The 48,332-nt window shown below is 72.9% G+C and carries 44 protein-coding genes (1 of these 44 cut by a window edge); 25 read left to right on the top strand and 19 right to left on the bottom strand.

The genetic code is table 11. The features are described from left to right. Positions 1 to 199 precede the first annotated feature (199 nt). On the bottom strand, positions 200 to 1,180 hold the full coding sequence (locus ABZU25_RS08910; RefSeq protein WP_355028755.1) for an adenosine deaminase family protein: 981 nt from the start codon (positions 1,178 to 1,180) through the stop codon (positions 200 to 202). A gap of 237 nt (positions 1,181 to 1,417) precedes the next feature. On the opposite strand from ABZU25_RS08910, the gene ABZU25_RS08905 reads away from it, so the two are divergent. The 17 genes from ABZU25_RS08905 to ABZU25_RS08825 all read left to right on the top strand — a co-directional run bounded on the left by ABZU25_RS08905 (position 1,418) and on the right by ABZU25_RS08825 (position 18,220). Next, complete coding sequence (locus ABZU25_RS08905) at positions 1,418 to 2,209, top strand: DUF3153 domain-containing protein (RefSeq protein ID WP_355028754.1); 792 nt, start codon at positions 1,418 to 1,420, stop codon at positions 2,207 to 2,209. Between the two features lie 115 nt (positions 2,210 to 2,324). Continuing rightward, positions 2,325 to 2,660 (top strand): hypothetical protein, encoded by a 336-nt coding sequence (locus tag ABZU25_RS08900; protein WP_355028753.1) that lies wholly within the window; start codon positions 2,325 to 2,327, stop codon positions 2,658 to 2,660. Between the two features lie 12 nt (positions 2,661 to 2,672). Beyond that, entirely contained in the window at positions 2,673 to 3,281 is a 609-nt protein-coding gene (locus ABZU25_RS08895; protein ID WP_355028752.1) for a glycine zipper family protein, read from the top strand. Continuing rightward, the gene (locus ABZU25_RS08890) at positions 3,278 to 3,976 is read left to right on the top strand and encodes a carboxypeptidase-like regulatory domain-containing protein (RefSeq protein WP_355028751.1); all 699 of its coding nucleotides are present in this window, start codon (positions 3,278 to 3,280) and stop codon (positions 3,974 to 3,976) included. Before ABZU25_RS08895 ends, ABZU25_RS08890 begins: the two co-directional genes overlap by 4 nt. Positions 3,977 to 3,999: 23 nt before the next feature. Then, positions 4,000 to 5,259, top strand: a complete 1,260-nt coding sequence (locus ABZU25_RS08885; RefSeq protein WP_355028750.1) for a phage tail sheath subtilisin-like domain-containing protein — start codon at positions 4,000 to 4,002, stop codon at positions 5,257 to 5,259. A 1-nt stretch (position 5,260) separates the two neighbouring features. Beyond that, the gene (locus ABZU25_RS08880; protein WP_355028749.1) at positions 5,261 to 5,743 is read left to right on the top strand and encodes a phage tail protein; all 483 of its coding nucleotides are present in this window, start codon (positions 5,261 to 5,263) and stop codon (positions 5,741 to 5,743) included. A gap of 1,168 nt (positions 5,744 to 6,911) precedes the next feature. Further along, complete coding sequence (locus ABZU25_RS08875; RefSeq protein WP_355028748.1) at positions 6,912 to 7,265, top strand: hypothetical protein; 354 nt, start codon at positions 6,912 to 6,914, stop codon at positions 7,263 to 7,265. After that, entirely contained in the window at positions 7,265 to 8,158 is an 894-nt protein-coding gene (locus tag ABZU25_RS08870; RefSeq protein ID WP_355028747.1) for a hypothetical protein, read from the top strand. The genes ABZU25_RS08875 and ABZU25_RS08870 overlap by 1 nt, the downstream gene beginning before the upstream one ends. Next, positions 8,155 to 9,747, top strand: coding sequence for a contractile injection system protein, VgrG/Pvc8 family (locus ABZU25_RS08865; RefSeq protein ID WP_355028746.1), 1,593 nt, complete (start codon positions 8,155 to 8,157; stop codon positions 9,745 to 9,747). The genes ABZU25_RS08870 and ABZU25_RS08865 overlap by 4 nt, the downstream gene beginning before the upstream one ends. Beyond that, positions 9,747 to 10,085: a hypothetical protein gene (locus tag ABZU25_RS08860; RefSeq protein WP_355028745.1), complete on the top strand. Its 339-nt coding sequence runs from the start codon at positions 9,747 to 9,749 to the stop codon at positions 10,083 to 10,085. The genes ABZU25_RS08865 and ABZU25_RS08860 overlap by 1 nt, the downstream gene beginning before the upstream one ends. Next, positions 10,082 to 10,516 (top strand): GPW/gp25 family protein, encoded by a 435-nt coding sequence (locus ABZU25_RS08855; protein WP_355028744.1) that lies wholly within the window; start codon positions 10,082 to 10,084, stop codon positions 10,514 to 10,516. The genes ABZU25_RS08860 and ABZU25_RS08855 overlap by 4 nt, the downstream gene beginning before the upstream one ends. After that, positions 10,513 to 13,197, top strand: coding sequence for a putative baseplate assembly protein (locus tag ABZU25_RS08850; protein ID WP_355028743.1), 2,685 nt, complete (start codon positions 10,513 to 10,515; stop codon positions 13,195 to 13,197). The genes ABZU25_RS08855 and ABZU25_RS08850 overlap by 4 nt, the downstream gene beginning before the upstream one ends. Next, entirely contained in the window at positions 13,178 to 13,693 is a 516-nt protein-coding gene (locus tag ABZU25_RS08845; RefSeq protein ID WP_355028742.1) for a phage tail protein, read from the top strand. The genes ABZU25_RS08850 and ABZU25_RS08845 overlap by 20 nt, the downstream gene beginning before the upstream one ends. Then, positions 13,690 to 14,619 (top strand): hypothetical protein, encoded by a 930-nt coding sequence (locus tag ABZU25_RS08840; protein ID WP_355028741.1) that lies wholly within the window; start codon positions 13,690 to 13,692, stop codon positions 14,617 to 14,619. The genes ABZU25_RS08845 and ABZU25_RS08840 overlap by 4 nt, the downstream gene beginning before the upstream one ends. Next, positions 14,616 to 15,080: a hypothetical protein gene (locus ABZU25_RS08835; RefSeq protein WP_355028740.1), complete on the top strand. Its 465-nt coding sequence runs from the start codon at positions 14,616 to 14,618 to the stop codon at positions 15,078 to 15,080. The genes ABZU25_RS08840 and ABZU25_RS08835 overlap by 4 nt, the downstream gene beginning before the upstream one ends. Positions 15,081 to 15,175: 95 nt before the next feature. Next, positions 15,176 to 15,931: a hypothetical protein gene (locus ABZU25_RS08830; RefSeq protein WP_355028739.1), complete on the top strand. Its 756-nt coding sequence runs from the start codon at positions 15,176 to 15,178 to the stop codon at positions 15,929 to 15,931. A 51-nt stretch (positions 15,932 to 15,982) separates the two neighbouring features. Next, on the top strand, positions 15,983 to 18,220 hold the full coding sequence (locus ABZU25_RS08825; RefSeq protein ID WP_355028738.1) for a hypothetical protein: 2,238 nt from the start codon (positions 15,983 to 15,985) through the stop codon (positions 18,218 to 18,220). Positions 18,221 to 18,240: 20 nt separating this feature from the next. On the opposite strand, the gene ABZU25_RS08820 is transcribed toward ABZU25_RS08825, so the two are convergent. From ABZU25_RS08820 to ABZU25_RS08790, 7 genes are all read right to left on the bottom strand, one after another. Then, positions 18,241 to 18,615, bottom strand: coding sequence for a cupin domain-containing protein (locus ABZU25_RS08820; protein ID WP_355028737.1), 375 nt, complete (start codon positions 18,613 to 18,615; stop codon positions 18,241 to 18,243). Positions 18,616 to 18,696: 81 nt separating this feature from the next. Further along, positions 18,697 to 19,623: a PmoA family protein gene (locus ABZU25_RS08815; protein WP_355028736.1), complete on the bottom strand. Its 927-nt coding sequence runs from the start codon at positions 19,621 to 19,623 to the stop codon at positions 18,697 to 18,699. Continuing rightward, positions 19,620 to 20,312, bottom strand: coding sequence for a hypothetical protein (locus ABZU25_RS08810; protein ID WP_355028735.1), 693 nt, complete (start codon positions 20,310 to 20,312; stop codon positions 19,620 to 19,622). The genes ABZU25_RS08815 and ABZU25_RS08810 overlap by 4 nt, the downstream gene beginning before the upstream one ends. Further along, entirely contained in the window at positions 20,296 to 21,057 is a 762-nt protein-coding gene (locus ABZU25_RS08805; protein WP_355028762.1) for a carbohydrate ABC transporter permease, read from the bottom strand. Before ABZU25_RS08805 ends, ABZU25_RS08810 begins: the two co-directional genes overlap by 17 nt. 131 nt (positions 21,058 to 21,188) lie before the next feature. Further along, positions 21,189 to 22,172 (bottom strand): sugar ABC transporter permease, encoded by a 984-nt coding sequence (locus ABZU25_RS08800; protein WP_355028734.1) that lies wholly within the window; start codon positions 22,170 to 22,172, stop codon positions 21,189 to 21,191. A gap of 25 nt (positions 22,173 to 22,197) precedes the next feature. Next, a complete protein-coding gene (locus tag ABZU25_RS08795) occupies positions 22,198 to 23,547 on the bottom strand; it encodes an extracellular solute-binding protein (RefSeq protein ID WP_355028733.1) in 1,350 nt (449 codons plus the stop codon). Between the two features lie 19 nt (positions 23,548 to 23,566). Beyond that, positions 23,567 to 24,697, bottom strand: a complete 1,131-nt coding sequence (locus ABZU25_RS08790; RefSeq protein ID WP_355028732.1) for a LacI family DNA-binding transcriptional regulator — start codon at positions 24,695 to 24,697, stop codon at positions 23,567 to 23,569. 238 nt (positions 24,698 to 24,935) lie between these two features. On the opposite strand from ABZU25_RS08790, the gene ABZU25_RS08785 reads away from it, so the two are divergent. The 8 genes from ABZU25_RS08785 (at position 24,936) to ABZU25_RS08750 (ending at position 35,555) form a co-directional block, all read left to right on the top strand. Further along, complete coding sequence (locus tag ABZU25_RS08785) at positions 24,936 to 26,264, top strand: Gfo/Idh/MocA family oxidoreductase (RefSeq protein ID WP_355028731.1); 1,329 nt, start codon at positions 24,936 to 24,938, stop codon at positions 26,262 to 26,264. 24 nt (positions 26,265 to 26,288) lie between these two features. Continuing rightward, a complete protein-coding gene (uxaC, locus tag ABZU25_RS08780) occupies positions 26,289 to 27,722 on the top strand; it encodes a glucuronate isomerase (protein WP_355028730.1) in 1,434 nt (477 codons plus the stop codon). Next, entirely contained in the window at positions 27,719 to 29,023 is a 1,305-nt protein-coding gene (locus tag ABZU25_RS08775) for an enolase C-terminal domain-like protein (RefSeq protein WP_355028729.1), read from the top strand. The genes uxaC and ABZU25_RS08775 overlap by 4 nt, the downstream gene beginning before the upstream one ends. Further along, positions 29,014 to 30,504 carry a mannitol dehydrogenase family protein gene (locus ABZU25_RS08770; protein ID WP_355028728.1) on the top strand — a complete coding sequence of 497 codons (1,491 nt, stop codon included), beginning with the start codon at positions 29,014 to 29,016 and terminating at the stop codon, positions 30,502 to 30,504. The genes ABZU25_RS08775 and ABZU25_RS08770 overlap by 10 nt, the downstream gene beginning before the upstream one ends. Continuing rightward, the gene (locus tag ABZU25_RS08765; RefSeq protein ID WP_355028727.1) at positions 30,494 to 31,708 is read left to right on the top strand and encodes a Gfo/Idh/MocA family oxidoreductase; all 1,215 of its coding nucleotides are present in this window, start codon (positions 30,494 to 30,496) and stop codon (positions 31,706 to 31,708) included. Before ABZU25_RS08770 ends, ABZU25_RS08765 begins: the two co-directional genes overlap by 11 nt. Positions 31,709 to 31,755: 47 nt before the next feature. Then, positions 31,756 to 33,108, top strand: coding sequence for a pectate lyase (locus ABZU25_RS08760; RefSeq protein ID WP_355028726.1), 1,353 nt, complete (start codon positions 31,756 to 31,758; stop codon positions 33,106 to 33,108). An 80-nt stretch (positions 33,109 to 33,188) separates the two neighbouring features. Next, positions 33,189 to 33,917, top strand: coding sequence for an HD domain-containing protein (locus ABZU25_RS08755; RefSeq protein WP_355028725.1), 729 nt, complete (start codon positions 33,189 to 33,191; stop codon positions 33,915 to 33,917). A gap of 150 nt (positions 33,918 to 34,067) precedes the next feature. After that, positions 34,068 to 35,555: an FAD-binding oxidoreductase gene (locus tag ABZU25_RS08750; RefSeq protein WP_355028724.1), complete on the top strand. Its 1,488-nt coding sequence runs from the start codon at positions 34,068 to 34,070 to the stop codon at positions 35,553 to 35,555. Positions 35,556 to 35,801: 246 nt separating this feature from the next. Here ABZU25_RS08750 and ABZU25_RS08745 read toward each other — a convergent pair whose 3' ends face one another. The 11 genes from ABZU25_RS08745 to ABZU25_RS08695 all read right to left on the bottom strand — a co-directional run. After that, positions 35,802 to 36,581, bottom strand: coding sequence for a BTAD domain-containing putative transcriptional regulator (locus ABZU25_RS08745; protein WP_355028723.1), 780 nt, complete (start codon positions 36,579 to 36,581; stop codon positions 35,802 to 35,804). Between the two features lie 137 nt (positions 36,582 to 36,718). Then, positions 36,719 to 37,846: a hypothetical protein gene (locus ABZU25_RS08740; protein ID WP_355028722.1), complete on the bottom strand. Its 1,128-nt coding sequence runs from the start codon at positions 37,844 to 37,846 to the stop codon at positions 36,719 to 36,721. A 13-nt stretch (positions 37,847 to 37,859) separates the two neighbouring features. Next, on the bottom strand, positions 37,860 to 40,205 hold the full coding sequence (locus ABZU25_RS08735) for a hypothetical protein (protein ID WP_355028721.1): 2,346 nt from the start codon (positions 40,203 to 40,205) through the stop codon (positions 37,860 to 37,862). A gap of 11 nt (positions 40,206 to 40,216) precedes the next feature. Then, positions 40,217 to 41,653 (bottom strand): baseplate J/gp47 family protein, encoded by a 1,437-nt coding sequence (locus ABZU25_RS08730; protein WP_355028720.1) that lies wholly within the window; start codon positions 41,651 to 41,653, stop codon positions 40,217 to 40,219. Next, positions 41,646 to 42,149, bottom strand: coding sequence for a hypothetical protein (locus tag ABZU25_RS08725; RefSeq protein WP_355028719.1), 504 nt, complete (start codon positions 42,147 to 42,149; stop codon positions 41,646 to 41,648). The genes ABZU25_RS08730 and ABZU25_RS08725 overlap by 8 nt, the downstream gene beginning before the upstream one ends. Before the next feature lies 1 nt (position 42,150). Further along, positions 42,151 to 42,474 (bottom strand): hypothetical protein, encoded by a 324-nt coding sequence (locus ABZU25_RS08720; protein ID WP_355028718.1) that lies wholly within the window; start codon positions 42,472 to 42,474, stop codon positions 42,151 to 42,153. Between the two features lie 10 nt (positions 42,475 to 42,484). Beyond that, complete coding sequence (locus ABZU25_RS08715) at positions 42,485 to 44,512, bottom strand: hypothetical protein (protein ID WP_355028717.1); 2,028 nt, start codon at positions 44,510 to 44,512, stop codon at positions 42,485 to 42,487. Continuing rightward, positions 44,509 to 45,150, bottom strand: coding sequence for a hypothetical protein (locus ABZU25_RS08710; protein ID WP_355028716.1), 642 nt, complete (start codon positions 45,148 to 45,150; stop codon positions 44,509 to 44,511). The genes ABZU25_RS08715 and ABZU25_RS08710 overlap by 4 nt, the downstream gene beginning before the upstream one ends. After that, positions 45,150 to 45,650, bottom strand: a complete 501-nt coding sequence (locus tag ABZU25_RS08705) for a hypothetical protein (protein WP_355028715.1) — start codon at positions 45,648 to 45,650, stop codon at positions 45,150 to 45,152. Before ABZU25_RS08705 ends, ABZU25_RS08710 begins: the two co-directional genes overlap by 1 nt. Positions 45,651 to 45,652: 2 nt before the next feature. After that, entirely contained in the window at positions 45,653 to 47,131 is a 1,479-nt protein-coding gene (locus tag ABZU25_RS08700; RefSeq protein ID WP_355028714.1) for a hypothetical protein, read from the bottom strand. Next, a protein-coding gene (locus ABZU25_RS08695; protein ID WP_355028713.1) for a hypothetical protein crosses the window boundary here: on the bottom strand, positions 47,128 to 48,332 show its end. It continues 2,044 nt past the right edge of the window; the window shows 1,205 of its 3,249 coding nt (coding positions 2,045-3,249); its start codon lies beyond the right edge, outside the window; its stop codon occupies positions 47,128 to 47,130. Before ABZU25_RS08695 ends, ABZU25_RS08700 begins: the two co-directional genes overlap by 4 nt.

Genomic DNA, 48,332 nt, shown 5'->3' with positions numbered 1-48,332 from the left:
CACGGGGGCGGATGCGGTAGTGAGCGGTATACCTCTGAGTCATATTCATACCTCTGAGGTATACCGCTCAGCAGCACATCACTTGGTGGGCCAGCCGGAGCGAATGGCGAGCGCCCTTCGCTGCGCCGGTCTCCTCCCACAGCAGCCGCCCGTCGGGGTCCACAAGCAGCACACACGCGACGACAATCACCTGCTCAGCTCAGGCGGGTGTGCCGACCTGGTACGCCTGCTCCCCCACCGCCACCAGTCGCGCGTGGTCGGCGGCGTCCCCGAGCACGCCGCGCAGGCCGGCGGCGTAGGCGGTCGCGGCGGCCACCCCGAGCTGGGCGGCGAACGCGTACTCGTCGGCCAGGGTGATGTCGAAGATGGCCGGGTCGTCGGTGGACACCGAGCAGGCGACCCCGGCGTCGGTAAGCACTGTCAACGGATGCGGAAGGTCCGGTCGGGCCACGCCGAGGCGCAGGTTGGAGGTGGGCGTCACGTCCAACACGACGCCCCGCGCGGCCAACTCGGTGACCAGCTCCGGGTCCTCCACGGCCCGCACCCCGTGCCGGATCCGGACCGCGCCCATCTCCAGCACCTCGCGGACCGCCTCCGGCCCGGCCGCCTCGCCCGCGTGCGGCACGAACGGCAGGCCGCCGTCGCGGGCCAGCTCCACCATCCGGCGGTACGGCGTGGTCGGGTGCCGCCCCTCGGCACCGGACAGCCCGAAGCCGACAACTCCCCGCCCGGCGAACCGGGTGGCGATGCGGGCCGCGCTCTCGGTGAAGTCCACGTCGTGACCCCGGCAGACCTGCGGGGTCAACCCGATCGACACCCCGTACGACTCGCGGGCCTCGGCCGCCGCGTCGACCAGGGCGGCGAGCAGGTTCGCCCAGCCGGACAACCCGAGCCGTTGCTCGGCGTCCACTATCGGTTCCAGGTGGACCGCGCCGTCGCGGGCGGCCTCCGCGGCGTAGGCCAGCAGTGCCCGCCGGTAGTCCTGTGGCGTCCGCAGCACTGTCGTCATCGCGTTCCAGGTGGTGATGAAGTCGTACAGGTCGTCGAACCTCCCGGGCGTCTCGGCCGGCACCGGGAGGTGATGGCCGCGGGCCAGCGCGGCGAGCAGCGCCGGACGGACCGTTCCCTCCAGGTGGACATGTAGTTCGATCTTCGGGGTGTGGCGCTGAGCTGGCGTCATCGCGATCCTCGGGGGTGGCCGAACGGGTGGGACCAGCCTGCCCCAGCCCGGCCCGGACTGACCTCCCCCACGCGGGGGATCACCATCGCGAAACTGTTCGTGACCCAAAGCTCCAGAGTAGTCAATTGCGCCCCGGTCGACAGCGGTCACATATGACAGTGCGTCGGTACAATCGGCGACTGCCTTGTGACCGATCGCTGACTGCTGATGGTGAAATGGATCACACACACTGAGCCCATGAACAGGAGAGTCAACCGCGGTAAGGCACTCCGCGTCGCGGTGTGTCTCCTTCTGGTCGCCGCGCTGAGCGGCTGCATGCAACTCAACATGGGGCTCACCGTCAACGCCGACGACACGGTCGACGGGCAGTTGCTGCTGACCGCCCAGAAGTCCCTGTTGACCTCGCGAAACAAGAACATCTCGGCGGCCTTCGCGGAGCTGCGGCAGAACATTCCCGCCCTACCTGCGGGGGAAGAGACCGGCTACGAGGACGACAAACTCTTCGGCTCCCAGATCAGTTATCGCCGGGCGCCGCTGGCAGGTTTCGACACGGAGAGCGTAAAACTGGTCCGGGACGGCGACTTGTACCGTTTCACGTTGCCGCTCGATCCGTCGAAATACGGCGGAATGGTGGCGCAGCAGAATCCGCAGCAGCAGCAGGCATTCCTCAAGCTGATGTCGTTCGAGATCTCGGTGACATTTCCCGGCCGGGTGATCGACAGCAATGGCACCGTCAACGGCCGGTCGGTCAGCTGGAAGGTCGACTCCAACCAGGACAAGCCGACCGAGCTACGCGCCGTCGCCGAGGCGCCGCCCCGACCGTCCACCTCGCCGGCCGCCGCCGCCGGTGACGACGGCGGGATCGGATGGCCGCTGATCGTCGGCGGTGCGCTCCTCCTGCTGCTGCTCGCCATCGTGGGCGTACTCCTGCTGCGACGCCGGCACCCCACGGCGCCGGCGGCCCTCGGCCCGACCTCGCCCGGACCGACACCGCCGGGCCCGCCCGCCGGCGCCCCGGGGCCCGGTTGATCCACCCGGTGGCCGGCTCAGCCGGCCGCGCCCGGCCCCGGTGCTCGCACTCGGCAGCACCGGACCTCACCACCACCACATCCCGGTCGCACCATCGCAGAAAAGGGGGATCGTCATGAACGATCTCTTCACCTGGGCAGCCCTGGGGAGCATCGCCGGCGCGAGCGCCGCCACCCTGCTGGCCACCAACGTCATCGGCGGACTGATCGGCCCCGATGGCGACAAGCTCCGCAAGTGGATCGCCATCGCCATCGCGCTCCTGCTGTCCTACGTGACAGCGGCGTTCGCCGACGACGCCGGCGGCGAGAAGTGGGTCATCGCGTTCTTCAACGCGCTTGTCATCTTCTCCGCCGCGCTCGGCGTCAACCAGTTCCCGCCCGGCAACCGGCAGGCGACGCCAACCCAGGTCGCGAGCGGTCGCGAGCCCCGAGTCTTCCGCTCCTGGGTCTGAGGGGATGACGTCATGATCTTCGGAGTTCTCAGCGCGGCGGTCCAGGTCATCCTCGGCGCCCTGTTCGGCTTCCTCGCCGGCGGCCCGATCGGGCTCCTGGTCGGCGCCGTCGTGGGCCTGCTGGTCGGCGCGGTCTTCGGCTGGGCGGTGGCCTCCGCCGGGGTGTACGCGGCGGACGCCCGCGGCATCTTCCTCTTCGTCGTCGACCACACCTGGAGTCTGCTCAACACGGTCGTCGGCGCCATCTACCTGACCGCGCACCTGGTCTTCGGGCACTCGCTGGACCGGCCCACCTCGGCGGGCAGCGGCCGGGTCAGCGTGGTGGAGGGGGTCTCGCCCCGCTACGCCACCACCATCGGCACCGTCTGCGCCGGCTCCAGCTCGGGCATCCAACGGCACGAGGACGTGCACATCTTCCAGGGTCGCCTGCTCGGCCCGCTCTACATCCCGCTGGTGCTGGCGAACTACGTGCTGTTCACCATCGCCCCGGTGTGGCTGCTCTACCACGACCACACCAACGCCCCGATCAACCGGTTCACCAGGTACTTCGAGATCGGCGTCTACCCGCACGTGTGGAACGAGGCCATCGCGTACCGGATCCAGGGGACGCCGCCGCGATGAGCGACAACGGGCGCGGACCGATCGAGACGTCCACCGCCGAGTTGGCCGCCTGGCTGACCAGCGCGGCGGGGGAACCCGTCCCGATCGGCCCGCCCCGCACCGGCGGTGACGCCGCCGGCCTGACCCTCTGGCCGCTGGAACTGCGCCCGGCCCGGCAGACCCGCTCCAGCGGCGCGGTCCGCGAACCGTACCGGTTCACGGTCCGCTACCTGCTCTGCGTGACCGGGCCGGCCGGCTTGCCCCAGCTGGACCGGGTGCTCACCACCGCCACCGGTGCGGGCAGCTACGCGGTCGTCCTGGAGGCGGGCGACGCGGCACTGTGGGCGGCGTTCGGCGCCGCGCCGCGCCCGGCGTTGCTGATCGACGTCCCCGCCCAGGTCAACCACCCGACCCCGGCCGCACCGCCGGTGCTGCAACCGCTGCGGCTGCGGCAACTGGAGGTACGCACTCTCACCGGCCGGGTGGTCGGCCCCGAGGACCAACCCCTCGCCGCGATGCGGGTCGAGCTGTCGGCCACCGGTTCCGCCACCCGCACCGACACCGACGGCCGGTTCCAGCTCGTCGGCGTCCCGCACGACCCGGAGCACCCGAGCCCGGCCCGGCTCCAGCTGACCGGGCGTGGGCTCGTCCTCACCGCCGACGTCGACCCCGGCGAACCCGACCTCGTCATCGTCTGCGCGCCACCGACCCACTGACGCCCACCCGCACAGGAGGACCGATGCCCAGCTACTTCTCCCCCGGCATCTATGTCGAGGAGGTCCCCAGCGGCGCCCGACCGATCGGCCCGGCGAGCACCAGCATCGCCGCCTTCGTCGGCCTCGCTCCGAACCGCGACGCCCAACTGGGCCGGGCGGTGCCGGTCAACAACTGGACGGAGTTCCTGCGGCTCTTCGCCGACGGAGAACGGGTGGAGAGCACTCCGCTGGCCCGAGCGGTCTTCGGTTTCCTGGACAACGGGGGCGCCCGCTGCTGGGTGGTCAACGTCGGCGAGGGCGGCGCGATCACCGGCACCGGGCAGCGGCGCGGTGGCCTGCAACTGCTGGAGGCCATCGACGAGATCTCCATCATCGCCGCACCCGGCTTCCACGACGTGGTGTCGCACGAGGCGCTGCTCAGCATGGCCGAGCGGACCCGCACCATGGTCGCCATCTGCGACCCCGCACCCGACATCGACGACATCGCCGCGTTGACCCGGGTCGCCACGCCGTCCTCCGGCAAACCCCCCAAGCCCGCCGAGGGTACGGGCGGCGGCTCGGCCGGTCCCGGCGGCGGCTCGGCCCAGCCGGGCGGCTCCGGCGGGCACGAGGGGGCCGCGTACCGACCCCGGCAGTCCGAGTTCGGCGCCTTCTACTACCCCTGGCTGCGGGTCCGCGACCCGATCAGCGGCGAATTGGAACTGACCCCGCCGAGCGGGCACCTGGCCGGCATCTGGGCCCGCACCGACGCCCTGCGCGGAGTGCACAAGGCACCGGCCAACGAACCCGTACGCGGGGCCGTGGACCTGGCCTACCTGGTCACCCGCCCGGAACACGACGTGCTCAACCCCAAGGGTGTCAACGTGATCCGCTACTTCGCCGGTGAGGGCATCCGGGTCTGGGGCGCCCGTACGCTCGCCGCCGAGGCCAGCGAGTGGCGCTACCTCAACGTCCGGCGACTCAGCATCGCCATCGAACAGGCCATCGCCAACGGCACCCGGTGGATGGTCTTCGAACCCAACGACTTCACCCTCTGGCGCTCGATCCGGCGCGACATCGGGGCCTTCCTCACCCGGGTGTGGCGTGACGGCGCGCTGCTCGGGCGCAGCCCCGAGGAGGCGTTCTTCGTCAAGTGCGACGAGGAGACCAACCCGGCGGACGTCCGCGACGCCGGGATGGTGATCGCCCACATCGGCATCGCCGTCGTCAAGCCCGCCGAATTCGTGGTGTTCAAGCTGAGCCAGTGGGCCGGCGGCACCGAGACCGAGACGATCGGAGGCTGACATGCCCACCACAGCCACCCCGCAACCCGGCGCCCCGGTCGACCCGTACCGGGCGTACAACTTCCGGCTGCTCATCAACGGCGTCACCAACGGCCACTTCACCGAGATGACCGGGCTGGAGGTGAACATCCCCGGGCAGCCGTACCGGGAGCACGGCCTGGGCCGGATGCGGATGGTGCCCGGCCAGGCCGAGTACGAGCCGGTGACGCTGCACTTCGGCCTCACCGCCTCCCGCGAGCTGTGGGACTGGGTGAACGCCACCGCGCAGGGCACCCTCAACCGGCGCAACGTCTCCGTGGTGCTGCTCGACTCGGTCGGGACCGCCGAGGTGCTGCGTTGGAACCTGATCGACGCCTGGCCCACCCGGTGGCGTGGCGCGCACCTCAACACGCTCAGCCACGAGATCGCCATCGCCGCGTTGACCCTGCGCTACGAGGGCCTGGAGCTGGAGACCGGCGGTGCCACCGCGCCGACACCCGCGTAGCTGGCTGGCCGGCCGGCTGCGCTCGGCGGCCGGGGCGGTGCAGCGCCTCGCCGGGCGGGTCGAGCCCGCCGGGCAACCCCAACCGTCGGACGCGCGCACGGCGGCACTGTCGACGGTGGACGCGCCGACGGCGGGCCCGCGCCGCTTTGGCGAACCTCCGCAACACTGGCTCGACCTGGTCGCCGCCCACGCGCCCGGCCTGCTGCACGATGTGGACCTCGATCTGCCCCCGCGCGGCTCCGACGACGCACAGGTCCGCGACGACCGGCGCGGCGAAACCAGGGCGACCGCCGTCGATGCTGCGGCACCCGCCACGCACGGCCCGTTCGGCAGCACCAGCAGCGCGACCGGTCCCACCAGCGTGCAGGGAACCGGCAGCGTGCGGGGCAGCGGCAGCGTGCAGGGAACCGGCAGCGTGCGGGGAACCGGCGCTGCTGGGGGGCGTGGCTTCGCGGAGCAGGACGGGACGCGCTCGGCGAACGGGACCGGGCGGTCGGGTCGCTCGTCACCGGCGGGCGCCGAACCGGACGGCACGGGGACCGGCGATGCCCGCTCGGTCGGCACGGGGGCCGGCGACGCCGGCTCGGACGGTACGGGGGCCGGCGTCGGCACGGGGGCCGGCGACGCCGGACCGGACGGTACGGGGGCCGGCGTCGCCCGCTCGGTCGGCACGGGGACCGGCGACGCCCGCTCGGTCGGCACGGGGACCGGCGACGCCGGCTCGGTTGGCGGCGGCGCGGCGCCCCGACCCCGCGCGTCATCGCTGCCGGACACCTGGGCAGGGCGCGTCGGCCCGGGCGCAGCGGCAGGGCCGCAGGGATCGGTGCGACGGGACGGGTGGGGTGACGGCACCCCCGCGCCCACCCGAACCACGCCCCACGCTCCCCTCGGTGCACGGTGGGCGGACCCTTCCGGCGCCGCTGCTGACGGCCGGTCGGGTGGTCCGCGGCCAGTCCGGGATGACCCGGCCGGGTCGGGAGGCGGCCAGAGTCGCAGTCGATCGGGCCAACCCGGGTCGGCGGACGACCGACGCGGGTTTTCGGGCGGCCCGGCTGGCGCTGCACCGGGCCGGAACCGGACGTCGCGACCGGGCGCGGCGGGGGGTGGGGCGTCGGAAATTGACGCGGCCGACGGGGTCGCGGCGTGGACCGGTTCGGCGGGCGCGACAGTGCCGGCGGGCGTCGGGGGCACGACGATCGAGGGGCGCGCCACTGGCGAATGGCCCTGGCCGGCACTGCCCGACGAACCGGCACGACCCCGGCGACCGGGCGGACAACCGCTCCGACGGCACATCGACGAGACCGCTGCGGTCGGCGGCGGGACCTGGCCCGGTGGCTGGGGGCGCGGCCCGACCGGCGGTGGACGGTCGACGGGCACCGGACCACGGGCGGCCACTGTCGAGTCAGCGGTCACCGACCCGTGGCCGGCGCTGCCGGACGACGCGACCCTGTGGACGGTGCCGGCCGACGCGCTGGACACCACCCAACTCGGTCGACTCGACCGGGAACAGGCGGGTGGCTGATGGAGCGCGTCGCCTTCCTCATCGACTCCTCCGGCGAGCGGGTGGACTGCCTGCTCAACCCGGAGACCGTGCAGGTGACCCGGCTCGCCGGCGTACGCCATCGGGGTGCCGGCGGCGGGCAGCTCACCGGATCCGGGCTGGCCGACGACCCGCTGGTCTTCACCGGCGGCGGCCGGACCGAGCTGGTGCTCGACCTGCTGTTCGACGTCGAGTTCGTCCAGGCGCAGGTCCGTCCGGCCGACGTGCGGGTGCTCACCCGTCCCCTGTGGATGCTCGCGGAGAACTCGGCCGCCGAGCATGGTTGGCTGCGCCCGCCGCTGGTCCGGCTGGTCTGGGGAAAGACCTGGAACGTGCCCGGCGTGATCATCGCGGTGGCGGAGCGGTTCGACGCGTTCACCGGCACCGGCTCGCCCCGGCGTTCCTGGCTGCGGCTGAAGCTGGTCCGCGCCGCCGAGACGGCCGACCAGGCCGAGGCCGGTTTCGCCGAGGAGTTGGCCGCGACGAGCACACCGACCGCCGCACCGGGCAGCGCGGTGATCGCCGCTGGCGACGGCGCGGCGGAGCCGGGCCGTTCCGGCGTGCGTTTCGACCTGCTGGCCAACGACGCGCTCGGCTCGCCGCTGCGCTGGCGTCTGCTGGCCGAACACAACCGGATCACCGACCCGCTGGCGGTGCCGGCCGGCACCACCCTCGCCGTGCCACCACCCGCCGGCACCCGCGCCGGCGGCGTACCCGGGAACGGCTCGGCCTTCGCCGGTGCACTGGCCGGGATGGCTCAGGCGGTGGTCGGCGCGGTGCGCACCGGCGCGTCGCTCGCCGGCACCGGGCCGGGCAACCCCGACGCCACCGCGGCGGTCAGCACCCGGCCGGGCAACCCCGGGGGTACGCCGTGACAAGCGTCGCGCCCCGGGCCTTGATCGTCCTGCTCGACGGCGCCGAGCTGACCGCCGCGGTCCGTCAGCGGATCCGCTCACTGCGGGTGGCGGCACGGCTGGACCAGCCCACCCAGGCGGAGCTGGTGCTCGCCACCTCCGTCGGCGTCGGCGCGTTCGACCCGGCCGTGCGCCCCGGCACGACGCTCGACATCCGGCTCGCCGACCAGGACGACGCCCTGTTCAGCGGGGAGGTCACCGCCGTGGAGGTCGAGTACGCCGGCGACGGGGCGGCGGTGCTGCGACTGCGGGCGTACGACCCGCTGCACCGGCTGCGTAAGCGTCAGGGGTTGCGGGTCTTCACCTCGGTGACCGCCGTCGAGCTGGCCCGGGAGCTGTGCGGCGCGGTGGGGCTGGAGGTGAGCGCGGAGGTCGACGGGCCACGGTTGGACCGGTTGTTGCAGCACCGGCACAGTGATCTGGAGCTGCTGCGTGAGGTGGCCGGCCGGGCCGGGCTGCACCTGGCCGCCGACGGCGACGCGGTCCGGCTGGTCACCCTCGCGGGCTACGGAGAGCCGGTCGCGCTGGCCCTCGGCGCGAGCGTGCACACCCTGCGCCTGTCCACGAACGCCGACCAGGCCAGCGGTGCCAGCGCCGTGCTGGGCTGGCACCCGCAGCGGGCCGAGGTGATCAGCCAGCAGGCCGACGAGGCGCGGTGTGGCCGACCGGCGTTCGACCGACCGGACCCGGCCGATGTCGGTGCCGACGGGGTCCGCACCGCCGTCGACCAGCCGGGCCGCAGCGACGACGAGTTGGCGGCGTTGGCCCAGGCGCGGCTGGACACCCGGGCGGCCACTCTGGTCACCGCCGAGGGGGTGGCCGAGGGCGATCCGGCGCTGCGGCCGGGCCGACGGGTCGAGCTGAGCGGTGTGCCCGACCCGGTCGCCGGGGCGTACGTGCTGACCGAGGTGGTGCACACCGTCGACGGCAACGGGCATCTGACGCGGTTCTCCACAGTGCCGCCGGCCACCCCGGCGGCCCCGCCCGGCGGTGCGATGGTCACCCTCGGCACCGTCACCGACGTCGCCGACCCGGACGGGTTGGGCCGGGTCCGCCTGACCCTGCCGGCGTACGGGGACCTGGACGCCGGCTGGCTCGCCGTGCTCTGCCCCGGCGCGGGGCGGGGCAAGGGTCTGGTGGCGCTGCCGGATCCGGACGACACAGTGCTGGTGGTGCTGCCCGGCGGCGAGCCGGCCTCGGGCATCGTGCTCGGTTCGCTGTTCGGCGCCGTCGAGCCGTACGACGCGGGCATCGACGACGGCCGGGCGCGGCGCTGGACGCTGCGCACCGCCGGCGGGCAGTCGATCGTCGTCGACGACGTGCGTCGCAGCCTGCGACTGGCCACCGAGGGTGGCAGCTTCCTGGAGCTGACCCCGGAGCTGGCCACCCTGCACGCGGCATCCGACCTGGTGATCTCCGCGCCCGGCCGGGCCATTGTGGTCCGCGCCCGCAGCGTGGACTTCCTGCACGCGGAGTCGACCGAGGACCCGACCACCGCGGCGCGGCAGGCCCGTTCGCTGGCCCGCGCCCACCACGAAGGAGGCGGCTGATGCGCTGGATCCACAGGGACTCCGTGATCACCTGCGATCACGACGGCCGGGTCGAGAACCGACCCTCGCAGCAGTGGGTGACCGTCACCGGCGTACCCGTGCTGGTGGACACCGACCCGGAAGGGCGCGACATCAAAGCCTGCCCCAACTACGGTCCGACGATCAAGCCGTGCACCAAGACGGTGACCGTCCGGGTCGGCTACAGCGACTGGGTCCGCGTCGGCGGGCACCGGGTGGTGCTGTCGCACCTGGAGGGGTTCACCGACGGCACACCGCCGGGGCTGGTCCACCACACCGTCCGGGACCCCCGCCAGCGGTTCCTGGGGGCGGACCGGTGAGGGCGTTCCGCTTCGTCGGGGCCGGCTTCGACGCGGGGCGGGGCGGCGGCCTGGCCCTCACCGCGGCCGGCGGCCTGGCGATGACCGAGGGCGACGAGAGCGTACGGCAGGCGCTGTTCCTGCTCCTGTCGACGACGCCGGGCGAGCGGCTGATGCGACCCGGGTACGGCTCCCGGCTGCACCGGCTCGTCTTCGCGCCCAACGACGACACCACTGCCGGTCTGGCCATCCACTACGTCCGGCAGGCCATCGCGCGGTGGGAGCCGCGGGTCGAGGTGATCGACGTCGACGCCGGGCCGGACCCGGACGACGCGTGGCGGCTGGTGATCCGGTTGGACTACCGGGTGCGCGCCAGCCTGACACCCGGGCAACTGGTCTTCTCCGTGGACCTGCTCCCCGCCGACGAGCCCGCGCAGGGAGGACCGTCATGACGCTGCCCGTGCCGCACCTGGACGATCGTGGGTTCCTCGACCTCGTCACCGAGGCCCGGGAACGCATCCGGCAGTCCTGCCCGGCGTGGACCGACCTGTCGGCGCACGACCCGGGGATGGCGCTGGTGGAGGCGTTCGCGCACCTGACCGAGGTGATGATCTACCGGTTGAACCAGTTGCCGGAGAAGGCGTACGTCTCGTTCCTGAACCTGCTCGGGGTCACCCGGCACGCACCGACCGCGGCCTGGGCGGACGTCCGGTTCAGCCGCAGCGGCGGCGACCGGGGCGCCATCCGGATCCCGGCCGGGCTGCGGGTCGCGGCGGCGCGCGGCGCGGACCCCCGGCCGGTCGTGTTCGTCACCACCGAGCCGACGCTGCTGCCCGCCGACGAGACGTCGGTGACGGTACGCATGCACCACTGCGAGCCGGTCGAGGCCGAGCTGCTCGGCGTGGGCACCGGCCAGCCGGGGCAGGTGCTGCGGGCCGCCCACGCGCCGCTGACGCACACCGCCGAGGCACTGGACCTGCTGCTCGGCGTGGAGGTGCCGGCCGGCACTGTCGAGCTGGGCGCGGCGGCCCGGGAGCACGACGGCCGCACGTTCGAGATCTGGCTGCCGGTGGACAGCTTCGCCGGGCTCGGCCCGCAGGCCAAGGCGTACCTGGTGGATCGCTGCTCGGGCACCGTCACCTTCGCCCCGGCCCTGGACCTGCGACCGCCGGCCGCGCCCGGCGACAGCGCGCCGGCCGGCCCCGCGCCGGTGACAGTGGCGGCGGTGCCGCCGGCCGGGCGGCAGGTCCGGCTCTGGTACCGCGCCGGTGGCGGACCCACCGGCAACGTGGCGGCGGGCACGCTGACCAGCCTGCGCGACCCGCTACCCGGGGTACGCGTGGACAACCCCGCCCCGGCGGCCGGCGGCCGGGAGGTGGAGGCGTTGGAGTCGGTGCTGCTGCGCGGCCCGTACGAGTTCTTCGCCCAGCAACGGGCGGTCACCGCCCGCGACTTCGAGGTCCTCGCCACCAGCTCCGGGGCGGTGGCACGGGCTCGGGCGTTCACCCGCGCGGCGGTGTACAGCTTCGCCCGGCCCGGTGAGGTCGAGGTGGTGCTGGTGCCGTACGTGCCGCCGACGGCCCGCCCCGGTGGCCGGCTGCCGGTGGCGGTGCTGCGCGAGCACGAGGTGCCCGAGGCGCGCACCCGGGTGGAGGCGGACCTGGAGGAGCGCCGGATGGTCGGCATCCGGTCCCGGGCCACCTGGGCCCGGTTCAAGGCGGTGTCGGTCCGGGCCCGGGTGGTGGTCCGCCGGGAGGAGGACGTGGACGCGGTACGCCGCCGGATCCACGACCGGCTGCACCAGACGTTGAGCCCGCTGCCGACCGCGCTCAACCCGACCGGCTGGCCGTTCGGCGAGCCACTGCGGGCGTCCAACGTGTACCGGCTGCTGGAGCACGCCGAGCCGGGCGTGCGCTACGTCGAGTCGGTCCGGTTCGTTGTCGACGAGGCCCCCGACGCCGAGGTACGCGCCCTCGCCGTCGACAAGTACCAGCCGCGCACCTGGTACGCCGGCCGCGGTCCGGTGCTGTTCCGTTCCAGCAACGGCGGCGCCGGTTGGGAGCCGGCCGGCCGGTTCGACGATGAGACGGTGCTGCGGGTGGCGCCCGCGCCCGCGCCGGTGCGGCCGGGCATCGTCGCGCGTGCCGGCTCGGTGGCCGTGGTGACGCTCCGGTCGTCCGGCGGCTCCCGGGTGCACCTGAGCACCGACCTGGGCGAGACGTGGTCCCTGCTGACCGACCTGGACGCGCGGATCTCCGACGTGGCCTGGCTGGACCGCGACGGCGCGGGCGCGCTGCTGGTGGCCACCGACACCGGCCTGTACGAGGTGTCGTTGCTGCCCGGGGCGGTGCCGTTGCAGATTCTGGTCGACCCGTCGGATGCCGATCGGGGGTTCTACGCGGTGCGCGCGTTCGTCTCGGAGCGGGGCGCGCCGGGGGTGGCGGTGGCCGCGCAGGCCGGCTTCGGGGTGTACCTGTCGACCGCCGGTGGCCGACCGGGCAGCTTCGTCCACGTGGGCCTGGCCAACGTGGACAACCGGGTGCTCGCCGTGCAGTACGACGGCCCGGCGACGCTGCTGTGGAGCGGCGCCGGCGAGCCGGACCCGAAGAAGCCCGGACAGGGTTGCCACCGCACCCGGTTGTTCGAGTCCGATGTGAAGTGGCAGCCGGTGCAGAACGGCTGGATCGGCGGCACCTGCCGCGACCTGGCGTTCGCCGGCCAGCTCGCGGTGGCGGCGACGCAGAGCGGCGGGGTGCTGCGGCTGGACACCCTTGGCGCACAGCCGCAGTGGCAACCGGTGTCGGTCAACTGCGGGTTGCCGCTGCGCGACCGGACCCGGTTCGTGCCGGTGGACGCCATCGCGGTGGGCGGTCCGGCCGGCGGCAGCCCAGCCGGCGGCGGACCGGGCGGCAGCCCAGCCGGCGGAACGGGCGGCCCGGCGGCCGGGCCGGCGGAGCGGCTGATCCTGGCCGGCGGCGAACGCGGCGTGCACCGCAGCGCCAACGCGGTGGACTGGACGCCCAGCGCCAACCAGGCCACCGCCGACGTGGTGACCGTCCCGGATACCTGGCTGCTCTGCTCCGGCGAGCACGACATCGAGGTGGTGCGCCAGGATGCGACGTTCGGCGATTGAACGGCTGCTGCCCGCCGCCTACCAGCGGGCCTGCGTGCCCGGCAGCGTGCTCTGGGCGCTGCTGGACGTGATGGAGGGGCTGCACGCCCCGGACGAGGCGATCCTCGCCGAGGTGGACGCCCTGTTCGACCCGTACCGGGCGCCGGACGCGCTGGTCGTGCGGTTGACCCGCTGGGTGGCGATGGACCACGTGGTGGCCTCGCCCCGGCCGGACGCCCCGCTGCCGCTGCCGGTGGGGCGGCTGCGCGACCTGGTGGCCAACGCCGCGCTGCTGGCCCGGTGGCGCGGCACCCCGTACGGCTTGCGGCGGGCCCTGGAGCTGGCCACCGGGATGCCGGGCTTCGCGATCGACGAGCCAGCCGAACGGCCCTTCCACGTCGTGGTGCGGGTCCCCGCCGCCGCCGCCGGCCAACTCGCCGTGATCACCCGCATCGTCGAGGCGGAGAAGCCCGCCTCGACCACCGTCGAGATCGTCCTGGAAGAGGAGTCGTCATGACCACCGAATGGGCGGTCGTCGCCGCCGCCGAGCAGTTCACCCTCGATCCGCGCAACAGCGGCGAGCTGACCTTCACCGTCTCCAACCCGGGCAACGCGCCGGACACTGTGGTGTTCGACGTGGCGCCCGGTGACGGCTCGCAGCGGGCGTGGTTCACCGTCGCCGAGCCACAGCGGGTGGTACCCGGGCAGGGCTCGGTGTCGTTCCTGGTCAAGCTCGCCGTGCCCGCCGGCACCCCGCCTCGGCGTTACGACATGACCGGGTTCGCGTACTCGGCGAACACCGCGCCGGAGGAGAGCTCCCGGTCCAGCGGTCGGGTCACGTACGAGGTGCGGGCGGTCGCGCCGCCCCGGCGTACCCCGTGGTTGTGGATCGCCGCCGCGGCGGCGTTGGTGCTTGTGGTGGCGGGCGTGGCGGTGGTCTTGCTGACCCGCGACGGCGAGCCGGCTCCCGGCGAGCCGCGGGTGGTGACCATCGAGGCCGAGAGCCTGGTGGAGGGTGCGGTGGTGGAGTCACCTCGGACCAGCGGGGCGGTCGTGGTGGCGCAGCCCAACTGCTGCGGGGTGACCTGGTCCGGGGACAAGCAGTTGTTCTTCCAGGGGTTGGCCATCGGCGATCAGGTCACCGTGACGCTCCAGATCCCGGCGGACGGCACCTGGCGCTTCGCGGCGGTGCGGAGCACGTCGTTCGACTACGCCAACACCGTCTTCGCCATCGACGGCACGCAGGTCGGCGGGGCGTTCCTCGGCTTCACACCCAAGGTGCAGAAGACGGAGTTCCTGGACGTCGGCACGGTCCGGCTGACCAGGGGCCCGCACCGGGTCACCCTGGCGGTGGTGGGCAAGACGCAGGGCACCAACCGCTACTTCGCGGGCGTCGACGAGATCCGGTTCACCGAGCTCGTGGCGCAGGCCGTGGCGCGATGAGTGGCCGGCAGAAGACGCTGCTGGGGCTGCTCGCCGTGCTGCTGGTGGCGCTGTTCGTGGTCGCGGTCGGCGTGGGCGGCGACCGCGACCGGGGTGATCCGGGCGCCCGGCACGGGTTGGTCGACCGGTTGGCGGCGCTCGGCGGCGAGCGTGCGGCGGTGGACCCGGCCACTGTCGACGCCGACTGCGCCGACGAGACGGGCCGGTTGACGTTCTCCGGCAGGTGCGTGGTGCGGGTCGCCGACCCGGGCGGACTGCGCACCCTGGTGCTGCGCAGTGCGGCACGGTTCACTGTCGTCGCGCCGGCGCCCGGCGACGCCGACCTCACCATCCGCGACGAGGTCGAGCCGGCGCCCGACGGCACCGGCGCGGTGGCGAAGGTCGCCGTCGACCAGGCCACCGAGGTCGGCCTGACCTGCCCCGGCCTCGGTGGCTGCACTGTCGTCGTGGCCACGTCCTGACCCGATCACCGTGGCCACGCCGTGGCCCGATCACCGTGGCCACGCCGTGGCCCGATCACCGTGGCCACGCCGTGGCCGGAGAGGAAGGTGCCGCGATGGGTGACCTGCGTAAGCCGTTCCTGCTGCTGGCGATGCTCGCCATCGTCCTGGCGATCGGTGTCGAGTTGGGTGCCGGGCTGCTGCTGGGCGGCGCCGACGCCGGCGCGGCCCTCGCAGACAGCGCCGGCGCGCTGGAGGTGGACCTCGACGACGTGTCCGGGGTCAGCGAGCCCTCCGGCCGGGGCACCGGCTACCTGGCGTTGATCGACGCGGTGGCGGTCTGGAGCACCGGGCTGTTCTGCCTGGGCATGCTGCTGCCCGAACGCGTCCAGGGCCGGGTGCAGGGCGTCGCCAGCCTGATCTTCTCGATCATCCTGATCATCGTCGGGCTGATCGCGCTGATCATCGCCTTCGTGGAACTGATGATCATGGTGTCGTTGTTCCTGGCTGTCCCGTTCGGCACGCTCGCGTACCTGGCGCTGTGGGGGTTCTTCCCGGTCGGCGAGGCGGCGGTGCTGCTCGGGCTGGTGCTGCTGCTCAAGCTGGTGTGGGCCGGGCTGCTGGTGCTGGCCCAGCCGCGCTTCCTGCAGAACAAGGGCCTCGTCCTGCTGATCCTCACCACCCTGCTGTGCACTGTCGTCCTGGAGTTCCTGCACAACCTGGTGCCGGTGATCCTGGTCAGCATCGTCGACGACGTGGCGGCGCTGGTCTTCGCGGTGATCGCGATCATCTGGGGGCTGGTGCTGCTGATCGGGTCGATCCCGGCGATCGTCAAGGCCGTCCGGGTCACCGTCGCACTGCCCGCCCGTTGAACGTTTGCGGTATCGGCAACGGAAGCCTGGATTGTCTGTGACCCTGACGGCGTGGACAGGACGCCGCAGTGCGACGCAGTGGAGCTGCGCGTGCACGGCATCTCCGGAGTCACAGCGGAACGGATCCTCGACCACCCGATCGTGGTCCGCGTCGCCGGGGACGCGCACGCGGGCTTCTTCCGGCCCCGGCCCGCGAGCGGCGCCGCTGGCGGGGCGACGGCCGGAGTCGCCGTCGAGGCGTACCGCTGGGGTTCGCTGACCGCAGGGGCGGCGGTACGGACGGCCTCGATGTTGCTGTTGTTGCCCTTCATGCTGAGCAACCTCGCGATCTGGCTGCGACCGCCGGGGCGGGACCGGTGGGGCCTGCTCGGCATGCTGTGCCGCCTGCTCGCCGGCACCCTCACTTCTACGTTCGTGCTGGCGATCGTGGGTGTCGCGCTGGACCTGGTCGGCTGGCAGTGCGTGCCGTACCCCGGGTGCCGGGCCAGCCGCCCCTACCTGGCCTGGCTCTACGCGCTCCCGTCCGGCCCCCGGCTGGCTCTGCTGTCGGTCGTCCCACTGCTGGCGCTGCGGACCGTCTGGGCCATCGGCGCCCGGTCGGCGCGGGCTTTCGAGGGGTTCGGCCCGTCATCGGCGCAACCACTCAGCGGCGCTCGGACCGAGAGCCTCGCCGATGCCAGCTTCTGGCACGACGAGCAGACCACCGGTTGGCTGCGTCAGGTTCACGTGGCGCTCGGCGTCGGGACGCTGAACGTCGCCCTGCTCGCCGGCGTCTCGCCGGGTGGGGTCGGTGCGCCCGGTCACCTCGCCCTGTTCGGCATGGCCGTCGGGCTGCTCGTGGTCGGCGTGGTCCTGCTCTCCCTGCCCACGCCGGCCAACCCGGCGAAGGCCCGACGGGTTCTACGCCCCCTGTGGGCGGCCACCGCGGGGGTGACAGTGCTGTGTCTCATCTCCGCCGTGCTGGCGGGCGGGGCGCCGTCCGGCTCGGGCAAACTGCCCGGGTACGAGGGGGCCGCCGCCGGGGTGGTCGCCGCGCAGGGCGTCCTGCTCGTCGTGCTCACCGTCGTCACGTACGTCCGCCAGCGTGCTGCCCGCGGCGACGACCGCCCTCCTCTGCGCGGGCTCGGCACTCCGATCATGGCGGCTGCGTCGGCGAGCGTCGGCGCCGCCTTCACGGCCACCCTGGTCTACCGTGTCGCGGACGTCCTGGACCACGGCGACATCCCCGATCCGATCCGGCCCGACTCGCCGACCGTCGGCCCGCTGGATCCGCCGGTCGCCTACTGGTGGGCCGCGCTCGCCGGGCTCGCCGCGCTGCTGATCGGCGCGGCGGCGACCTCGGCGACTCTCCTGCTGACCCGGCGGCGGCGACGTGGGCTGGCGGCGCGGATCATCGAGCGGGACTACCCGGACGTGCCGGCGGAGGACGCGAGCCGGCTGCGCCTCGTCCGGGAGGCCATCGCACGGTCCCGGTTGACCGAGGAACTGGGCCCGGTGCTCATCGCGTTCCTGGTGATCGCGTCGCTCGGGCTGGCCACCGTCGCCTTCGACGTGATCGGGATCGGTCCCACCCAGCTCGCCGCCCGGCTCGGCGGGCACGGCGGCGCCCTCGCCGTCCTCGCCGCCTACGTCACCGACGCGGGCGTCTGGGTGATCAGCCTGTTGGTGATCTGCCTGATGGTGCTCGGTTTCCGCGCGTACCGGTCGTCCCAGACCCGCCGGGTGGTGGCGGTGCTGTGGGACCTTGGCACCTTCTGGCCTCGCACCGTCCACCCGTTCGCGCCGCCCTGTTATGCCGCCCGCGCGGTCCCGGAGCTGGCGAAACGGATCACCGGGCTCACCGCGCGAGGGCCGGTGGTCCTCTCCGGGCACAGCCACGGCTCGGTGCTCGCCGCCGCCACCATCCTGCAACTACCGCCGTCCGTGCTGGCCAGGCTCTCGCTGTTGACCTACGGCTCACCGCTGCGGCGCACCTACGCCCGGCTCTATCCGGCCTACCTGGGGCCGGAGACGCTCTGCGACCTGGGCGGGCGGATCGGATGGCGGTGGCGCAACCTCTGGCGGGACACCGACCCGATCGGCGGGCCGACCTTTCCCCGCGCCCCGGGCACCGCGTCGCCCTGCGCCGACCCAGCGGCCGGAGACGTCGACATTCGACTTCGAGATCCCCGCAGTCTGGCCATCGACCCGGCGGACACCGTGCCACCTCCGATCGAGCGGCACTGGCCCTACCACACCCAGCCCGCGTACCAGGTGGCAGTCCGCGAGCTGATCGACCGGTCCCGCTGAGCGCACCGCCCGGCACCGGTTCACTCCACCTTGGTGAGGAGCGGCTTGCCTTTCTCGACGACGTAGGTGGCCAGTTCGACAGCTACGGCGTTGCCGACATTGCGGGCCTGGTGGTGGACACCGTACGGAACGGTGAGAGCGTCACCGGCATTGCACACCACCGGCGACTGGCCCTCGATCGAATATTCCAGAGATCCCTGCAGAACGCAGATGATCTCTTCGCCGGGATGGAAGTGCTTGAACGGTGGTGAGTCCGGTGTGAATTCCACCCGAGTCTGGATGACCTCGCGTCCAGGAATGCTGAGATCGTGTTTCTGCAGATCGATGCGCCACAGCCCGGGTGCGCTCTCCACCGCTGTCGGACTGATGCCCTCGGGTCGATCGTTCCCGCTCATCAGGGCCTCCAGTAAGCCGTCACGCGGACGGCGCCCGCACCGGTTGGCATATCCCCTCGAGGATAAGGGGCCGCGGACACGTCAGGGGCGGGGTTGCGGCTCCATCCTCCCGGCGGCCAGGGCCGCGACGGTGGCGGAGTCCAGGGCACCGTCGGCGACGACCACCGCGTGCCGGCCCCGCCGCGTCGTGCCGGCCGCGATGGTGACCGCCCGCTCGAACGCGAACGCCACCCCCACGCCCGGGTACATCGCGGTCCGCGTGAACCACAGGTCGCCGTCACCGAGCCCGCTGAAAACCAGGGTGTACGCCCGCCCGTCCGGCCCGGTCCCGACCAGGGCGACCCACGGCTCGGCGGAACCGTTGACCGCCTCCTCCCCCGTCGCCGAGGCGCTGAACACCGACGCGGGCCCGGCCGAGACCGCCCGCCAGAAGAACCCGCCGTAGCCGGCCCGGTCCGGGCGGCCGTTGGTGGTCGGGCTACCCAGCCGCACGTCCTGCCCAGCCGGGGCACCGAGGGTGTAGTCCACGTCCAGCCGCCAGGCCGACAGCTCCTCGGCCGGTCCCGCGCCGATCAGCGGGACCGCGCTGAGCCGGCGACGCTCGGTGAGCAGCACCGTCCCCCGCGGGTCGCGCCACTCGAGCCGGTGGGCCAGCCGGTCGGCGGACCGCTCCGACCACCCGGTGTGCGCGATCCGCCCGTGGTCGTCACGCCAGGTGTAGCCGACGTCGCGCACGTAGGTGCGCCCGCCCCAGAGGTTGGAGCCGTTGACGTCCGGCACGGCCAGGGAGGCGCCGAGGTGCCAGACGTGGTCGGCGGGCAGCGCGTCGGTGACCACAGTGCCGCCCAGGGTGCGGACCGGATGCAGGTACGGCCGCGGCCCGTGCCGCGCGTCCAGCGCCGGGTCGACAACGTACCGGGCCACCTCCGTGCCCCCGACCAACAGCCGCGCCGACTGGTCGCCGCCGTCGCCCGTGGGGCCGAGCCCGGACGCGTGCTCCGCGCTCACGGCGACTCCTGATCGGCAGGGACCGGCCGGCGACCGGCGACTTGGACCGGGACCGGCCGGCGACCGACGACCCGGACCGGGACCGGCCGGCGGCCGGCGACGGCGTGCAGGGCGGCCACGGTGTACCCGGCGAGGATCGGCACCGCGACCGGGGTGACCAGCACGGCGAGCAGCCCGGCCAGCGCGGTCACCCCGGCGAGCGCGGCCCAGCGGGTGGGGGCGTCGAGGCAGGCGCGGGCGGTGGACCGGGCCGCCGCCCGCCACCGCCCACCCCCGTTGCCGCCCACCTCGACGACGACCAGCCCGGCGTACCCGGTCAGGCCGGCCGCGACGAGAGCGGTCACCAGCAGCGCCGGCGGCCCGCCCGGCACCCGACCGGTGGCCAGCGCCGCCAGGTCGGCGGCGAGCAGCCCGGCCACGGCGATCGTGAGCAGGCTGACCGGCACGCCCGGCAGCACCGAACGGCCGAACCGGCGCACTGTGGCCCGCGCCGACGGCCAACTGCCGGTGCGCGTCCAGTCGTGCACCGCCGCGCTGGCGGTGCCGGCCGCCGCCGCCGCGGTGAGCAGGGGTGCGGCGGCGAGGGTCAGCAGGATGCCGAGCAGCGCCAGGTCGGCGGCGTCGCGGGCGACGTCCCGCCAGTCCCGCCGATCGGCGGTGTCCGTCGCCGGTTCAGCCCTTGATGCCACTGGTGTTGATCCCCTCGACGAGCATCCGCTGGAAGGCGACGAAGAACAGGAAGACCGGCAGCAGTGACAGCACCGACATGGCGAACATCGGCCCGACCGCGCTCTGGCTCGTCGAGTCGATGAACAGGGTCAACGCGACAGGCACCGTGTAGTCCTCCAGTTGGGACAGGAAGACCAGCTGGCGGAAGAAGTCGTTCCAGGTCCAGATGAACGAGAAGATCGCCGTGGTGACCAGCGCGGGGCGGCTCAGCGGCAGGATGATGTGCCGGAAGATGCCGTACGGGCCGGCGCCGTCGATCCGGGCCGCCTCGTCCAGCTCGCGGGGGATGCCCCGCATGAACTGCACCATCAGGAAGACGAAGAACGCCTCGGTGGCCAGGAACTGCGGGACGAGCAGTGGCAGGTACGGCCATTCGCCGCCGACCAGCCCGAGCGTCCGGAACAGGATGTACTGCGGCACGATCAGCACGTGTTGGGGCAGCAGCAGCGTGCCGATCATGACGGCGAACCACACCCCGCGCAGCCGGAACCGCAGCCGGGCGAAGGCGTACGCGGCCAGCAGGCAGGAGAGCCCGTTGCCGACGACGGTGAGCAGGCTGACCATCGCGCTGTTGAGGAAGAACCGGCCGAAGCTGACGTCGAAGTTGGACCACCCGGCGGTGTAGTTGCCCGGGGAGAACCGCTGCGGCAGCAGGCCGACGTTGTTGACGATCTCCTCCGGGGACTTCACCGAGGTGCCGACCATCCAGATCAGCGGGTAGAGCACCACTGCGACGATCGCCACCAGGATCAGCAGTCGCAGCACCGATCGACCGCCGGTGCGTCGACGCGCGGTGGACGCCGGTCCGGTCGGTACGTCGGCCGTCGGGATCACCGTCACCGGTCCTCCCCGTCGGAGTAGTGCACCCAGAACCGTCCGGTGCTGAAGAAGATCGCGGTGATGACCGCGATGGCGAGCAGGAACACCCAGGCCATCGCCGAGGCGTAGCCCATCTGGAGTTCGGTGAAGCCGGTGATGTAGAGGTTCAGCGTGTACATCAGCGTCGAGTCGACAGGGCCTCCGGTGCCGTTGCTGAGCACGAACGCGGCGGTGAAGCCCTGGAACCCGTTGATCGTCTCCAGCACCAGGTTGAAGAAGATCACCGGGGAGAGCATCGGCAGTGTGACGTTGCGGAACTGGCGGAACCGGCCGGCGCCGTCGACGGAGGCGGCCTCGTACAGCTCGGTGGGCACCTGCTTGAGCCCGGCCAGGAAGATCACCATCGGTGCGCCGAACTGCCAGATGGCAAGCACCATCAGGGTCTCCAGGGCCCAGTCCGGGTCGTTGACCCACGGTCTGCCGGTGACGCCGAAGAGGCTCAGCAGCGAGTTGAACGCCCCGTCGCGGTTGAACATGTTGACCCAGACGATGGCCAGGGCGACGCTGCCGCCGAGCAGCGACGGCAGGTAGAACAGCCCACGGAACAGCCCGACGCCGCGCCAGGCGCGGTTGAGCAGCAGCGCCACGCCGAGCGCCGCGGCCAGCTTCAGCGGTACGGCGACCAGCGCGAAGGTCACTGTCACCCGGACCGCGTGCCAGTACGACGGGTCGGCGGTGAACATCCGCTCGTAGTTGGCCAGCCCCACCCACCGCGCCTCGGAGAAGGGGGTGAGGATGTCGTAGTCGGTGAAGCTCAGGTAGAGCGACAGCAGCATGGGGATCGCCGTGACACCCATCAGGCCGATGAGCCACGGCGACAGGAAGACGTACCCCGCCAGACCTTCGCTGTGCCGGAGGCGTCCGGGCCCACGCCGCTGGGCGTGGGCCCGGGGGGATCCGGGGCCGCGTCGGGTCGGGTCGGGCGCCGTGGTCAACGCCACGAGCAGCTCCTCTCGTCGCGGGCGGTCAGGCGATGGCGGACTTGCACGCCTCGACGAACTGGGTGGCGGCCTCGGCGGGGGTGGCCCGGCCGTACTGGGCGTTCTCGGCGGCCTTGATCAGCTCGGACTTGACCTTGCTGTGCCCCTTGATCGGCACCTGTGGCGACGGGCCGAACTTCTGGGTCAGCTCGGCCTCGACGGCGATCGACTGCTTCATCGCGGGGTCGGTGGTGTCGTCGCTGACCGTCCGGCGCAGGTCCAGGTTGGACGGCAGGCCCCGGTCGGTGCCGAGCAGCTTGACCGCCCCGACGTCGTTGTTCAGGAAGTTGATCACATCGACGGCGACGTCCCTGTTCTTGCTGCCCTTGAAGACCGACCAGTACATCGAGGCCCGGGCCCACTGCGCGCTGGGGTCACCGGGATAGGCGATCACGCCCAGCTCGTCCTTTGTGTTCTTCTTCAGGTCGGGCATCTGGTTGGCCCACACCCAGGAGGTCGCCGACTTGCCGGTGACCACCAGTTGCTTGGTGACGTCGCTGGAGTTGCCCTCGTGGATGACGTCGGCGGTCGGGGTGGCCCTGCGGTCGCGGGCGCCCTTCCACAGCTCGAACCACTTGGTCACGTCCTCGGCGGTGAAGCCCAACTCCTTGCCCTGGTAGAGGTCCTTGCCCTGTTGGCGCAGCCACACCCAGAACGCCTTGTAGTCGGCGCTCGGGTCCTGGGTGCCGGGCACCTTGGTCTTCGCGGTGACCTGCTCGGCCCAGGCGATGTGCTGCTCCCACGACATCCCGGTGGTCGGCTCGGGCAGGTTGTGCGTGGTCAGCAGCGTCTTGTTGTAGACCAGGCCCTGGGTGTTCTCCCCGGCGGCCAGCCCGGCGAGCTTGCCGTCGACAACGCCGTACTGCCAGAGGCTCTCGGGGAATTTGGAGGTGTCCAGCTTCCCCGACTTCTGGTAGGAGGTCAGGTCGAGCGTGGTGTTGCGGGCCGCGTACTCGGCCAGGTAGTTGTCGTCGATCTGGAACAGGTCCGGCGGGTTGCCGCCGGCGGTGAGGGTGGCCAGCTTGTCGAAGTAGCCCTGGTTGGCCTGCCAGGTCTTCTCGAAGGTCACGTTCGGGTGCTTCTGGGTGTAGAGGGCCAGCACGTCCTCGGTCAACGTGGCCCGGGCGTCGCCGCCCCACCAGAAGATGGAGAGCTTGACCGGGGCGTTCGGGTCGGCGGAACCGCCGCCGTCGTCGCCGCAGGCGGCGGCCCCGAGCATCAGCGGCGCGGCCACCGTCATGGCGAGCAGGCCGCGCAGCAGGCGCCGCCGGGGCAGCGGGGTACGGTCATTGCGCCCGACGGGCGCGTCAACGGTGGGGGGCGTGGCGGGGTGCATGTGCGCTCACTCCTCGGCATTAGGAGGCGACGGCGTCACCGGTGGCCGCGGTCGGGATGCCCGGGCCCGCAGGGCAATGCGGGTCCGGGCCATGCGATGAGGCCAGGGAACGTGCCGGTCGGGCGTTCGGGCCCGGTCCGGTCGAGTCGCGGATGACCAGGTCGGTCTGGAGCATTACCTGTGCGGTGGTACGACGGACGCCGAGCGCCGTGCCGGCACCGGGTCCCCGCGCGCCGCGCGGTGACTCGCTGTCCTGTTGCAGCAGCATGTCGACGGCCGTCCGGCCGGCGGCCCCGGTGGGTGTGGCCACCGTCGTCAGTTTGGGGCGGGTGAGCCGGCTCAGGGTGATGTCGTCGACCCCGACGACGCTCACCTCCTGCGGCACCCGGACCCCGAGCGCGTCCAGCCCTTCGATGAGGCCGATCGCCATCAGGTCGTTGTAGGCGAGCACTGCCGACACACCGCTGCGTCGCACCTGCTCGGCGACGGCGGCGCCGCCGGTCTCGGTGGGCGCGTTCGGGCCGAGCACTGTCAGCTCCGCGCCGCCGGCTCGGGCGGCAGTGCCGGCGGCGCGACGCATCTCCCGGTTGGTCCACGAGCTGCGCGGGCCACCGAGCAGCGCGATGCGGCGGTGGCCCAGGCCGACCAGGTGCTCGATCGCCGAGCGGGCGCCCTGCCCGACGTCCATCAGCACGCAGGGCAGGCCGGTCACCTGGCGGTTCACCACCACCACCGGCACCTCGCGGCTGAGCTGCTCGATCAGGCTGTTGCTCATCCGTGGGCTGCACAGCAGCACGCCGTCCACCTGCTTGGCCAGCGCGTGGACCAACTCCTCCTCGACGGCGGGGTCCTCGTTGGTGTCGGCCACGAAGACGTGGTAGTCGCGGTGTCGGGCCTGACTCTCCGCCGCCTTGATCAGCGGCGGGAAGAACGGGTTCGCGATGTCCGCGATGATCAACCCGATGTTGTGCGTACGCCCGGTGATCAGGGCCCGGGCGGCGCGGTTCGGCCGATAGCCCAGATCCTCGGCGCAGGCCAGCACCCGGACCCGGGTTTCCGGGTTGACCAGGTGCGGGGCGGAGAAGGTGCGGGACACGGTGGAGATGTGCACACCGGACGCCCGGGCGACGTCCCGGATGGTGACTGGCACGGCTGGCCCTTCGTCCGATGTGGTGGCGGTCACGTGGGTGTGGCCCATTAATGCAAACGGTTGCGCCAGTGTCAACGGTCAATGGTTGCGGCTTTGTGGCGCCACCACGCCCCGCGGTGACCTACCGCCGCCCAAAACCGGATAATTACCGCCGTTTGCATCGCCTCCGTTGACGCAATCGCATTGATCGTGATTACTTCATTGCAAACCTTTGCAGGATCACCGGGGAGGCGACCGCATGTCACCGAGGGCCGGCAGCCGGGTCCGGTACGCCGTGGTGGGCACCGGCGCGCGGGCGGAGATGTTCGTCCGGGCCCTGGTGCTCGACCACGCCGACACCGCCGAGCTCGTCGCGTTCGCCGACGTCAACCAGACCCGGATGGACACGCACAACCGCTGGCTGGTCGAGCTGGGGCATCGCCCGGTGCCGACCTACCCGGCCGGTGACTTCGCGGCCATGCTGGACTCCGAGCACGTCGACGTCGTCCTGGTCACCAGCCTGGACGTCACCCACGACGAGTACGTGGTGGCCGCGCTGCGCGCCGGCCGCGAGGTGATCACCGAGAAGCCGATGACAGTCGACGCGCCGCGCTGCCGGCGCATCCTGGACGCGGTCACCGAGACCGGCGGTCGGGTGACTGTCGCGTTCAACTACCGCTACAACCCCCTGCACGAACAGGTCCGCCGGCTACTCGCCGACGGTGCGGTCGGCGAGATCGGCTCCGTGCACTTCGAGTGGCTGCTCGACGTGCGCCACGGCGCGGACTACTTCCGCCGCTGGCACCGCGACAAGGCCACCTCCGGCGGACTGATGGTGCACAAGGCCAGCCACCACTTCGACCTGGTCAACTGGTGGTTGGCGGCCACCCCCGTGGAGGTGTACGCGGCCGGCCGGCTCTTCTTCTACGGCGACGGTGGCCGGCGGCACGGCTACGCCCGCGACTACGACCGGGCACACGGCTCCCCCGCCGCCGCCGACGATCCGTTCGCGCTGCGGCTGGACGCCCACCCCCGGCTGCGCGAGCTGTACCTCGACGCCGAGGCCGAGGACGGCTACCAGCGTGACCGCAACGTCTTCGCCCCCGGCGTCACCATCGAGGACGACATGGCGGTGCTCGCCAGCTACTCCACAGGTGCCACGATGACGTACCACCTCACCGCCTACGCGCCCTGGGAGGGCTACCGGGTGATGGTCAACGGCAGTCGGGGTCGGCTGGAGCTGGAGGTCACCGAGAACGACTTCGTCGACCGGGGCACCGCCGGTGCGGTCAAGGGCGCCGCCCTGCACGGCACCGACGCGCCGGCCGAGGGCGGTGGCGCGACCCTCACCCTGCGCCCGTTCTGGGCCCCGCCCCGGCAGATCCCCGTCGAGGGCCGCACCCGGCACGGCCACGGTGGCGCGGACGCCCGGATGACCGCTGTACTCCTCGGTGGTCAACCCGACCCGATGGGCCGCGCCGCGACCGCCGAGGACGGCGCGCTGGCCCTGCTCACCGGCCTGGCCGCCAACCGGTCCTTCGAGACCGGTCGACCGGTCCGGGTCGGCGACCTGCTCACCCCCCACTGACCAGGAGACGAGGAGCCCATCCCCGTGCCGACGTTCGACCACACCGACCTGCTCCTGCCGCCCGAACCGGGCCAGCGCGCGCTGGCCCGGGAGCTGTACGCCCTCGCGGCGGAGCAACCCATCATCTCGCCGCACGGGCACGTCGACCCGGCCCTGCTCGCCGAGGACCAGCCCTTCGGAGACCCGGCGCGGCTGCTCATCGTGCCCGACCACTACCTGACCCGGATGCTGCTCAGCCAGGGCGTCCTCCCGGCGGACCTGGGCGTGCCCACCCGCGACGGCAGTCCGGTGGAGACCGACGGCAGGGTGATCTGGCGACGCTTCGCCGCGCACTGGCACCTGTTCCGGGGCACCCCGTCGCGGCTGTGGCTGGAGCAGACCTTCCGCACGGTGTTCGGCGTGCACACCCCGTTCGGCCCGGCCACCGCCGACGCCCTCTACGACGAGATCGCGGCCCGGCTCGCCGAACCGGACTTCCGGCCCCGGGCGCTGTTCGAACGGTTCGGCATCGAGGTCCTCGCGACCACCGAATCCCCACTTGACGACCTGAGCCAGCACGCCAAGCTGGCCGCCGACGGCTGGGGCGGGCCGGGCGGCCGGGTGGTCACCACGTTCCGCCCGGACGACGTGGTGGACATGGAGTTCGACGGCTGGTCCACGAACGTGGCAAGGCTCGGCGAACTGGCCGGCGAGGACACCGGCACGTACGCCGGCTACCTGGCCGCCCTGCGGGCCCGGCGGGCCGCGTTCATCGCCGCCGGGGCGACCTCCTCCGACCACGGCCACCCCACGGCGCGCACGCTGGACCTGACGCCGGCCGAGGCCGAGCGGCTCTACGACCGGGGCCGGCGCGGCACTGCCGACGCCGCCGACGCGGAGACGTTCCGGGCGCACATGCTCATGGAGTTCGCCCGGATGTCCCTCGACGACGGCCTGGTGCTGCAACTGCACCCCGGCGCGGTGCGCAACCACAACCGCTGGCTGCACGCCCGGCACGGCCGCGACGTCGGCGGGGACATCCCGCAGGCCACCGAGTACGTGCACGCCCTCGCCCCGCTGCTGGCGCGCTACGGCAACGATCCGCGGCTGCGGCTGGTGCTCTACACCCTCGACGAGGACACCTTCACCCGCGAGCTGGCGCCCCTCGCGGGCGGGTACGCCGCAGTGCTGCTCGGCGCGCCCTGGTGGTTCCTGGACTCCCCCGAGGTGTTGCGCCGGTTCCGGGAGACGGTCACCGAGACCGCCGGTTTCTACAACACCACCGGGTTCGTCGACGACACCCGGGCGTTCTGCTCCATCCCGGTACGCCACGACGTGGCGCGCCGGGTGGACGCCGGCTTCCTGGCCCGGCTGGTCGCCGAGCACCGGCTGCCGCTGGACGAGGCCGCCGAGACCATCGTCGACCTGGCGTACCGGCTGCCCAAGCGGGTCTTCAACTTCGGAAAGGTGGACCGGTGACGGTGACCATCACCTCCGTCGAGGTGCACGACGTGCGGTTCCCGACCGCCGCTCGGGGCGACGGCTCCGACGCGGTCAACCGCGGCGACTACTCGGCGACGTACGTGGAGTTGGGCACCGACGCCGGGCCGAGCGGCGCGGGGTTCACCTTCACCAACGGCCGGGGCAACGAGATCACCTGCGCGGCGGTCCGGGCGCTCGCCCACCACGTCCGAGGGCGCACGGTCGAGGAGATCACGGCCGAGCCGGTGGCGTTCTGGCGCTCACTCAGCGCCGACGTGCAGCTGCGCTGGCTGGGCCCCGAGAAGGGCGTCATCCACATGGCGACCGGCGCGCTGGTCAACGCGGTCTGGGACCTGCGGGCCACCCTCGCCGGCAAGCCGATGTGGCGCTTCCTCGCCGAGCTGCCCACCGACGACCTCGTGGCCAGCATCGACTTCCGGCACATCACCGACGCGCTCACCCCGGACGAGGCAGCCACCATCCTCGACAAGGGACTGATCGGAGGCGATGGCCGGCTCGCGGAACTCAAGCAGAGTGGTTTCCCTTCGTACACCACCTCGGTCGGGTGGCTCGGCTACCCCGACGACAAGGTGCGGGCGCTGACCCGGCAGGCGTACCAGGACGGTTGGCGGGCGATGAAAATGAAGGTCGGTGGGGCGCTCGCCGACGACAGGCGTCGGGCCGGAATCATCCGGGAGGAGATCGGCCCGGACGCGCTGCTGATGATGGACGCCAACCAGGTCTGGGACGTGGACGAGGCGATCACCGCGATGGCCACGCTGGCCGAGGTGGATCCGTACTGGATCGAGGAGCCGACCCACGCCGACGACATCCTCGGGCACGCCCGGATCGCCCGCGCTGTCGACGAGCTGACCGGCGGGCGGTGTCGGGTCGCCACCGGTGAGGTGGCGGCCAACCGGGTGATCTTCAAGCAGCTGTTGCAGGCCGAGGCGATCGGGGTGATGCAGATCGATGCCTGCCGGGTCGGCGGCGTCAACGAGGTCCTCGCCGAGCTGCTGCTGGCGGCGAAGTTCGGGGTGCCGGTCTGCCCGCACGCCGGTGGCGTCGGCCTCTGCGAGTACGTCCAGCACCTGGCGATCTTCGACTACCTGCGGGTGGGCACCGGCCTGGACGGGCGGATGATCGAGTACGTCGACCACCTGCACGAGCACTTCGTCGACCCGGTCCGCACCCGCGGTGGCCGCTATCTGCTGCCCGAGCGGCCCGGTTACAGCGCCACAATGAAGCCGGCGTCGATCGCCGAGTTCCGCTTCCCGGACGGTCCGGCATGGCGGTGACCGTCGGCGCCCGACTCGGCCTGGGCGCACTGCGCCGACTTCCCGCCGAGGCCCGCCCCCTGGTCCGGCCGGGCACCGTGCCGGCCGGCATCGTCCATCTGGGGCTGGGCGCGTTCCACAGGGCGCACCAGGCCGTCTACACGGAGGCGGCGGTCGGCGCGGCCGGCGGCGACTGGGGCATCGTGGCCGTCGCGCCGCGCAGCACCGCGGTGGTCGAGGCGCTCGCCGCCCAGGACAACCTGTTCAGCGTCAGCACCCTCTCCGCCGGCAGCAGCGGCACCCGGGTGGTGGGCGCCCTCAGCGGTGTGCGGCACGCTCCCCACGACCCGGACGCCGTGGTGGCGTTGCTCGCAGACCCGGCGGTGCGGGTGGTGACGCTGACCGTCACCGAGAAGGCGTACCAACTCGACCCGGTGACCGGCGACCTGTCCCCGGATGCGGCGCTCGCCGCCGACCTGGCCGGCGGCCGGCCGCCGACCACCGTGCCCGGGTTGCTGCTGCGCGGGCTGGCCGCGCGGGCCGCCGCGGACGCCGGACCAGTGGCCCTGGTGAGCTGCGACAACCTCCCGGCCAACGGCCGACGGTTGCGCGGGATGCTCGACCAGACCGTCGGCCGTGCCGCCGGGGTGCCCGCCGGGCTGGTCGAGTGGGTGGCCGGCAACGTCACCTGCCCGGGCACCATGGTGGACCGGATCGTGCCGGCCAGCACCCCCGCGACGATCGAGGCGGCCCGCCGGGCGCTCGGCGTGACCGACCTGGCCGCGGTCGCCGCCGAGCCGTACGCGCAGTGGGTGATCGAGGACGACTTCCCCGGCGGCCGACCGGGGTGGGAGTACGCCGGGGCGGTGCTCACCGACGACGCCGGCCCGTGGGAGCGGTTGAAGCTGCGCGCCCTCAACGGCGTGCACTCGGCAGTGGCGTACCTGGGCGCGCTGGCCGGGCGGGAGACGATCGCCGAGGCGCTGGAGATCCCGCACCTGGCGGACGTGCTGCGCCGGCTGATCGCCGAGGATGTCGCGGCCAGCTTCACCCCACCGGACGGCGTCCGGGTGGTCGACTACGGCGAGCAGGTCCTCGCCCGGTTCGGCAACCCGGCGATCCACCACCGCACCCTGCAGGTCGCGTTGGACGGCTCGCAGAAGCTGCCGCAGCGGATCCTGCACACCATCGTCGACCTGCGCGCGAGCGGCCGGTCCGCGCGCTGGGGGGCGTTGGTCGTGGCGTCCTGGTTGCGCTTCGCGCTGGGGTACGCCGACGACGGCCGACCGTTGCCGTTGCAGGACCCCCTCGCCGGGCCGATCCGGGCCGCCCTGGACGCCGGCGCGCGGACCCCGGCCGGCGCGGTGGACGCCGTCTTCGCGCTGCGCGAGGTCATCCCGGCGGAGGTGGCCGCCGACGACGAGGTCCGCGCCGAGGTGATCGCCTGGCTGACCGCGCTGGGACGACACGGCGTCGAGGCCACCCTGGCCGGTGCCCGGTGACGTGGCCGGTCGGTGCGCGGTGAGCGGTCGGGCGACAGCGACGCCGCCCCGGGTGGCGGTGATCGGGGCGAACGGGCACGGCCGCTGGCACCGGCGCGTGCTCGCGCCGCTGCACGCCACCGGCCGGTTACGGCTGGTCGCCCTGGTCGATGTCCAGCCGGTGGAGGACGATCCGGTGGCGCCGGTGCCGCCCGGGGTCGAGGTGTTCACCGACCACCGGGCGATGCTCGCCGCCACCCGGCCGGAGGTGGTGGTGATCTGCACCCCGCCGCACACCCACCTGGCGATCGCCCGGGACGCCCTGGCCACCGGGGCGGACCTGCTGCTGGAGAAGCCGCCGGTGTTGTCGCTCGCCGAGCACGAGGAGCTGACCTGGGCGCTCGCCGCCGCCGGCCGGGTGGCGCAGGTCGGCTTCCAGGCGCTCGGCTCGGCGGCGCTCACCGCGCTTACCGACGCGTTGGCCGCGGGGCGGCTGGGCACTGTCACCGGCATCTGCACAGTCGCCGCCTGGCAACGGCCGGACGCCTACTACGCCCGCTCCCCCTGGGCTGGCCGACGGAGTCTGAACGGCCGCCCGGTGCTGGACGGCGCGCTTGTCAACCCGCTCGCGCACGCGGTGATGCAGTGCCTGGCGGTCGCTGAGGCGCTCGGCGGGGCGACGCCCTGGCCGGTGACGATCGAGGTGGAGCGCTACCGGGTCCGGCCGATCGAGGTGGAGGACACCGCCGTGCTGCGGATCCTGTTGCGCGCCGGCCCGCCCGTGCTGGTGGCGGTGACCCTTGTCGCCGAGGAGTTCGTGGCGGGCGAGGTGGTGGTGACCGGCACGGCGGGACAGGCGGTGCTGGAGTACCCGACGGACCGGCTGCGGCTGCCCGGGGACGTGGTGACCCGCCGGATCCCGGGACGGCAGGGGTTGCTGGAGAACCTGCTCGCGCACCGGGTCGACCCGGCGGGGGTGCCGCTGATCGCCCCGCTGGCCCGTACCGCGCCGTTCACCGCCCTGCTGGACGCGCTGCGGGCCGCCCCCGAGCCCCGACTGCTCGACGGCGACCTGGTCACCGCCGTCGGGGTGGGCGGGGAACGGATCCGCCACCTGCGGGGTGTGGTCGACGTGTTGCGCCGGGCCGCCGAGCGGGGGGCGCTCCCGAGCGAACTGGCGGTGCCGTGGGCGGTCGCCGCGTACCGCGCCGACCTGGCCGGATAGCAGGACCGACAGACGCCACCTGGGACGACAACGAATGGAGTGAGTCGATGCGCGCAATACTCACCGGCGCCACGGTGATTGCCCTCCTGCTCGTCACCGCACCGGCCGCGGCCGCCCGCCCCGACGTTCCATCCACCGAGCGGCTGTCCTGGCTGGCCCGTCACCTCGGCCGGCAGGTGCTGCCCGAGCGCGACGGCTGGGCGGCTGAGGGTGCCGGCACCACCGGCGGCTCCGCGGCCACCCCCGAACGGACCCGAGTGGTGCGCAGCCGGGCCGAGCTGGTCGCCGCGTTGGGCGGCGACAACGCCAGCAACGCCACCGATGCCACGCCGAAGGTCATCTACGTCGACGGCGCCATCGACGGCTTCGAAGGACCCGACGCTACGACGCTGAGCTGCGCCGACCTGGCCGACCCGGGGTACCGGCTGGACGCCTACCTGGCCGCGTACGACCCGGCGGTGTGGGGTCGGGTGGCACCGGCCGGACCGGTGGAGGAGGCCCGGGTGCGCTCGGTGACCAACCAAACCCGGCAGACCCAGATCAACGTCGGCCCCAACAGCACAATCGTCGGCCTGCGCGGCGCCCGGCTGACCGGGCTCACCCTCATGATCGACCGGGCGCCGAACGTCATCGTCCGGAACCTGACCTTCGCCGACGCCCGGGACTGCTTCCCCGCCTGGTCCCCGACCGACGGCGAGGCCGGCAACTGGAACAGCCAGTACGACCAGATCTCGGTCCGCCGTAGCGAGCACGTCTGGGTCGACCACAACAGCTTCAGCGACGGCGACAACCCGGACAGCGCCCAGCCGGTCTACTTCGGGCGGCCCTACCAGGTGCACGACGGGTCGTTGGACGTCACCCACACCGCCAGCCTGGTCACCGCGTCCTGGAACCGCTTCACGGGCCGGGACAAGCTGATGCTGATCGGCTCGTCGAACACCGTCGGCCCGGACGTGGGCCGGCTGAAGGTCACAGTGCACCACAACCTCTTCGACGGCGTCCTGCAACGGCTGCCCCGGGTGCGCTTCGGTCAGGTCGACGTCTACAACAACCACTACCGGCTCGGCGGGGGCGACTTCCAGTACGCGCTCGGCGTCGGGGTCCAGTCAGCGATTTACGCGGAGAACAACTTCTTCACAGTGGACCCGACGGTCGACCCGGCCGACCTGCTCTACGACTGGGGTGGCACCGCGTTGACCGAGCGGGGCTCCTGGGTGCGCCACGACGGCGGGCTTGCCCGACCGGTCGACCTGCTGGCGGCGTACAACGCGACCCACGACCCCGACCTGGCCGCCGACGCGGGCTGGACACCCACCCTGCGCCGCGATCCCGTCCTACCGGCGCCGCTGGTCCCACTCCTGGTGGACCCGCTCGCCGGGGCCGACCGGCTGCCGAGCTGACGGCTCGACCGCCTGAACTCGCGGTCGGGTCTGTGACGTAAGGGCTCATCGATGTGGTGAAGATCGGCTATAAGTGACGCATGGACTTCCCGCCGCACCTGGGCAGCATGCCGATGCACGCGATCACCGAGATCCACGGCGAACCGGGCCTGCTGGAGCGCTTCCGGTTGGAGGTCCGGCAGTTCGACGACGCCGCCCGCGAGCGGTTGACCGCCGCGCTCGACCTCGCCGCCGAGCTGCACCGCGACGACCGGCGCGTGCGCGAGCCGTACCTCAACCACCTGTTGCGGGTCGCGATCCGGTTGATGCACCACTACCAGGTGCGCGACGTGGACGTGATCGTCGCCGGCCTGCTGCACGACGCGGTCGAGGACCACCCGGTCGAGCTGGCTGCCGGCGACGCCGGCGCCGACCCGACCGCAGGCGCGCTGGCCGCGCTCGCCGCGCGGTTCGGGACGCGCGTCGCGACGCTCGTCGGCGCCGTCACGAACCCGGTGTACGACCCCGAGCGGGACCGCAACACGCAGTACCGGGAGCACCTGGCGGTCACCCTGGACCGCGAGCCCTGGGCCCGGGTGATCAAGGTGTCGGACTTCACCGACAACGGCGTCGGGGTGATCCACACGGTCGGGCCGAAGGTCGTCTCGTCGGCCCGGAAGTACCGGCCGCTGGTGCCGCTCTTCCGTGATTTGATCGGCCGGCCGGACACACCGTTGTCGGCGGCGGTGAAGCGGCACATCTTCGGCCAGCTCGACCTCGCCGAGGAGCGGTTCAGCGCCATCCTGGACCAGCCCGCGCACTCCAACTGACCTGCCGTCGCATCACCCGACCGGGTTCCGTGACAAGTTCTCGGATCTTTGCCGCAGCCTGCGGCATTACGGTGGTTTTGCGTCAGTTGGGAGGCAAAAGTCCTCTCGATCGAAGTTTCTGACGTAACCCCGATCGAGAGGACTCGGACCATGCGCGACCTTTCTCGTCGCGATCTGCTCAAGGCGACGGCCGTCGGCGCTGGAGCAGTCGCCCTCCCGGGCATGATTGCCGGCAGTTCGGCGTTGGCGGCGGACGGCCCGTCCTTCGGTGACAAGTTCCCGCCCGCCACGTTGACCGGCCGGATCGTCCGTCCCCAGAGCCCCGACTACGCGCAGGCGAGCCTCGGCTGGGACGAACTGTTCGTGCGCTACCCGCTGGTCATCGTCTTCGCCCAGGAAACCCAGGACGTCGTCAACGCCCTCACCTGGGCTCGGCAGCACGACGTCGCGCTGCGGGTACGCAGCGGCCGGCACAGCCTGGAAGGCTGGTCGAACGTCGACAACGGCATCGTGATCGACGTCAGTGAGCTGAAGGACGTCCACATCGACACCGCCACTCGGACGGCGAAGCTCGGCGCGGGGCTCAACCAGTCCGAAGCTGTCACCGCACTCGGGGAGTACGACCTCGCGGCGACGACCGGAACGGAAGGGACCGTCGGCCTGTCCGGTGCGACCCTCGGGGGCGGCTTCGGGTTCCTCACCCGCTACCTCGGCATGGCCTGCGACAACCTGATCGGTGCGGAGATCGTCGTCGCGTCGGGGGCCGACGGCGCCAAGGTGCTCGCTGTGGACCCGTGGAACCACTCGGACCTGCTCTGGGCTCTGCGCGGCGCCGGAAACGGCAACTTCGGGATCGTCACGTCCCTGACCTACCAGGTAGCCCCGCTGAAGAGCGTCGCCTACCTGCAGGTGACCTGGCCGGGCCTCGACGACCTGCACGAGATCTTCGACACCTGGCAGCACACCGCGCCGTTCAGCGACCCTCGTCTCGGCACTCAGGTCGAGGTCCACCCGGCCGAGATCCTGCTGTTCGCGGTGCTCGCCGAGGGATCGGAGGCGGAGGCGAGGAGGCTGCTGGAGCCGCTCCTCTCCATCGGCAACCCCGAGGTCACAGTGCAGATCGGCGGCTGGAGCGAGACGTACTCCGGATTCCAGATCCCGAACGACGAAGAGCCGGCGAAGTGGAAGTTCTTCTCACAGTTCACCAGGGAGCCCTTCCCGGCAGAGGCGATCGGCATCGTCCGCCAGTTCATGGAGAGGTCCCCGTCACCGGACAGCAACTTCTTCACCCAGGCCTTCGGCCGGGGAGCCCAGCGGCAGGAGCCCTTCGGCGGCGCGGCGTTCCCGCACCGTGACGCGCTCTTCTACTCCGAGCCCGGCGTGGGCTGGGGCACCCGCGGCGAGCCGGACAGCGATGACGCCATCACCCCGATCGCCCAGACCTGGATCGCCGAGTTCAGCCAGGCGCTGCGGCCCTACGTGGACGGCGCCTACGTCAACGTGCCGAACATCGGCATGGCGGAGTGGGAAGAGGCCTACTGGGGGCGCAACTTCCCGCGGCTGCGCAAGATCAAGGCGAAGTACGACCCGCACAACGTCTTCCAGTACGAGCAGAGCATCCCGCCCGCGACACAGTGACCTGGACGGCCGGCGGTGCGGGTGGCAGCACCCGCGCCGCCGGCCACCGCCACCTCGCCCACCCCCACCCCACCTCGTGTACGTCCTTTGCTCTGCACCCACCGACGCGACACCCGCTCCTGCGCCCCGTCGCATCCGTGGGTGCAGAGCAAAGGACGGGCGGGGAACCTCGGCCGGGACGTCGGGCCGGGCGGCACGCGGACCGGGCAGCACACGGCCCAGGCAGCACACGGACCAGGCAGCCGCTCAGGGGTACGGGACCGCGGCTCCGGAACGGCCGGCCTGCACCAGGTGCTCCAGCCAGGGTGTCGGGGCGACGCCCAACTCCCGGCCCAGGTCGGCGCGGAACAGCTCGAACCGCCGTAGCGCCTCGTTGATGTTGCGCTCCGCCAGGTGCACCGCGATCAACGCGCGGGTGGCGCTCTCCCGCAGCGGCTCCAACTGCACGGCGGTCAACGCCACCTGCACCGCCTCGCCGTACCGGCCCTGCGTGGTGAGCCGCTCGGCGAGCGCCTCCAACGCGTACAGCTGCGTCTGGCGCAACCGTTCCCGCTCGGTCAGCACCCAGTCGTCGTACCAGCCGGGCAGCAGCTCACCGGTCGCCAGCGCCGGCACACCGGGGCCGACGTCGACCGGTGATCCTCCGGCCAGCAGGGCGGTGGCCGCCGCGCCCAGGGTCGCGACGTCGCTTGTCACCCCGGCGGCCAGGGCCAGCCGGTCGTCCTCGTCCACCAGGGGCTCGGGAGTCACCCGGTGCAGCCGCCAGAGCATGGTGCGCAGGTTGGCCCGTGCCCGCTCCTCGTGCGAGCCGGGCCAGAGCGTGCCGGCGGCCTCCGAGCGGGCACACCGCTGGCGTACGCCGAGGTAGGCCAGCAGTCGACGGGCGCCCTGCGGCACCGTCACCACCCGCCCGTCGCGTTCCAACCCGAACCCACCGAGCAGCCGCAACGCGTACCGGGGAGGCGGTCCCGCCTCGATCTCGGTTGCCGCGGTGCGAAGGTCGTGCGTTACCTCGTGAACAGCCATGCCTGCGCCTTTCGCACCCGATCGCCCCGTGCGAGTTTCACGCTCGGATGTGGACGGTCGGCGCGCCAGCGCAGTGTCGTCACACCGACCCGGCGAACGGCATAGGTCAACCGTTCGCCGGATTCGGTCCCGACCGTTCAGCGCAGCTTGCTCAGCGTCCGGGCGTACCCGGTCCACTCGGCGGCGTCACCGACGCCGGCGCGCACCCCGGCCTCCTTCATGATGGCGAGCACCTGCTCGGTCGGCGCCTCGGCCAGCTTGCCGAGGGTGCTGATCCCGGCGCGGGTCAGCGCCGCCCGAGCCTTCGTCGGGACCCCGGCGAGCATCGCGATGTCGGCGTCGGCGACGTTCTCCAACTCACTCTCGATGCCCAGCGCGGCGGCGACCGCCGACTGGGCCCCGATGGTGGTGCGCACGATGACGGCCTCCCGCTCGCTCACCTCGCCGAGCAGGGCGTCGAGGCTCGGGTAGCTGGTGTCCGCCGGCAGCACCTTGAGCACGTCGCGGACCGTCCGGCCGTCGGCCAGCTCGTCGTCGCCGAAGGTACGGATGAACTCCACAAGCTTCACCTCGCGCGGGAAGCGCTGCCGGACGTCACCGTTCTCGGCGGCGTACCGCTCCAGGTAGGCCGCGCCCCGGACCTTGGGCCCGACGACCACGTCGACGCCGAGGGTCTCCACGGCGGGCAGCACGATGGTGCCGGCCTTGGTCTGCCAGATGCTGACCTTCTTGTCCATGAACATCGTGGTGCCCATGTATTTGCCGAAGTCCAGCGCGCCGATGTAGTTGGGGATCTGCTCCAGCGCGTACGGGCCGGGGCTGACCTTGTTCTCGTGCACTGTCGAGTGCAGCCGGTTGATCTCCGCGCGGATCTCGTCCAGCAGCCGCCGCAGGCTCACCCGCATCGCCGCCATACAGGAGAACGCCTTGGCCAGGTCGGTGCCGAGGTGGTCGAGGTCGTGTTCGATGCGGTGGAACCGCTCGTTGAAGCCCTGCTCCCCCGGGGTCTGTCCGGCCTGCACCACGTCCTCGCCGTCGACCCAGTCGCTGTGGGCGAAGGTGCGGGCGAACGGCGGCGGCGCGCAGCCCGGCTCCACGGCGGGGAACGACTCGGCGTAGCTGAACACCCGCTTCGCGGTGCCCACGTTCTCGTAGATCCAGGACGAGACCAGCACACTGGCGTCCGAGGCCGGAATGCCGTGCTGGGTGAATGCCTCGTACAGCTCGGTGACGGTCACCCCGTCGTAATTGATCTCGCTCGCCATGGCGGTGTCCCTCTCAGAGCTGGTCGTACACGCCGCGGTGCCGGCGCTGCTGGAAGGTGCGGAAGGTCCGGGCCACCGCCGGGCGCAGTGGCTCGGCGGTGCCATCGGCGTCGAGGTCGACGTGGTCGCGGCGGATGCCGAACGTGTTGATCTCCACGCCGAGCGGGCAGACCCGGGTCAGCGCGTTCATCAGCCGCTCGTACTGGGCCAGTGTCAACGTCACCCCGTCGGGCAGCTCCACCCGGAACTCGTACGGGTCGGTCCGGCCGGTGCGCACGTAGGAGAGCGCCACCACGGCGACCAGCCCGGCGTGGGTGGGCCGCAGCGCGGTCCGCGCGCCGACCGCCTTGATCTCCGCAGTGCCGCCGCCGAGCCCCACTGTGTACCAGCGGAAACCGGTGGCCCTTCGCTCGGCCAGGTTCAGCCCGGCCTGTGGCAGGCCGATCACGCCGCACACCAGCAACACCCGGTTGCCCGTCTCGACCAGCGGCAGCGCGGCGGCGAGGTGCTGGTCGCGCAGCAATCCGACCAGCCGGGCCAGCCGGTCGCCGGCAGCCGGCTGGCCGGCGATCAGCGCGCTGGCCAACGCCGCCGGCAGTTCGATGGTCTCCACCAGCTCGTCCGGCAGCTGGTTCAGCGCGGCCACCACCGGCGCCGGGTCCCGTACCGCGGGCAGGCCGGCGGCGGCCAGCACCTGGTCCACCGGCTGTCCCGCCGGCCGGGTCGGCACGGCCGCCCACCGGGTTCGGGCCGCCGCGTCGGTCAGCGGGGTCCACGCCGGCTCCCCGGCGCCCGTCCACGCCGACGCGGCGGCGGCCAACCCGGCCAGCAGCAGCGCGTTGCCGCCCGGGTCGCCCGGCGCGTGGAACCGCGCCTCGACTGTCACGTCGGCACCGACAGTGGCGTTCAGCGGCGCGGTCACCGCCAACCCCCGGGTGGGCAGGTGGGACAGGTACATCCTGGTGGTGCTGATCCGGTGCGTGGTGGGCAACCCACACACCTGCCACAGCCATGCCAGCTCGCCGTCGGCCGCCACGGTGGGCACACCGCGCGCGCGGGCGGCGGCGATCAACGCCTCGGCGGTCCGGTCGGCGGTGACCGCCCGGCCGGTGTCCAGCACCCGATTGCGGAGGTCATTGGCCTGCGCGGGCGTCGGCCAGCTGACGTCCACTCCGAGGCCCAGCTCGTACCGGCTGCCGCCGGCGTCGTCCTGGGCCCGGGTCACCTGCCACACCACGGACGAGCCCAGCGCCCGGCAGACCCGCCCGGCCCGGTCCAGGGCGGCGGCCAGCGGCGGCGCGACGGCGTGCGCGCTGTCGAAGGCGTACGACTGGCGCAGGCTGGCCCGCAGCGCGGTGACCTCGGCCAGCCGGCTGCCCGGCAGGGCCCGGCCGGCGTGCACTGTGTTGTTCGGCGGGGTGTTCGCCGGCAGGACGAGGCGGTCCCGGCGCAGTTGGGCGAGGAAGTTCGTGCGGTGCTGCGGATCGCCGGCGGCCACCAGCCGGATCGCCACCGCGAACCGGTCGTCGTCCTCGCGCAGTGTGAACCGTGCGCCGCCGGGCAGGTCGGCGAAGAGCCCGGCGTTCGGGTCGGTGTCCGCGCCGGGCCCGTTGAGCAGACCGCGCACCGCACCCGGGGTGGGCAGCAGGAAGCGTCGGAACAGCCCGAGCCGGTGGGCGTACGCGGCGTCCGGCTCGCGGGCCGGCGGGGCCAGCCGGCGGGCGTACACCTCGCCGCTGGCCGGCTCGTGCACCAACTCGTCGACGAAGCGGGCCACCCCGACGTCCGCGCCGATCCGGTCCAGGGCGTCGCGCCGGGCGTGCGCGAGGGTCCGGTACGCGTGCACCTCCCGGGCCGCGCGGCGCAGCCGGTGCTTCTCGTACGACATGAGGTAGAGCAGCCGGCCCAGGTTGCCCTCGAGCACGGCCAGCTCGACCAGCCCGGTGAGCGCGGCACCGGTGACCGCCGTGGCGGCGGCGCCCTCGGTGGCCCGCTCCGCCGTCACGGCGACCGGAAACGACGCGACAAGCGGCTCGTCGGCGGTGTCCGGCGCGTACGCGGGCACCGACGCACCGGCGGCCGACCAGGGCGCGAAGACCACCGGCGGCAGCACCCGCTCGCCCGCACCACCCGGATCCACAGTGACTGTCACCCGGACGGTCTCCTCGGCCAGGTCCCGGCGCAGCACGACGGCGAGCAGCGGATGCCTGCTGGTCCAGTCCACCACCGCGGCGCCGGTGCTGCTCAGCGGCACCACCACCCGCCGGACGGTGCCCGGGTACGGGCCCTCCAACTGGTCGACGAGGTTGCGTTCGACGGACGGGTCGGCGCCGTCCACCGGCACCCGGATGTCGGTCATCGGTCCCCCGCTCAGACGATCCGGAACGGCCGGGGGTCGTCCCGGTCGACGTAGACGGGCACCTGGTTCGCGGCGAGCACCGCGTTGTCGCCGACCGGCAGGCGCTGCACCCCGTCGCCGGTGGGCGCGCTGCCGGTCACCACCACCGCCGAGTCGGCCGGGAAGCGGACCAGCCGCAGTGCGCGGACGTCCGCGACGCCCGGCTCGTTCATCAGCGTCCAGATCACCTCGGCGGCGCGGACCGGCTCGCCGAAGGGCAGCTCGTCGACGTAGCGGCGCAGTCGGGCGTGCAGGCGGGCGCGCAGCTCGGTGGCGGCGGTGGACGCGTTCACCGTCTCCTTCGAGCCGGTGGGCAGGGGCAGGCCCCGGATCACCAGGTCGGCCTCGACGCCGATGCCCACCTCGTCGGCCCGGTCCACCGAGGCGAAGATGCCCACCGGGCGCAGGTCCTCGATGACCGACTCGACGGCGGCGTGCAGACCGTCCGGCCCGTCCCAGATGGCCGCGGCGGTCGGCGCGACAAGCACCGTGACGTAGTACGGGTTGCCCAGGTCGCGTTCGGTGCTGAAGACCCGCTCGATGAAATTGAAGTTGCCGAAGATGGACTGGTTGAGGTCCAGCCCGCCCCGGCCGTCGAAGACCTGCACCTGGCGTACGCCGGGCACTGTCGCCACGGCCAGTCCGATCGCCTCGGCCGTCCAGATGGAGCGGGGCGCGGCCAGCAGCAGCTGCCGGTAGCGGGCGTCGGGGACCTGCTGTTCGCCCCCGGTCAGCGCGACGGTGTGGGTGATCTCCACGAGTTCGGTGCCGGCGGCCTGCTCGGCGTCGTCCAGGTCGGCCAGCAGGGTGTCGGCCCGGTTCCACCTGTCGATCTTCTGGCTGGGCTGCGCGGGGTCGAGGTTGTGCGCGGGGCCGGGATAGAACGCGGCGACGGCCGGCACCCGTTCGCCCACGGCGGCGGAGAGCACCACCGTCTCGTCCAGGGCCACGTGGTGTCCGCCGGGTGTGGACAGTCGCGCTCCCCGGGGCAGCGTGAGCTGGGTGCGGCCGGTGGGCAGCGCGGCCTTCAGCTTGAGCTTCACAGTGCCCCGGGCCGGCAGGTACGGCCGGGGGATGCCGAGTTCCTCGCCGAGGCGGGTCAACGCGTCGGCGGTGGCCGACACCACGTACGAGTTGTCGTAGACGGCGCCGAGCGCCGCCCACAGTCGGGCGTCCTCCAGCGCGGCCAGTTCGAGGACCTTGCGCAGCACGGCGCCGCTGGTCAGGTCGATGTCGTCGCCGAAGAGCAGCCGGGCGGTGGCCAGCTTCTCGGCGAGCAGCCGGGCGAAGGACTTCGGCACGAAGCCGCTCTCGACGATGCCGAAGCCGGTCGAGCCGGTGGCCCGCAGCGCGGCGGCGTCGACGGCGAGGACGTCGGCCAGCTCGGCCGGCAGGGTGGGATCAGACACTGGGTAGCTCCCCGAGATGCACCGAGAGCCGGTCGTCGGTGATGGTTTCGAACTGGACCTGCACCTGGAGGGTGCGGGAGGACCGCAGCGCGGCGGCCGCCGCGTCGTCGGCACGGCCCGCGCCGAGCCGGCCGTCGTCGAGGTTGACGTCGACGATCTTCCGGACGCGGGGGTCGCGGTCGAGCAGCGTGATGATGCCGATACGCACCTGTTCGCGGATCAGGTTCGGCTCGATCTGCTCGGCGAGGGCGTTGAGCCCGTCGAACCCGAAGGTGGCGTCGAAGACGTTCGAGCCGCGCAGCGTGGTCAGCGCCACCGCGAGGCTCTGGGCCACGTTGTCGGTGCCGGCGACGAGGGCCAGCACCCGACCGTTCGGGCCGTCGTCGAAGACGATGTCGCGGGCCAGGTCCACGCCGGGCATTGTGGGTTCGAAGGCGAGACCCCAGCCGAGGTAGCGGCGCTGGGCGGCCTGCCGTTCCCGCTCGGTCCGGTCCACCTCAGACCGCCTTCAGCTTGGTCTGCCCGGCGCTGGCGGCCAGGCCGGGGCTGGAGCCGTCGGTGGCGCCGCTGAGCGAGTCCAGGGCCACCCCGGCCCCGCCGACCGTGAGCTTGCTGGCCGCTCCGGTCGCCGAGGCCACCGTGCCGCACTGCTTGGTGGAGTTGCTGGTGGTGATGGTGCAGCCGGTCACCGACTTGCCGCTGATGCCGTCGAGGCGGGTCACCGGGATGTGGCTGACGGTCAGCTTGCTCTGCCCGGCCGGGGAGACCTTCCCCTGGTTGGGGCAGTGCACGTCGCTCGACGTGGTGAGCACGAAAGCCATCGCGTTCTCCTCAGTGGACGTTCATCGCGTTGTCGACCTGGACGTCGACGTCGTCGGCGGCGATGTTGACGGTGCCGCCGCTGATGTTCACCGCGCCGTTGCCCGCGTCCAGGTCGATCTGGGTGCCGGTGATGGTGATGGAGCCGTCCTGCTTCATCACGATCGACGACCCGCCGGCGGCGTGCTCGATGGTGATGCTGTCGGCCTCGTCGGCGCGGGCCGGGCGCTGACCCCGCCCCCGCAGTTGGGCGCGGCCCACCCGCACTGTCAGCTCACCCAGCTCGATGACCCGGTTGCCGTCGCCGTCGGTGAGGTCGTGCGCCACCTTGCCGTCGTGGTCGGTGGGCACCACCGTGTCGCCGATCGACGAGCGGCTGTTGGTGGCCACCCCCACCGGCAGGGACAGCCACCAGTCCCCCGGCTGCGACACCGGGGCGTGCCCGGTGGGCCAGAGCGCGCCCACCTCCACCGGGTCGTCCGGCGCGCCGTTGCGGTAGGCCAGCGCCACCCGGGTGCCCGGGTAGCGGGGCAGGATCAGCCCACAGCCACCCCAGGCGAACGGGGTCAGGTAGGTCACCCCGGGCAGCGGCGCGGGCTGCTCCCGGCGTACCGGCAGGCGACGGGCCGCGTTGGGTCGGCCGTCCGGGCGGGCCAACCCCTCCCACACCGTCTCGGTCTGCGCCGGCGGCTCCACCGCGCCGCTGGCGTTGGTGGCCGCCGCGCGTACCTCGCCGATCTCCAGGCCGCGCGTCTCGCCCCGGGCGGCGCGGGCCGCCCGCCGCACCGCCTCGGCGGCAGCCACCCCGGGCGACGACGCCGGGCCGGCCGGCTCGGCGGCGCCCACGCCGGAGGCGTCGCTCCAGCTGTCCCACGCCTGGGCGCCCGAGGTGACCTCGACGCCCTGCACCACAGTGACGAACCCGGCGGTACGCGACAGGGTGTGCCGCGCGGCGCTCAGGTAGAGCAGCTTCGCCCCCGCGCCCAACTCCCCGGTCGACGGGGCGAACGGGGCGGCGAACGAGCCGAGCAGCGCCGCGCCGACGCTGCCCAACGTGGTGGCCTCGTCCACCGCCGGCGGGTCGAAGCGCACCAGGTCACCGGGCTTCAGGTCGGGTCGGCCCTTGAGGGTCAGGGTCCACGCCCGACGGCGCGGCGCGGCGGTGCCGCCGGCCTCGGTGGCCGCGTACGGGTCGGTGTCCTGGGTGCCGTTCTCGGTGCACTCCAGCAGGCCGGTGGCGAGGGTCAGTGGCTTCGGCTCCCCCTCGGGATAGGGAATCGGCCGTTTGCCGACGTGCACCGTGCCGTCGCGGATCAGCAGCATCCCCCGCCCGTACGCGTTGAGCGACTGCTGCAACGCGCCGCCGATCCGCTCCAGCCCGGCGCGGTGGAGCAGCCCGGCGCCGAAGGCGACCCGCTCGTCGCCGGCCGCCTCGGTGGCACCCCGGGTCATCGTGCCGTCCGGGTTGGCGCCCCACCCCGTGACGTCCACCCTGGTCCGCTCGCTGATGGTCCGGATCGCGGCGGTGAAGTTGGCCGCCTCGAACCGTTCGGCGACCCGCTGCCCGAGCCGGGCGTACGCCTGCTCGACGAGGGTCAGCTCGGTGTCGTACGTCCGCTCGCCGGTGAGCCGGCGCACCTTCGTCACCCGCAGCACGGCGACCAGCGCCTGGGTCAGCTCGGCCGGTGTCGGGCCGGCGTTGACGCCGACCAGGTTGGTGAAGAACGCGCCGACGGAGGTGTTGGCGTCCCGCCAGTACAGGTGCAGTTTCGCCACCAGCGGCGGTTGTCCCTCGGCGGTGCGCAGCGCGGCGAAGTGCTCGTCGATCAGCCCCTGCACGGTGACCGTGTACGCGCCGGGGCCCAGCCCGTCGGGCAGCGCCGCGTCGATGGCCGCGTAGTAGTCGGCGCTGGACAGCGTGAGCGCGGCGTCCTGGCTGAGTCCGGTCGCTGTCTCCCGGTGGAAGGTCAGGGTCCAGCCGGCGTCGTTGCCGACGGCGCCCTGGCGGACCTGACCGGTCTGGAACGGCGTGAGCGTCATCGCAGCACCCTCCGCAGCTTCTTGTCGAGCAGGTAGCGGTAGCGCAGCCGGCCGGGGCCCAGCTCGGACTCGACGCGCTGCGCGGGTGGGCGGCGACGCCAGACGAACTCGTTGATCGGTGGCGGCCCGAACTGGTCCACCGCGCGATCGGCGCGCCGCCAGGCCAGCGCGAGGGATGAGCCGTAGTCGCCGGAGCCCCGTACCGTCCCGGCGTGCAGCAGCCAGCCGAGCACCAGCAGCTCCACGACGATCGGGGCGGGCCCGGTGGACGGGCCGGCGTCCGGGCAGACCCGGCGCAGGCCGGCGGCGAGCGGCACCGAGCCGAGGATCCGCATGCCCTGACGGACCACCAGTCGCAGCGGCACCCGCCCGACCAGCGCCGGTGGCGGAAGCACGGCCGGGGGCGCGGGTCGGGGCGCCAGGTCGTCGGCGGAGCTGCTGACCACGGCGAGGGGGTCGGTGTTCAGCCACTGCCGGGCCAGCCCGGTGGGCAGGATCAGCACCGCGTGCACACCGGCGCCCAGCTCGACGCGGTGCGGGAGACCGGCGGTGAGGCTCTGCCGTACCTCGGTGAACCCGTCGGGCACCTCGACGGGCGTCTCCGGCAGCAGGTAGCGGTCGATCGGGAATGGTGGCATCAGTTGCCCAACCCGTCGGCGAGCGCGCCGACTCCGATGCTGGCCACGTCGAGCAGCTTGCCGAGCAGGCTGGGACGGGGCACGTGGACGAGGGTGATGGTGGTGTCCAGGACGTCGCGGCGGGCGGCGGACGCGTTGAAGGTCAGCGACTGCACCTGCATGTCGGTGCGGATGGTCATCGAGGTGACCAGGATCAGCCCGCCGAACTTCCCCCCGGAGTACGCCGCGAGGGCGGTGCCGCGTTTGCTCGCCTCGGCCATCGTCTCCAGGGCGAACTTCCACGCGTAGCGTTCCGCGCCGACCAGCACCCCGGTCAGGGTGATGGTGTCGTCGTGGGTGGCCACGATGGCCTTGTGCGCGGTGGAACCGATCGGCGGCAGGTGGTAGGTCTGGGCCAGGGAGATGGCGGTGACGGCCCAGAGCGGAATGGGCAGGATCCCGTCGCTGATGATCGCGGACGGCACCGTGCCGTACCGCATGAAGCTGCTGGTGATGGCCATGCTCAGCGCCCTCCGGTGGGTGGCAGCGGCACCGGCGGACCGGTGGGTTCGATGGCCAGGCCCAGGTCGCGCAGCGCCTGGGTGATCTCGCGGACCTCGCCGGCGGCGCTGGTGACCCGCAGCCGCAACCGGCGTTCCTGAAGCGCCGCGCTGATCCGCGCGGGCCGGGTGGACGCGGACCCGCGCCGGTTGATCCGGTCGATCTCGGCGGCGGCATCCTCCATCCGGGAGATCGCGTCGAGGATCCGTGGGTCGGGGATGAAGCCGGGATCGTCGCGGTGCAGCCGGGCGATGGCGTCGCGGAAGTCGGCGGCGTCGCGGCGCAGGTTGGTGACGAGGTTCTCGGTGAGCGCGCTGACCCCGGCGACGCTTGTCGCGCGGTGCGACTTGTCGTCGATCAGCCACACCCAGCCGTCGTGGCCGATGCCGACCAGGTCGGTGCCGGCGACCTTGACGTTGGCGTCCGGCCCCTTGAGGAACAGCTCGATGCTGCTCAGCGAGAACGCCGCGCTGTACTCGCCGAGCACGCCCCGGCCGTAGGTGACCATGTCGTGGCGCAGGTAGGCGCGGAAGCCGGGGCCGTCGTCGGCACTGCCGCCCCGGTCCCGGAAGCGCCGCCACAGGGTGGTCAGGGCCTCCGGGTTGTGCAGGGCGAGCTGCTGGGTGAGCCAGACGTCGCCGCCGGCCACCACCGCCCGCAGGTCGGCGTCCCCGATCCGGGCGAGGGCCTCGGTGAGCCGGGCCTCGCTCACCTGCAGGCCGCGCGAGCGGGCCCGGCCGAGGTCGTCGACGGCGGTGCGCAGCCGGGCCACCTCGTCGGGGCTGAGCCGGCCACCGAGGCGGGTCTCCAGGTCGGCCACGGCGGCCCGCTTGCCGGCCTCACTCTCGGCGGCCACCGCGTGCCACAACGCGGCCGGCTCCAGTTCCGCGGCGCGGCGCAGCGCGGCCTGCCGGTCCGCCGGCATGGCCCGGTACGCGTCCCCGACGATCGCGGTGGGCTCCACGTGCCGACCGGCCGCGACGCCGCCGGCGTCGAACTCACGCAACAGCGAGTCGGCGTACGCGGCCGCGTCGTCGGCCAGCCGCAGCGGGGCGTCCCCGACGATGCCGTCGCGGGGTCGGCTCAGCTCGCGCATCTCGGTGTTGAGCTGGTCGAAGTACTCGCCGAGGGTGGCCACCCGCACCCCCTCGGGCAGGGTGCCGCCCTCCAGCACGTGGTCGAGGATCGCGGCGATGTTGTCCCGCAGCACGGCGATGCGTTCCAGCCGGTTGAGCGCGTTGCCCAGGTGCAGGTCACCGACGTCGTCGACGATGCGCCGGATGAGGTGTTCCAGCAGCCGCCGGGAGCGCACCTCGCCGGCCTCGCTGTGCGCGGCGACGGTCCGCAGGAAACTGCGCAGCCGCGGGTTGGCGTCGGCGGCGGCGTGCACGGCGGCGGCGTCGAGGAACCGGCCGGCGCGGAACCGGCGCGGCCCGGTCACTGCCGCACCACCGGGACGCGCGGACCGGCGGCGGCGCCACCGGGCTGGGAGTCCAGCACCATGAGGATGAACCGGGCGCCCTCCGGGCCGCCGACCGCGCCGCTGAGCATCGCCTCCCGCTCCACGTACGCCAGCACCGGTTCCATCAGCTTCTGCACGACCCGTTCCAGCACCTCGTTGAGCAGGATCTCGGTGAGAAACCCCTGGAGCAGGTCACGGGACGCGGCTTCGATGATCTGCCGGGTGACCCGGCGCACCACGTACCCCCGGGCGGCGCGCAGCCCGGCGCGGACGCCGAAGCGCAGGGCGACCCGGCCGCCGCGCACGGCCGCGCCGCCGATGGTGCCGGCCTCCGGGATCAGCGACAACGCCAACCCGAGGTACGCGGCGAACAGCTCGACCTCGACCTCGGTGCGGGTGAGCACCAGCTCCGGGTCGAGCATCGAGGAGTAGAGGCGCTCGCGCTGGTGGGCGTGTGCCACGTCGACGGCGGCGACGGCCACCCCCACCACGAAGCCCAGCGGCGGGCAGAGCAGCGACAACGCGATGATCCCCACCATGATGCCGAACGCGCTCAGCGCCTCCCGGCCCAACTCGGTGCCGAACAGGTCGTCGATGCCCGTGGTGTAGTAGAGGTTGCCGCCGAAGAACTCCCCGAGCTGCTGGTGGGTGACCAGGTGGATGCCCTGCAGGGCGAAGCGTCCACCGGGGATGGTCGCCGACGGGATGTGCTCGCTGATCCGGCTGGACCGGAACGCGAACCGGGCGTCGGTGCGGGCACGACCGAGCATCTCGGTGTTGTTACGCCGCATGTCCTGCAACACCCGCCACAGCTCGTCGCGGATCGCCGACCGGTTGCCGGCGAAGCGGGCCAGCACGTCGGGCAGGTCGGTGATCTGCTTGACCAGCGGGTCGATGCCCTCGGCCTCGCCGCGTTGGAGGACCAGCGCCTGTTCGATCTCGGCGAGGGTCCAGAGCACCGCGTGTGAGTCGCGGATCCGCGTGGCGCCGTCGCGTTCGACGATCTCGCCGGCCGCGCCGGGGCTGCTCAGCGCGGCCTCGGTGGCGAGGAACGCGCTGGAGATCGCGCGGGCGGCCCCGTACCAGGCGGTGGCCGGGTTGGCCACGCTCACCGTGGCGACGGTGCCGCCAACCAGGTCGGTGTGCGCTTGCGTCCACCGGGCGGCCTCGTGGCGGCGCA

It is taken from the genome of Micromonospora sp. NPDC005215, assembly GCF_040607915.1.
Classification (GTDB): Bacteria; Actinomycetota; Actinomycetes; order Mycobacteriales; family Micromonosporaceae; genus Micromonospora.
This window is presented reverse-complemented; position numbering and strand designations above follow the sequence as displayed.

What these genes read in the sequence shown, in the direction of transcription:
- ABZU25_RS08890 (WP_355028751.1), top strand. Translation starts at nt 3,278, where the DNA reads ATGAGCGACAACGGGCGCGGACCGATCGAGACGTCCACCGCCGAGTTG.
- ABZU25_RS08895 (WP_355028752.1), top strand. Translation starts at nt 2,673, where the DNA reads ATGATCTTCGGAGTTCTCAGCGCGGCGGTCCAGGTCATCCTCGGCGCC.
- ABZU25_RS08870 (WP_355028747.1), top strand. Translation starts at nt 7,265, where the DNA reads ATGGAGCGCGTCGCCTTCCTCATCGACTCCTCCGGCGAGCGGGTGGAC.
- ABZU25_RS08805 (WP_355028762.1), bottom strand. Translation starts at nt 21,057, where the DNA reads ATGGTCGGCACCTCGGTGAAGTCCCCGGAGGAGATCGTCAACAACGTC.
- ABZU25_RS08735 (WP_355028721.1), bottom strand. Translation starts at nt 40,205, where the DNA reads ATGACCGACATCCGGGTGCCGGTGGACGGCGCCGACCCGTCCGTCGAA.
- ABZU25_RS08845 (WP_355028742.1), top strand. Translation starts at nt 13,178, where the DNA reads ATGCGACGTTCGGCGATTGAACGGCTGCTGCCCGCCGCCTACCAGCGG.
- ABZU25_RS08905 (WP_355028754.1), top strand. Translation starts at nt 1,418, where the DNA reads ATGAACAGGAGAGTCAACCGCGGTAAGGCACTCCGCGTCGCGGTGTGT.
- ABZU25_RS08715 (WP_355028717.1), bottom strand. Translation starts at nt 44,512, where the DNA reads ATGACGCTCACGCCGTTCCAGACCGGTCAGGTCCGCCAGGGCGCCGTC.
- ABZU25_RS08830 (WP_355028739.1), top strand. Translation starts at nt 15,176, where the DNA reads ATGGGTGACCTGCGTAAGCCGTTCCTGCTGCTGGCGATGCTCGCCATC.
- ABZU25_RS08720 (WP_355028718.1), bottom strand. Translation starts at nt 42,474, where the DNA reads ATGGCTTTCGTGCTCACCACGTCGAGCGACGTGCACTGCCCCAACCAG.
- ABZU25_RS08850 (WP_355028743.1), top strand. Translation starts at nt 10,513, where the DNA reads ATGACGCTGCCCGTGCCGCACCTGGACGATCGTGGGTTCCTCGACCTC.
- ABZU25_RS08880 (WP_355028749.1), top strand. Translation starts at nt 5,261, where the DNA reads ATGCCCACCACAGCCACCCCGCAACCCGGCGCCCCGGTCGACCCGTAC.
- ABZU25_RS08760 (WP_355028726.1), top strand. Translation starts at nt 31,756, where the DNA reads ATGCGCGCAATACTCACCGGCGCCACGGTGATTGCCCTCCTGCTCGTC.
- ABZU25_RS08710 (WP_355028716.1), bottom strand. Translation starts at nt 45,150, where the DNA reads ATGCCACCATTCCCGATCGACCGCTACCTGCTGCCGGAGACGCCCGTC.
- ABZU25_RS08785 (WP_355028731.1), top strand. Translation starts at nt 24,936, where the DNA reads ATGTCACCGAGGGCCGGCAGCCGGGTCCGGTACGCCGTGGTGGGCACC.
- ABZU25_RS08740 (WP_355028722.1), bottom strand. Translation starts at nt 37,846, where the DNA reads ATGGCGAGCGAGATCAATTACGACGGGGTGACCGTCACCGAGCTGTAC.
- ABZU25_RS08900 (WP_355028753.1), top strand. Translation starts at nt 2,325, where the DNA reads ATGAACGATCTCTTCACCTGGGCAGCCCTGGGGAGCATCGCCGGCGCG.
- ABZU25_RS08750 (WP_355028724.1), top strand. Translation starts at nt 34,068, where the DNA reads ATGCGCGACCTTTCTCGTCGCGATCTGCTCAAGGCGACGGCCGTCGGC.
- ABZU25_RS08885 (WP_355028750.1), top strand. Translation starts at nt 4,000, where the DNA reads ATGCCCAGCTACTTCTCCCCCGGCATCTATGTCGAGGAGGTCCCCAGC.
- ABZU25_RS08860 (WP_355028745.1), top strand. Translation starts at nt 9,747, where the DNA reads ATGCGCTGGATCCACAGGGACTCCGTGATCACCTGCGATCACGACGGC.
- ABZU25_RS08770 (WP_355028728.1), top strand. Translation starts at nt 29,014, where the DNA reads ATGGCGGTGACCGTCGGCGCCCGACTCGGCCTGGGCGCACTGCGCCGA.
- ABZU25_RS08840 (WP_355028741.1), top strand. Translation starts at nt 13,690, where the DNA reads ATGACCACCGAATGGGCGGTCGTCGCCGCCGCCGAGCAGTTCACCCTC.
- ABZU25_RS08755 (WP_355028725.1), top strand. Translation starts at nt 33,189, where the DNA reads ATGGACTTCCCGCCGCACCTGGGCAGCATGCCGATGCACGCGATCACC.
- ABZU25_RS08910 (WP_355028755.1), bottom strand. Translation starts at nt 1,180, where the DNA reads ATGACGCCAGCTCAGCGCCACACCCCGAAGATCGAACTACATGTCCAC.
- ABZU25_RS08820 (WP_355028737.1), bottom strand. Translation starts at nt 18,615, where the DNA reads ATGAGCGGGAACGATCGACCCGAGGGCATCAGTCCGACAGCGGTGGAG.
- ABZU25_RS08835 (WP_355028740.1), top strand. Translation starts at nt 14,616, where the DNA reads ATGAGTGGCCGGCAGAAGACGCTGCTGGGGCTGCTCGCCGTGCTGCTG.
- ABZU25_RS08795 (WP_355028733.1), bottom strand. Translation starts at nt 23,547, where the DNA reads ATGCACCCCGCCACGCCCCCCACCGTTGACGCGCCCGTCGGGCGCAAT.
- ABZU25_RS08705 (WP_355028715.1), bottom strand. Translation starts at nt 45,650, where the DNA reads ATGGCCATCACCAGCAGCTTCATGCGGTACGGCACGGTGCCGTCCGCG.
- ABZU25_RS08745 (WP_355028723.1), bottom strand. Translation starts at nt 36,581, where the DNA reads ATGGCTGTTCACGAGGTAACGCACGACCTTCGCACCGCGGCAACCGAG.